At 64.0% G+C, this 56,223-nt stretch carries 54 protein-coding genes and 4 pseudogenes (1 of these 58 cut by a window edge); 27 read left to right on the forward strand and 31 right to left on the reverse strand.

Going from position 1 to position 56,223, the window contains the following annotated elements:
• Positions 1-703: 703 nt before the first annotated feature.
• Together glmS and NED97_RS10235 are read left to right on the forward strand one after the other, a co-directional pair.
• Entirely contained in the window at positions 704-2,518 is a 1,815-nt protein-coding gene (gene glmS, locus NED97_RS10230) for a glutamine--fructose-6-phosphate transaminase (isomerizing) (RefSeq protein WP_252490609.1), read from the forward strand.
• A gap of 266 nt (positions 2,519-2,784) precedes the next feature.
• Positions 2,785-3,456: pseudogene (locus tag NED97_RS10235) on the forward strand (DMT family transporter); the annotation flags it as partial.
• Positions 3,457-3,494: 38 nt separating this feature from the next.
• Here the strand turns inward: NED97_RS10235 and NED97_RS23230 are convergent.
• From NED97_RS23230 to NED97_RS10250, 3 genes and pseudogenes are all read right to left on the reverse strand, one after another.
• Positions 3,495-3,785 (reverse strand): annotated as a pseudogene (locus NED97_RS23230) (helix-turn-helix domain-containing protein); the annotation flags it as partial.
• A gap of 243 nt (positions 3,786-4,028) precedes the next feature.
• Positions 4,029-4,415: a hypothetical protein gene (locus NED97_RS10245; RefSeq protein WP_252486950.1), complete on the reverse strand. Its 387-nt coding sequence runs from the start codon at positions 4,413-4,415 to the stop codon at positions 4,029-4,031.
• Positions 4,416-4,535: 120 nt separating this feature from the next.
• Positions 4,536-6,131: an alkaline phosphatase family protein gene (locus NED97_RS10250; protein ID WP_252486951.1), complete on the reverse strand. Its 1,596-nt coding sequence runs from the start codon at positions 6,129-6,131 to the stop codon at positions 4,536-4,538.
• A gap of 268 nt (positions 6,132-6,399) precedes the next feature.
• On the opposite strand from NED97_RS10250, the gene NED97_RS10255 reads away from it, so the two are divergent.
• The 4 genes from NED97_RS10255 to NED97_RS10270 all read left to right on the forward strand — a co-directional run bounded on the left by NED97_RS10255 (position 6,400) and on the right by NED97_RS10270 (position 10,496).
• Positions 6,400-7,353: a polysaccharide deacetylase family protein gene (locus NED97_RS10255; protein ID WP_252486952.1), complete on the forward strand. Its 954-nt coding sequence runs from the start codon at positions 6,400-6,402 to the stop codon at positions 7,351-7,353.
• 139 nt (positions 7,354-7,492) lie between these two features.
• A complete protein-coding gene (locus NED97_RS10260; protein ID WP_252490610.1) occupies positions 7,493-8,596 on the forward strand; it encodes a Gfo/Idh/MocA family protein in 1,104 nt (367 codons plus the stop codon).
• Entirely contained in the window at positions 8,593-9,528 is a 936-nt protein-coding gene (locus NED97_RS10265) for a DUF362 domain-containing protein (RefSeq protein ID WP_252486953.1), read from the forward strand. The genes NED97_RS10260 and NED97_RS10265 overlap by 4 nt, the downstream gene beginning before the upstream one ends.
• Positions 9,525-10,496, forward strand: coding sequence for an NAD-dependent epimerase/dehydratase family protein (locus NED97_RS10270; RefSeq protein ID WP_252486954.1), 972 nt, complete (start codon positions 9,525-9,527; stop codon positions 10,494-10,496). The genes NED97_RS10265 and NED97_RS10270 overlap by 4 nt, the downstream gene beginning before the upstream one ends.
• A 199-nt stretch (positions 10,497-10,695) precedes the next feature.
• Here the strand turns inward: NED97_RS10270 and NED97_RS10275 are convergent, their stop codons facing one another.
• Positions 10,696-11,382 (reverse strand): PAS domain-containing protein, encoded by a 687-nt coding sequence (locus NED97_RS10275; RefSeq protein ID WP_252486955.1) that lies wholly within the window; start codon positions 11,380-11,382, stop codon positions 10,696-10,698.
• 655 nt (positions 11,383-12,037) lie between these two features.
• A complete protein-coding gene (locus NED97_RS10280) occupies positions 12,038-13,000 on the reverse strand; it encodes a glycosyltransferase (protein WP_252486956.1) in 963 nt (320 codons plus the stop codon).
• A 227-nt stretch (positions 13,001-13,227) separates the two neighbouring features.
• On the opposite strand from NED97_RS10280, the gene NED97_RS10285 reads away from it, so the two are divergent.
• Positions 13,228-14,328 (forward strand): DUF354 domain-containing protein, encoded by a 1,101-nt coding sequence (locus NED97_RS10285; RefSeq protein WP_252486957.1) that lies wholly within the window; start codon positions 13,228-13,230, stop codon positions 14,326-14,328.
• Positions 14,329-14,416: 88 nt separating this feature from the next.
• Here the strand turns inward: NED97_RS10285 and NED97_RS10290 are convergent, their stop codons facing one another.
• The 6 genes from NED97_RS10290 to NED97_RS10315 all read right to left on the reverse strand — a co-directional run bounded on the left by NED97_RS10290 (position 14,417) and on the right by NED97_RS10315 (position 20,362).
• A complete protein-coding gene (locus NED97_RS10290) occupies positions 14,417-14,908 on the reverse strand; it encodes a hypothetical protein (RefSeq protein WP_252486958.1) in 492 nt (163 codons plus the stop codon).
• A gap of 146 nt (positions 14,909-15,054) precedes the next feature.
• The gene (locus NED97_RS10295) at positions 15,055-16,140 is read right to left on the reverse strand and encodes a glycosyltransferase family 2 protein (RefSeq protein ID WP_252486959.1); all 1,086 of its coding nucleotides are present in this window, start codon (positions 16,138-16,140) and stop codon (positions 15,055-15,057) included.
• Entirely contained in the window at positions 16,133-17,617 is a 1,485-nt protein-coding gene (locus tag NED97_RS10300; RefSeq protein ID WP_252486960.1) for a nucleotide sugar dehydrogenase, read from the reverse strand. Before NED97_RS10300 ends, NED97_RS10295 begins: the two co-directional genes overlap by 8 nt.
• A complete protein-coding gene (locus NED97_RS10305; protein ID WP_252486961.1) occupies positions 17,614-18,594 on the reverse strand; it encodes a Gfo/Idh/MocA family protein in 981 nt (326 codons plus the stop codon). Before NED97_RS10305 ends, NED97_RS10300 begins: the two co-directional genes overlap by 4 nt.
• Positions 18,591-19,787, reverse strand: coding sequence for a DegT/DnrJ/EryC1/StrS family aminotransferase (locus tag NED97_RS10310; protein ID WP_252486962.1), 1,197 nt, complete (start codon positions 19,785-19,787; stop codon positions 18,591-18,593). The genes NED97_RS10305 and NED97_RS10310 overlap by 4 nt, the downstream gene beginning before the upstream one ends.
• On the reverse strand, positions 19,784-20,362 hold the full coding sequence (locus tag NED97_RS10315) for an acyltransferase (RefSeq protein WP_252486963.1): 579 nt from the start codon (positions 20,360-20,362) through the stop codon (positions 19,784-19,786). Before NED97_RS10315 ends, NED97_RS10310 begins: the two co-directional genes overlap by 4 nt.
• 417 nt (positions 20,363-20,779) lie before the next feature.
• Here NED97_RS10315 and NED97_RS10320 point away from each other — a divergent pair, with 417 nt between their 5' ends.
• Entirely contained in the window at positions 20,780-21,316 is a 537-nt protein-coding gene (locus NED97_RS10320) for a DUF7344 domain-containing protein (RefSeq protein WP_252486964.1), read from the forward strand.
• Between the two features lie 187 nt (positions 21,317-21,503).
• On the opposite strand, the gene NED97_RS10325 is transcribed toward NED97_RS10320, so the two are convergent.
• The 3 genes from NED97_RS10325 to NED97_RS10335 all read right to left on the reverse strand — a co-directional run bounded on the left by NED97_RS10325 (position 21,504) and on the right by NED97_RS10335 (position 23,580).
• Positions 21,504-22,508 carry a DUF1616 domain-containing protein gene (locus NED97_RS10325; protein ID WP_252486965.1) on the reverse strand — a complete coding sequence of 335 codons (1,005 nt, stop codon included), beginning with the start codon at positions 22,506-22,508 and terminating at the stop codon, positions 21,504-21,506.
• 258 nt (positions 22,509-22,766) lie between these two features.
• Entirely contained in the window at positions 22,767-23,042 is a 276-nt protein-coding gene (locus NED97_RS10330) for a PadR family transcriptional regulator (RefSeq protein WP_148859043.1), read from the reverse strand.
• 205 nt (positions 23,043-23,247) lie between these two features.
• The gene (locus NED97_RS10335) at positions 23,248-23,580 is read right to left on the reverse strand and encodes a winged helix-turn-helix domain-containing protein (protein ID WP_252486966.1); all 333 of its coding nucleotides are present in this window, start codon (positions 23,578-23,580) and stop codon (positions 23,248-23,250) included.
• 527 nt (positions 23,581-24,107) lie between these two features.
• Here NED97_RS10335 and NED97_RS10340 point away from each other — a divergent pair.
• Complete coding sequence (locus NED97_RS10340) at positions 24,108-24,299, forward strand: DUF7563 family protein (RefSeq protein WP_252490611.1); 192 nt, start codon at positions 24,108-24,110, stop codon at positions 24,297-24,299.
• 199 nt (positions 24,300-24,498) lie between these two features.
• Positions 24,499-25,002, forward strand: a complete 504-nt coding sequence (locus NED97_RS10345; protein ID WP_252486967.1) for a DUF7344 domain-containing protein — start codon at positions 24,499-24,501, stop codon at positions 25,000-25,002.
• A gap of 215 nt (positions 25,003-25,217) precedes the next feature.
• Here the strand turns inward: NED97_RS10345 and NED97_RS10350 are convergent, their stop codons facing one another.
• The 4 genes from NED97_RS10350 to NED97_RS10365 all read right to left on the reverse strand — a co-directional run bounded on the left by NED97_RS10350 (position 25,218) and on the right by NED97_RS10365 (position 30,054).
• Positions 25,218-27,368 (reverse strand): DUF7282 domain-containing protein, encoded by a 2,151-nt coding sequence (locus NED97_RS10350; RefSeq protein WP_252486968.1) that lies wholly within the window; start codon positions 27,366-27,368, stop codon positions 25,218-25,220.
• A 146-nt stretch (positions 27,369-27,514) separates the two neighbouring features.
• Positions 27,515-28,006 carry a helix-turn-helix transcriptional regulator gene (locus tag NED97_RS10355; protein ID WP_252486969.1) on the reverse strand — a complete coding sequence of 164 codons (492 nt, stop codon included), beginning with the start codon at positions 28,004-28,006 and terminating at the stop codon, positions 27,515-27,517.
• 420 nt (positions 28,007-28,426) lie between these two features.
• Positions 28,427-28,825: a hypothetical protein gene (locus tag NED97_RS10360; protein WP_252486970.1), complete on the reverse strand. Its 399-nt coding sequence runs from the start codon at positions 28,823-28,825 to the stop codon at positions 28,427-28,429.
• A gap of 290 nt (positions 28,826-29,115) precedes the next feature.
• Entirely contained in the window at positions 29,116-30,054 is a 939-nt protein-coding gene (locus NED97_RS10365) for an NAD-dependent epimerase/dehydratase family protein (protein WP_252486971.1), read from the reverse strand.
• A gap of 174 nt (positions 30,055-30,228) precedes the next feature.
• Here NED97_RS10365 and allB point away from each other — a divergent pair, with 174 nt between their 5' ends.
• The gene (gene allB / locus NED97_RS10370) at positions 30,229-31,596 is read left to right on the forward strand and encodes an allantoinase AllB (protein WP_252486972.1); all 1,368 of its coding nucleotides are present in this window, start codon (positions 30,229-30,231) and stop codon (positions 31,594-31,596) included.
• Positions 31,597-31,694: 98 nt separating this feature from the next.
• On the opposite strand, the gene NED97_RS10375 is transcribed toward allB, so the two are convergent.
• Together NED97_RS10375 and NED97_RS10380 are read right to left on the reverse strand one after the other, a co-directional pair.
• On the reverse strand, positions 31,695-31,991 hold the full coding sequence (locus tag NED97_RS10375) for a hypothetical protein (RefSeq protein ID WP_252486973.1): 297 nt from the start codon (positions 31,989-31,991) through the stop codon (positions 31,695-31,697).
• Between the two features lie 50 nt (positions 31,992-32,041).
• Positions 32,042-33,112 carry a quinone-dependent dihydroorotate dehydrogenase gene (locus NED97_RS10380; protein ID WP_252486974.1) on the reverse strand — a complete coding sequence of 357 codons (1,071 nt, stop codon included), beginning with the start codon at positions 33,110-33,112 and terminating at the stop codon, positions 32,042-32,044.
• Between the two features lie 150 nt (positions 33,113-33,262).
• Between NED97_RS10380 and NED97_RS10385 the strand changes: the two genes are divergently transcribed.
• The gene (locus NED97_RS10385) at positions 33,263-33,493 is read left to right on the forward strand and encodes an Lrp/AsnC ligand binding domain-containing protein (protein WP_252486975.1); all 231 of its coding nucleotides are present in this window, start codon (positions 33,263-33,265) and stop codon (positions 33,491-33,493) included.
• A gap of 25 nt (positions 33,494-33,518) precedes the next feature.
• On the opposite strand, the gene NED97_RS10390 is transcribed toward NED97_RS10385, so the two are convergent.
• From NED97_RS10390 to NED97_RS10405, 4 genes are read right to left on the reverse strand one after another with little or no spacing between them, the layout of a single operon-like run.
• Positions 33,519-34,700, reverse strand: coding sequence for a thiolase family protein (locus NED97_RS10390; RefSeq protein WP_252486976.1), 1,182 nt, complete (start codon positions 34,698-34,700; stop codon positions 33,519-33,521).
• A gap of 55 nt (positions 34,701-34,755) precedes the next feature.
• The gene (locus NED97_RS10395; RefSeq protein ID WP_252486977.1) at positions 34,756-35,103 is read right to left on the reverse strand and encodes a (2Fe-2S) ferredoxin domain-containing protein; all 348 of its coding nucleotides are present in this window, start codon (positions 35,101-35,103) and stop codon (positions 34,756-34,758) included.
• Positions 35,100-35,843 carry a CbtA family protein gene (locus tag NED97_RS10400; protein ID WP_252486978.1) on the reverse strand — a complete coding sequence of 248 codons (744 nt, stop codon included), beginning with the start codon at positions 35,841-35,843 and terminating at the stop codon, positions 35,100-35,102. Before NED97_RS10400 ends, NED97_RS10395 begins: the two co-directional genes overlap by 4 nt.
• A gap of 4 nt (positions 35,844-35,847) precedes the next feature.
• Positions 35,848-36,033, reverse strand: a complete 186-nt coding sequence (locus NED97_RS10405) for a CbtB domain-containing protein (protein ID WP_252486979.1) — start codon at positions 36,031-36,033, stop codon at positions 35,848-35,850.
• A gap of 296 nt (positions 36,034-36,329) precedes the next feature.
• On the opposite strand from NED97_RS10405, the gene NED97_RS10410 reads away from it, so the two are divergent.
• The 9 genes from NED97_RS10410 to NED97_RS10450 are packed head-to-tail and all read left to right on the forward strand — an operon-like array spanning position 36,330 to position 44,618.
• Positions 36,330-37,367, forward strand: coding sequence for a monovalent cation/H+ antiporter subunit E (locus NED97_RS10410; RefSeq protein WP_252486980.1), 1,038 nt, complete (start codon positions 36,330-36,332; stop codon positions 37,365-37,367).
• Positions 37,364-37,651: a cation:proton antiporter gene (locus NED97_RS10415; protein ID WP_252486981.1), complete on the forward strand. Its 288-nt coding sequence runs from the start codon at positions 37,364-37,366 to the stop codon at positions 37,649-37,651. The genes NED97_RS10410 and NED97_RS10415 overlap by 4 nt, the downstream gene beginning before the upstream one ends.
• Complete coding sequence (gene mnhG, locus NED97_RS10420) at positions 37,648-37,980, forward strand: monovalent cation/H(+) antiporter subunit G (protein ID WP_252486982.1); 333 nt, start codon at positions 37,648-37,650, stop codon at positions 37,978-37,980. The genes NED97_RS10415 and mnhG overlap by 4 nt, the downstream gene beginning before the upstream one ends.
• Complete coding sequence (locus NED97_RS10425; protein ID WP_252486983.1) at positions 37,977-38,525, forward strand: DUF4040 domain-containing protein; 549 nt, start codon at positions 37,977-37,979, stop codon at positions 38,523-38,525. Before mnhG ends, NED97_RS10425 begins: the two co-directional genes overlap by 4 nt.
• Entirely contained in the window at positions 38,525-39,019 is a 495-nt protein-coding gene (locus tag NED97_RS10430) for an MnhB domain-containing protein (RefSeq protein WP_252486984.1), read from the forward strand. Before NED97_RS10425 ends, NED97_RS10430 begins: the two co-directional genes overlap by 1 nt.
• Complete coding sequence (locus NED97_RS10435; RefSeq protein ID WP_252486985.1) at positions 39,012-39,386, forward strand: cation:proton antiporter subunit C; 375 nt, start codon at positions 39,012-39,014, stop codon at positions 39,384-39,386. Before NED97_RS10430 ends, NED97_RS10435 begins: the two co-directional genes overlap by 8 nt.
• Entirely contained in the window at positions 39,379-40,935 is a 1,557-nt protein-coding gene (locus NED97_RS10440; RefSeq protein ID WP_252486986.1) for a proton-conducting transporter transmembrane domain-containing protein, read from the forward strand. Before NED97_RS10435 ends, NED97_RS10440 begins: the two co-directional genes overlap by 8 nt.
• Entirely contained in the window at positions 40,936-42,795 is a 1,860-nt protein-coding gene (locus NED97_RS10445; RefSeq protein ID WP_252486987.1) for a proton-conducting transporter transmembrane domain-containing protein, read from the forward strand. It abuts the gene before it with no gap.
• Positions 42,792-44,618, forward strand: a complete 1,827-nt coding sequence (locus tag NED97_RS10450; protein ID WP_252486988.1) for a Na(+)/H(+) antiporter subunit D — start codon at positions 42,792-42,794, stop codon at positions 44,616-44,618. Before NED97_RS10445 ends, NED97_RS10450 begins: the two co-directional genes overlap by 4 nt.
• Positions 44,619-44,709: 91 nt before the next feature.
• On the opposite strand, the gene NED97_RS10455 is transcribed toward NED97_RS10450, so the two are convergent.
• The 5 genes and pseudogenes from NED97_RS10455 to NED97_RS10470 all read right to left on the reverse strand — a co-directional run.
• Positions 44,710-45,843, reverse strand: a complete 1,134-nt coding sequence (locus NED97_RS10455; protein ID WP_252486989.1) for a tyrosine-type recombinase/integrase — start codon at positions 45,841-45,843, stop codon at positions 44,710-44,712.
• Entirely contained in the window at positions 45,840-45,971 is a 132-nt protein-coding gene (locus NED97_RS23095; RefSeq protein ID WP_256493247.1) for a hypothetical protein, read from the reverse strand. Before NED97_RS23095 ends, NED97_RS10455 begins: the two co-directional genes overlap by 4 nt.
• 88 nt (positions 45,972-46,059) lie before the next feature.
• Complete coding sequence (locus tag NED97_RS10460) at positions 46,060-46,434, reverse strand: SHOCT domain-containing protein (RefSeq protein ID WP_252486990.1); 375 nt, start codon at positions 46,432-46,434, stop codon at positions 46,060-46,062.
• Positions 46,435-47,634: 1,200 nt separating this feature from the next.
• A pseudogene (locus tag NED97_RS10465) lies at positions 47,635-47,889 on the reverse strand (elongation factor 1-alpha C-terminal domain-related protein); the annotation flags it as partial.
• Positions 47,890-48,009: 120 nt separating this feature from the next.
• Positions 48,010-48,331: pseudogene (locus tag NED97_RS10470) on the reverse strand (EF-Tu/IF-2/RF-3 family GTPase); the annotation flags it as partial.
• 273 nt (positions 48,332-48,604) lie between these two features.
• On the opposite strand from NED97_RS10470, the gene NED97_RS10475 reads away from it, so the two are divergent.
• The 3 genes from NED97_RS10475 to NED97_RS10485 are packed head-to-tail and all read left to right on the forward strand — an operon-like array spanning position 48,605 to position 51,369.
• A complete protein-coding gene (locus NED97_RS10475; protein WP_252486991.1) occupies positions 48,605-50,014 on the forward strand; it encodes a sodium-dependent transporter in 1,410 nt (469 codons plus the stop codon).
• The gene (locus NED97_RS10480) at positions 50,014-50,331 is read left to right on the forward strand and encodes a hypothetical protein (RefSeq protein WP_252486992.1); all 318 of its coding nucleotides are present in this window, start codon (positions 50,014-50,016) and stop codon (positions 50,329-50,331) included. The genes NED97_RS10475 and NED97_RS10480 overlap by 1 nt, the downstream gene beginning before the upstream one ends.
• A 21-nt stretch (positions 50,332-50,352) precedes the next feature.
• Positions 50,353-51,369, forward strand: a complete 1,017-nt coding sequence (locus tag NED97_RS10485) for a proline racemase family protein (protein WP_252486993.1) — start codon at positions 50,353-50,355, stop codon at positions 51,367-51,369.
• Positions 51,370-51,692: 323 nt separating this feature from the next.
• On the opposite strand, the gene NED97_RS10490 is transcribed toward NED97_RS10485, so the two are convergent.
• Positions 51,693-53,228 (reverse strand): aldehyde dehydrogenase family protein, encoded by a 1,536-nt coding sequence (locus NED97_RS10490; RefSeq protein WP_252486994.1) that lies wholly within the window; start codon positions 53,226-53,228, stop codon positions 51,693-51,695.
• A 92-nt stretch (positions 53,229-53,320) separates the two neighbouring features.
• Here NED97_RS10490 and NED97_RS10495 point away from each other — a divergent pair, with 92 nt between their 5' ends.
• The 3 genes from NED97_RS10495 to NED97_RS10505 all read left to right on the forward strand — a co-directional run bounded on the left by NED97_RS10495 (position 53,321) and on the right by NED97_RS10505 (position 55,609).
• Positions 53,321-54,076: a helix-turn-helix domain-containing protein gene (locus NED97_RS10495; protein ID WP_252486995.1), complete on the forward strand. Its 756-nt coding sequence runs from the start codon at positions 53,321-53,323 to the stop codon at positions 54,074-54,076.
• Between the two features lie 136 nt (positions 54,077-54,212).
• Positions 54,213-55,100 (forward strand): proline dehydrogenase family protein, encoded by an 888-nt coding sequence (locus NED97_RS10500; RefSeq protein ID WP_252486996.1) that lies wholly within the window; start codon positions 54,213-54,215, stop codon positions 55,098-55,100.
• A 122-nt stretch (positions 55,101-55,222) separates the two neighbouring features.
• Entirely contained in the window at positions 55,223-55,609 is a 387-nt protein-coding gene (locus NED97_RS10505) for a universal stress protein (RefSeq protein WP_252486997.1), read from the forward strand.
• 93 nt (positions 55,610-55,702) lie between these two features.
• Here the strand turns inward: NED97_RS10505 and NED97_RS10510 are convergent, their stop codons facing one another.
• Positions 55,703-56,223: the end of an MATE family efflux transporter gene (locus NED97_RS10510; protein WP_252486998.1), read on the reverse strand. It continues 991 nt past the right edge of the window; 521 of the gene's 1,512 nt are visible here — the last part of the coding sequence; its start codon lies off the right edge, out of view; the stop codon is at positions 55,703-55,705.

Below are 56,223 nucleotides of genomic sequence, written 5' to 3' on the forward strand. Positions count from 1 at the left end.
AGTAGTCGTGAGCGGGAGATAGTGTGGACAGGTAATAAAATGTCGGATATCGGACTTTGATGGGGAGAGGAGTGACGAGTTCGACTCAACCGGGAAAAAAGGAAGAAGGAAGGGCGTGACTTCGGACATTCAGTAGACGAACTTTCACTTTCAGTCGCGTACCTCGTCGAGTCTCGGACGTTTGTTCTTCGCGAGCGCGTTATCCGGCAGTTCCGTCCCCGATCGTTCGCTCGGCATACCCGCAGTTCATCGACCGGTACTGGCCGTTTTCCCCGCCATACTGCTGATCGATCAGTGCGTTCGGTTGACATACCGACGTCTCTCGAGGGATTCGATCGCCGTCTTCGAACGCGCTACTTCGGAATCAAACGCTCGTCCAGACAGGCGTGGAAGGATGGGCCACACAGCTACCGGGGAACAAAATCGGAGCCGAAACGTCACGAACGAAGTATTCGACCGCTACAGGGGTCGGTAGTCCGTCTATAGTAATGGGTTCAGGAGGTTTTAGCGTGTCTCATGTCCGTGTCTCGTTCGCTCTTTCGAACAACCATCACGGACGAACGACTAACTATGACACGAGCACGACTGATACGGGGGAGCATTCGACGGACTGTACGCGCACGCCGAGGACCGAAGCCGACAATCGATGCGGCAGCAGGTGGAGACCGCCACGCCGGGCGGTCCGGAGGGCGGTGATTCACTGATGTGCGGAATCATCGGCCGCGTCGGCGACGGCAACGCGCTCGAGACGCTCCTCTCCGGTCTCGAGAATCTCGAGTACCGAGGCTACGACTCGGCGGGCGTCGCCATCCAGAACGGCTCCGGCATCGACGTTCAGAAGCGCTCGGGAAAGGTCGAGACGCTGATCGAATCGATCGAAGACGAACCGCTCGAGGGCGCCGTCGGAATCGGCCACACCCGCTGGAGCACGCACGGACCGCCGACCGACGAGAACGCCCATCCGCACACGGATAGCGCCGAAGACGTCGCCGTCGTCCACAACGGGATCATCGAGAACTACGCGGAACTCAGGGCCCGACTGCGGGACAACGGCTGCGAGTTCACGAGCGACACCGACACCGAGGTCGTTCCCCATCTCATCCAGTACTATCTCGACGAGGGGCTCGAGAACGAGGCGGCCTTCCGGCGAGCGATCGAGGAACTGGAGGGAAGCTACGCGATTACGGCGATGTTCTCCGGCGAACACGTCCTCTACGCCGCCCGACAGGGGTCGCCGCTCGTCGTCGGCATCGAGGACGGCGAGTACTTCCTCGCGAGCGACGTTCCCGCCTTCCTCGAGTACACCGACAGCGTGGTCTACCTCGAGGACGGCGACGTCGTCATCGTCGACGGGGACGGCGTCGAGTTTACGGACCTCGAGGGGAACCCGGTCGCTCGCAAACCCGAGACGGTTGAGTGGGACCCCGAAGAGGCCGGGAAGGGAACGTACGACCACTTCATGCTCAAGGAAATCCACGAGCAGCCGACGTCGCTCGCCCAGGCGATCGAGGGGCGGATCGACCCCGAAAACGGGCGGATCGCGCTGGCCGACTTCGGTCCGGGTACGTTCGCCGACGTCTCGAGCGTCCAGTTCGTCGCCTGTGGGACGTCGTATCACGCCGCGCTGTACGGCTCGCTCTCGCTCAACCAGGCCGGCGTGCACTCGACCGCGCTGCTCGCCAACGAGTACAGCGTCGCCGCGCCGCCGGTCGACGACGAGACGCTTGTGATCGCCGTCACCCAGAGCGGCGAGACCGCGGATACCCTGAACGCGCTTCGCCGGGCCAAGGCGAACGGCGCGTCCACGGTGACGGTCACGAACGTCGTCGGGTCGACCGCCGCACGCGAGGCCGACGACGCGCTGTTCATCCGTGCGGGACCGGAGATCGGCGTCGCCGCGACCAAGACGTTCTCCTCGCAGGCCGTGATGCTCACGCTGCTCGGCCAGCGGATCGCCGCCGATCGGCGGGGCGAACCGCCGGCAAACCTCGAGTCGCTCCTGCCGGATCTCGCGGCGATGCCCGACGAGATCAATCGGATGCTCGAGTCGTCTGACCCCGCGTCGATCGCCGAACGCTACCGGGACAGCCAGTCGTACTTCTTCATCGGCCGCGGTCTCGGCTACCCGGTCGCACTCGAGGGCGCGCTCAAGTTCAAGGAGATTACCTACGAGCACGCCGAGGGGTTCGCTTCCGGCGAACTCAAACACGGTCCGCTCGCGCTGGTGACGCCGGAGACGCCGGTGTTCGCCGTCTTCACCGGCGACGAGGACGAGAAGACGCTGAAAAACGCCGAGGAGGCCCAGACCCGCGGTGCACCCCTCGTCGCGGTCTGTCCCGCCGACCACCCGGCCGTCGAGATCGCGGACGCCCACCTCGAGATTCCGGACACCGACACGGCGCTCGCGGGACTGCTCGCGAACGTCCAGTTGCAACTGGTCTCCTACTACGCCGCGGATCTGCTGGACCGGCCGATCGACAAGCCGCGAAACCTCGCCAAGAGCGTGACCGTCGAGTAACACTCGGCGATCACGATTCACGGTTCACACAGAATTTCTCGTTGACAGTTCGTCGTTCAGATAAAGCGTCGTCTGAAACAGCTGTTACGTAGAGATGCGAACCTAACACAATTACTGTCATTAGATAATAGATATGTTGAGGGAGCCACGCTGAATACATAGCGCGAATGTGACGCAAGCCGGAGATCGGTCAACGCGGAGTGGTGGTCTCTCAAGAGACATCTAGTTCGGTATGTTCAAGCAAGGGTGCGGATAACACCCGGTTCGTGAACCGATATCGGAACGGAGGCTTGTTTTTCACCCTCTGTGTCATTTGGGGAACGACGTTCGTCGCGATCAGCGCTGGTCTGTTGCACTTTCCGCCGGTGCTTTTCGCCGCGTTTCGGTACGATCTCGCCGCGATACTGCTCCTCGCATACGTCTATCACGCGGAGGATGTGTGGCGTCCACGGGGGCGAAACGAGTGGTCTGAGGTCGCCGTCGGTGCGGTGTTTCTCATCGCCGCGTATCACGCGTTCCTCTTCACCGGCCAACAACACACGACCGCCGCGACGGCCGCAATCATCGTGAGTCTTACCCCGATACTCGCGGCCGGCTTCTCGCGGGTCTTCGTCCCAGAATATTCGCTGACCCCGATCGGCGTCGTTGGCCTCCTGTGCGGTGTGGCCGGCGTGGTTGTCATCGCACGTCCCGATCCAGCGAATTTGCTGTCGTCGGACGTGGTCGCTACGGGCCTCATCTTCTGTGCCGCTTCAGCGATGGCACTCGGAAGCGTCCTCTCGCGCCGAATCGAGTCGTCGCTTCCCACGCTCACGATGCAGGCGTGGGCGATGCTCGGCGGGGCGATTCTCATGCACGCGGTGAGCGCTTCGATGGGAGAACCGATCGACATCGGTGCCTGGACGCACCCGGAAGCGATCGGCTCGCTGGCGTTTCTCGTGAGTCGTCTGCGCGGCACCTCGTAGTAGCCGAGTTCCCGGGCGACCACGAGAGCGTCACGCTGGTCGGGCGTCAGTTGGGCAGCCGTCTGACGAGGAGAATCCGGCTCGGTCAGGTCGCGGAGTTCGAACCTCATCCCCCGTTCGGTGAGGGAGTTCCGGAACGCGTCGAACTGGTCGCGCGAGACGAATCGGATTCGCACTTGCCACTCGTCGGCGTCGGCCTCGGTGTCCAGGACAGACCCTCGCTGATCGACGTAGGTGTCGATACGTTCGTCGACCTCGTCGGCGGTCTCGAATTCGGCGTTGGTGGCCCAGAGATAGGGCATCACCCACGCTCTGCTGTGGGCCGCGATGCGCTCGGCTTCGACCTTCAGTTCGAGAAGCTCCTGGAAGGTCTGTCCGAGAGCGAGCGCGTCGTGAGGGAGCGAAAAGGTCGCGACGATCACACTCTCAGTATGCTCTCGGAAAAGAAAACGTGCCGGGGCGGATCGGAACGCGTAGCCGACAGTACTGTCGGAAAACCGTACTCTCGGTCGGCGGGACCGTAGCGTCCGTGGCCCGCTATCGGCTCAGTCACCTTCGTCGTCCGACTCGTCGATATCGACGTTGATCGGCTGGACGGCCTCGTCATCGCGTTGGTTCTCGCCGCTGCCCGAGCCGACCGGGATCTTCGTGCGAAGGTCGGCGGCGAACGACTGCACCTGATCGACCAGCGTCTGGACTTCCTCTTCGAACTCCTCGACGGATCGCTCGACGTAGTGGACCCGTTTCGAGGGAATCCGGCGGACGATGTCGTGTCCCTCCTCGTCCTCGTTGGTCTTGATGATCCAGTGATCCTGAAAGTAGGCGATGTGTTCGTTGGGGACCGTCTTCTCGACGGTTCCTTCGTCCGGTTCGTCGTAGACGATCGTCGCTTCACCGACGTCTCGCTCGAGTTCGAGATCCTCGTCGACCATGCGAGACGATCCGACCCGACGGCTGGTAGTCGCTTTGCTTGCATGGCTCGGCGATACCGGCAAACTGACGGGAGAAGCAGCGTAATTGCTCGACCGCGGCCGTTCGGCGTCGGAAACACCCTACTCCATGTAGCCGAGACCCTTCAACCGGTCCTCGACGTCGGTGAAGTCCTCGTCGACCTCCTCTCCCTCGCTTCCCGCTGCCGACACGGCGGTGCGCCGGACCTTCGTGGTCGAGGGCGTCGCGGTCTCGGCGAACGCGTCGAAGAGGACGCGGCCGTCGGCGTTCTCCGGGATCGGTTCGCCGATTCCGTGGAGAAGCGTCGGTGCGACGTCGACGACGCGGGCGCCGCGCAGGATCGCTCCCTCGTCGATCGAGGGGCCGCGACAGAGCATAATCCCCTTGCTGCGATGGCTCGCCGTCGTCGGGCCCGTGTCGCCGAACGGTTCGTTCGTGATCGAGTTCCGCGACTCGTAGCCGTTCCGACCGTTGACGACCAGATCCGGTGATCCCTTGTCGGTCGGGAACAGTTCGTCACCGTCGAACACTCGGAGAATCGACGCCCCGTCCTCGTCCGTCACCGACTCGAAGATGTCGACCAGTTCGTCCTTGATGGTGGGGATATCACTCGGCTCGACGACGCCGTTCTCGAAGCGCTCGGTGTCGTTGATGTAACAGTTCCCTGCGCCGTGAACGAACGCGACGGTTCGCTCGTAATCGACGTCGTAAAGGGCGTGATCGCCGGGAATCTGCTCGGCGACGGAGTCGACCAGCCGACGGGGGAGCGTCGAGACGAGCATCTCTTCGGAGATACCGACGCGGTTGAGCGTGCTCGTGATCTTGTCCCGGGAGATACCGAGGCTCGCGAGGGCGCCGCGGGCCCCCTCGTCTTCCTGCTGGAACAGGTACCCCTCCCGCTCGAGGAAGTGATTGACGTAGACCAACTGGTCGATGGGGCCGAAGCCGTGGTCGGAGACGACGTATAGGTCGGCGTCGTGCTCGTCGGTGTACTCCATTACCTCGCCGAGAACGTCGTCGAGGCGCTTGTAGTGCTCGAGCAGGAGGTCCATATCCCAGACGAGGTGCTGGAACCGGTCCGGCGCGGTGTAGACGAAAAAGAACAGCTGCCAGTCGTCACTCGCCTCCTCCATCTGGATGCGCATCAGTTCGCGTCGCTTCGAGAGAATGTCGTCGACGGCATCCGGGAACTCGTCGATCCGGTTGGCGTAATCCGGATAGTCGAGGCTGATCTCGTAGTCGGGAATGCGCCGATCGATCTCCGACTGCAATTCGGGCGGATGCGTGAACTCCCGCTCGGTCGACGGGGTCATCATCCCGGTCACCATCGTCCCGTCGATGTCGCGAGCCGGATACGTCATCGGCACGTTGCCGACGTGAGCCGGGGATAGCTGCTCCCAGAGCGCCGGCTGTTTGCGATCGTAGCTCGTGTACATCTCCTGGGAGTACTTCGACGAGAGGTTTTGGAATCCGTAGATCCCGTGTTTGTCCGGCCAGACGCCGGTCGCGATCGACGGCCAGGCGAGCGGCGTCGTCGGCGGACACGTGCTCTCGAGGATACCGGAGGCACCCTCCTCGCGCATTCGGGCGAAGTTCGGGAGTTCGCCCTCGTCGGTCCATTGTTCGATAAGTCTCCACGGCACACCGTCGAGTCCGAGCACGAACGCTCGCTCGGAGGCTGGGGAAGATCCGCTCATAGTTTATTAATGAGACGTCGGAGACGTCTACTGTGCTGGAGGTATCCCGACGACTGCTTTGTTATAGAGAGACTTCGGCGACCGTCAGACCGGCTGCCGCCGAGTTCGCTCCGCTTAACCGGATCACCTCCACAATTCACGTTCGTAGCGTATCTCTCGGCCTACTGTGAGGGACTGCCCCGAACCACCCCCGGAATGTGACCCATAACAAAACAGTCCAGTCGATTACCGACTCGTGTATGAGACGGATCCAACGGTGGTGGGAACTATGGGCAGCATTGTGATTTCGCTGGATGCCGAAATCGGCTGGGGGTTTCACGATCTCGAGTCGCCGCCCACCGATCGCGTCGAGTCCGGTCGTCGCGGCTGGTCGGTCATGCTCGAACTGTGTGCCGAGTACGATATTCCGGCGACGTGGGCCGTCGTCGGCCACCTCATGCTCGAGTCCTGCGACGGAACGCACGCCGACCACCCGGCGCCGGAGGGATGGTTCGCCCGGGAACGAAACGACTGGTGGGATCGCGATGACCTCCGCTTCGGACCCGACCTCGTACGCGGAATCCTCGACTCCGACGTCGACCACGAGTTCGCTAGCCACTCGTTCTCTCACGTGCTCTTCGGCCGGTCCGAGACGGAGCGAGAGCTCGCCGTCGCCGAACTCGAGCGAAGCATCGAACTGGCCACGGAGTGGGACCAGACGATCGACTCGTTCGTGTACCCGCGAAACGACGTCGGTCACCGCGACGTCCTCGCCGAATCCGGAATCAGCGCCTACCGGGGACGGTCGCCAACTCGTGACGGAATCCGCGGCGTCTTCGATTCGACGCTCCGCGACCGATCGATGGTCGTCGAGCCGACTGTCGACGAGCACGGGCTGGTGAACGTGCCGGCGTCGCTGTTTCTCTTCGGATTCGAGGGGCCCGCCCGAACGGTCGCCGAATCGGTCTGGGACGACCCGATGGTCGTTCTGGCCCGGCGCGGGATCGACGAGGCCGCCGCGTCCGACGGCATCTTCCACGTGTGGCTCCATCCGAACAATCTCACACACGAGCGCGACGACCGCCGGATGAAGGCGATCCTCGCGTACATCGATCGGTGCCGGTCCGAGACCGATCTCACCGTCGAGACGATGGCGGATGTCGCTCGACGGACCGATCTCCCCGACGGGATCGACGGTCCCGCGAAGGGTGTCGACGGACAGGCACCGGCGAGACAGTACTGACTGCGGCCGCGGATAGCCGCTGACTCTTTCTTTCGATCGCGTTTATCCTCCGAGTTCGCACGGAATGGGCGGGCTACTCGCCTACCCGTGGTGGTACGGCGATGATAACAAAGCCCGCAGCCACCCCGTTCTCGGGCAGATGCTCTCACAGTTTCGCAGTCGGTGGACCACCTCGAGTACGCTCTCGATTGGCGTACTCGGCGTTGGAAACATCGGCATGGTGCACCTCAAATCGGCGCTCGCGATGCCCGGCGTCGAGGTCCTCGCGGCCGCTGACGCGGTTCCCGAGAACCGCGACCGGGCCGAACGAGCGGGGGTTCCACGAACGTACGACGACTACGCGACGCTGCTCGCGTCGGAGGACATCGACGTCGCGGTCGTGGCTCTGCCGCCGTTTCTCCACGCGGAGGCCGTCGAGCGGGCCGCCGAGTACGGGATCGACGTCTTCGTCGAGAAGCCGCTAGCCCGCTCGACCGAGGAAGCCGACCGGATGCTCGAGACCGCAGAACGGGCGGGGATCGCCGTCGGCGTCGATCACACCCTCCGCTACCAGCCCGACATGGTCGGTGTAAAGGAGGCCTACGACGAGGGTGGCGTCGGCCACGTCCCCTACGCCTCGATCACGCGGCTCAACGACGGCCCGCTCGGACGGCCGCCCGCGGACACCGCACCACCCTCCTGGCCGCTCGACCCTGACGCCGTCGGCGGCGGTTCGCTGCTCGAACTCGGCGTTCACTGTTTCGACGTGCTCGAGTGGCTGTTCGGCGACCTCGAGATTCGCGACGCGACGATGGGCCGGACGCTCGATATCCCCGTCGAAGACGCCGCGACGGTGCTCCTCCGGGCACCGGAGACGGAGACGACGATCACGCTCCACTGTGGCTCCTACCAGTGGGAGGAGCTTCCGGAGGTGAACACGCGACTGCGCCTCGAGGGGATCACGGGCACGATCAGCAACCGGAACCACCTGCCCGAGAACTTCTACGCGAGCGCGGCCCGCGAAGCGCTCTCGAACGTCGCCAGCCGGTTCCGGGACGACGAGCCGACGGTCTTCGGACCGACGTTCTACCTGCAGGCACACTACGACGCGCTGGCGGACTTCTGTGACGCGATCCGCGAGAACGAGACGCCGCCGATCAGTGGGCTCGACGGGCGGCGCTCGCTCGCGCTGGCAGAAACCGCGTACGATCTGGCGGCCGAGACCGACGCCGACGAACTTGAGGCGCCGGAGGTGATGTCGTGAACGCCGTTCGTCTCGCCGCGGTCGACGTCGTGGATCGTCGCGACGGCTGGCGGCCCGGAATCGACACTCGAATGGCGACCCTCGAGTCGCCCGTCGCGTCGCTTCTCGATCAGCAACGGGAGTCGATCGTGGCCGCCGACCGCGTGACCGTCGCACCCGACGTTCACTACCCGTTCCACCCGTCGACCGGGATGGTGACCGACCCCGCCGTGGTCGGCGCGATCGCCGCCTGGTTCGATCGAGAAACCGACACCGACCTCGCCGTCGTCGGACGGAGCGACGATCGGATCGCGTTCGGCCGGACGGCGTCGTACCTCGGCTACGAGCGCGTCCTCGAGCGGTTCGACGCCGACCTCGTCGACGCGGCCGACGAAGCGGTTCCGCAGCGAAACGAGTACCGGGAAGCCGACGGCCGGTCGGTCGCGCTGTCGGTGCCGGAGCCGCTGCTCGACGGAACCGTGATCGTCGTCCCGACGCTCCGGCCGAGCGCCGACGGACCCGTCGCGGGTGCGATGCGGACGCTCGCCTCGCTCGTGAACTGTACCGCCGACCCGGCTCGAGCGGCGGTCGCTGCGACTCGAGCGATCGATCCCGAACTCGCCGTCCTCGACGGGACGATCGCGTACGGTAGCGACCCGGTCGCGGCGAACGTCCTCCTCTCCGGATCGGTAGCAGCCGTCGACGCGGTCGAAACGTCACTGCTCGGCCGCGAGACGGACGAAGACGAGGCGCTCTCGACGCTCCTGAAAGATAGCGAGACGCCGGTCACCGTCGAGAACCCGGGGGTGGCGGATCTCGCGTCGATTCGAGAGCGACTCTCCGGCGGACGGCTGCCGCCGACGGACGACACCCACCCGGCAGTTTCGACCGCCTACCGGCTCTACGCGGCCGCGAGCGGCGACGCGGTACCGCCACAGCTCGAGGGACGATGACGGGGGAACGAACGGCAGCCGTCACCGGTGCGACCGGCTTCCTCGGATCGCACCTCTGTGAACGCCTGCTCGAGGAGGGCTGGGAGGTCCGCGGACTCAGTCGACCGACCTCGGATCGGAACGGACTCGACGCCGTCGACTGGTACGTCGGCGACCTCTTCGACGACGAGACGCTCGAGTCGCTCGTCGACGGCGCCGACGTCGTCTTTCACCTCGCCGGGATCGGCCTCTGGAGCGCCGGTCCCGACACCGTTCACCGGGTCAACCACGAGGGAACCAGGAACGTTCTCGAGATCTGTGAGGAGTGCGACGCCGGTCGGCTGGTGTTTACGAGCACGTCGGGAACGCGACGATCCGACGGGACCGAACCGGTCGCCGACGAGACGGATGTCGCCGAACCGATCGGGGCCTACCAGTCCTCGAAAGCCCGGGCGGAGCGCCTCGTCGATCGGTACGCCGAGGCGGGCGGCGACGCCCTGACGGTTCACCCGACCTCGATCTTCGGCCCCGGCGACGGGAACTTCACGGCCCAGCTGATCGCGATGGGGGCCGAACCGACGATGCCCGCCTACCTCCCCGGCGGACTGAGCATCGTCGGCGTCGACGACGTCGTCGACGGCCTGCTCGCGGCCTACGAGCGCGGCGAGTCCGGCGAGCACTACATCCTCGGCGGCGAGAACCTCACCTACGACCGGGCGGTCTCGCGGATCGCCGACCACGTCGACGGCTCCCCGGCCCGGATCCCGGTTCCGGCCGTCGCGATCCACGCCGCCGGACCGGTGGCCGAAGCCGTCGGCACCGTTACCGACCGGCGCGTGTTCCCCTTCGATCGCCAGATGGCCCAGCTGGCAACCCGGCGGCTGTTCTACAGTTCGCGCAAGGCCCACGAGGAGCTGGGGTACACCTATCGGCCGCTCGAGGCACACCTCCCCGAGACGATGGACTGGTACCGGACGGAAGTGCAGTAGCTCTCACATCGATCGTCTCGGAATTAGAACGTCGAGATAGCGCTTCGACTGAACCTGCTGTTACGTGCAGATGCGAACTGAGATCCAGAACTTCTGTCGGGTGCAGACGATGTTCGTTCAGCCGGTGCTGAATACAGGGTAGTTCTCACGCAGATGAACGGCTATTACTGGGAAGTGAGATAGCACGTCCATCGATCCACTACACTCGAATATCTCTCGGGATGTCCAGATCGCTTTTCATATCGGTGACGTCGATGATCGCACCGACGAAGGGGATGGGCTCCTTCTCGTCGAAGAGTCCAACACCGATTTCATTGACCCATTTTTCCGCGTTTTCAGCCGTCTGGATCCGGTACAGGAGAGAGAACGGTTCTTCGTTTCGAACTGATTCACGGACTGTTTCGGACACTCTTTCACGGTCGTCCGGATCGATAAGATCGAAGCCAAAATTGACACCGCCAACGACGAACGCGTTCGGATCGTACCCCGTTAGCTCGCGGCAGTTTCCGCTAATGAACTCGATCGGCCATCCCGGCTCGTTGCGTGATTGATACACCGTACAGGGCAAGTTGTCGAAAAATCGCTGGAGCCGCAGCCGCTCGGGATGGGTGGAGAGGGCAGTCTGTTCGGAGTCCGCCAGATGCGGTTGGTTCCCATTCTGGGACTCGGTACCATCGATAAAGACCTCCCCGGCAGCCGTAACTGTGACCTCGTGAGCCGGTACCTGAAACGTGAGTTTGCAGGTCACGTCTCTCGACACGAGCGTCTCTATCATTCCCGGATCGATATACTCCGCAAGCGTGTACTCTAATTCCTCCGGAGTTACGCCGTCTGCCTCGGCCAGCGCAGATACGACCTCGTGGATAATCTCGTTACTGCGTTTCATACGTTTCAACGATGCCTCCCTGCGTCAAGGATTCTGGAAGCTGGTCTGCCGAAGCGATCAGGGCCTGCATCACTGCCGCGGAACCTCAAAATGAGGTCCGCGCTGGACACAGAACGGGTCCTGCTCCCACCGGACGTAGCCGGCGCTGGCTAACGTCGGGAGATGGTGATGTTTCAATTCGGTCGCGAATCGCTCGGAATTGACCGAACTCGTCGACGGGAGTGCAGCCTCGGGGAGTAAGAGTCGTCGCTCCTCGGAAACGTCCAGTAGTGAAACAATGATCTGCCGGCGCGGCTGGGCCGATAACTGATACAGGAGTCGGTCCCATTGGTCGCAAACGCCTCCGCCCCCCTCTGTCTCCATCATACCACGCGAGACCCACCACTCGATAGTAAATTTTGCTCCGCGTTCATTTCTACGACAAGCTATCGCGGCTAAAATAATCCTCTCGGTCAGTTCGCGCATTTCCTCGGTAGTTGTTTCAGCACAAACTTCCTAAATAAAATAAAGCCGTTACGACGGAGTAATCCCTTTTATTCAGCGCACCGTTTGTGACCGGTTCCGAGCGGACTGTGATTCGTAGCGTTCTGTTGTTCACCTGTACGCAATGCGACTCTTCGTCACTCATCAACAACGAAGGACCTCAACAGCGTCTTTACTCCGGAGAGACGGCCGCCGGTTCGCGCTTCGACACCGTCGTTCCGACCGCACGCTCGTAGACCTCGAGCATCCGATCCGCGGTTCGTTCGATACTCACCTCGCGGGCGGCCTCCCGGCCGTTGGATCGCTCGCCGCGCTCGAGAATCTCGATCAGTCCGTCGATCAGCTCCTCGTCGCTCGTCGCGACGAACGAGGGATCGACGCCGGCCAGTCGCTCCGCGACGTCGCCGACGTCGAGCGAGACGACGGGGACGTTGCAGGCCAGCGCCTCCTTCACCGAGTTCGGCGATCCTTCGCTCTTCGAGGTCAGCAACAGCGCGTCGGCAGCGTTCATGTACGTCGAGACGGTGCCGTGGTCGACTCCGGAGACGGTCTGTAGTCGAACCGGTCGATCGACCAGCCCGCTCACGGCGTTGACGACGCGCCGAGCCCGCGGGTAGTTTTTCACTCCGCGCGCGGGAGAGTAGGGAAAGAGCACGTGATACTCGTCGTCGGGCCAGCCGACGGACGCTCGAGCCCGCGACTTCGATTTCGGCTGGAACCGCTCGAGGTCGACGCCGTCGGGGATCACTTCGCAGTCGTGGCCGAGCACCGAGCGCATCTCCTCGGACATGACGACGACTTCGTCGCAGAGCGGCGCGCAGGCCTTGCTTACGGGTGCGATCGGACCGTGAACGTCGGACCCCCACAGCGAGAGGACGACCGGCTTTCGTAACTGAACGAGCGCCATCGGCGCCGTCGACCCGTAGTGGGCGTGAACCAGGTCGTAGCCGTTGTCCGCCTCCCGGATCACCCGCGGAACGGTCCGCAGGTAGTCGAGCGGACTGCGATCGACGTCGGCGCTGACCTCCCCGGCGACCGGCAGCGTGGAAAACGAGACGCCGCGCTCCTCGAGCGCGGCCACCTGCTGGGTCATAAACGGCGCGTCGGCGTTCGCCGTCAGGATCAGGACGTGCATTGCCGGTTACGGACCGTCTCCCGACGGTTTGTTATTCGCGCGAAAATTCCGACCCTACGATGTTTACGGGGAGAGTACACCCCGTTACGGGGTCGAAACTTTCGAATCGAGGCGACTCGAGCGTTCTCGCAGAATCCTTCCGAACCGCGAGACGGCGCCCCGTTCCGGCGCGTCCGCCATCGGTAGCTGTACTATTACAAAGGGTCACCGCCGGATACGAAGAACCGATGCGGATTCTCGTCTTCGCGAATACGCCTGCCCACGTCCACCTGTACCGCCACGCCGTCGACAGGCTCGAGGGAGCCGGTCACGACGTCCTCGTCCTGACCCGCGAGTACGCCTGTACGACGGACCTACTCGACTTCTTCGAGATGCCGTACCGGGTGTACGGCGATCACGGAACCGACGCGTACTCGAAGCTCCGGTTCGCCCGCGAACTCGGCGGCCAGCTCGGAACGATCGTCCGGGAATCGATCCGGTTCCGGCCGGACGTCGTCTTCGGTCGCGGTCCGTACGCCGCCCTCGCGGGAACGATCACGCGGACGCCGGTCGTGCTCGTCTTAGACGACGAGCCCGGCGACTTTAACCACACCGTCTCCCGGCCGTTCGCCGACTGCATCCTCTCGCCGGAGGTCACGCGCCGGGATCTCGGCGACGATCACTACACGTTCGAGGGGTTCAAGGAGTGCGCGTATCTCCACCCCGACGTGTTCGAATCCGACGAGGACGTCGGCGAGTACCTCGGCGTCGGTCCCGACGAGCCGTACGTCCTCGTCCGGTTCAACGCCCTTGACGCGCTCCACGACACCGACCTCGAAGGATTCACGCGGGAGCAGCGCCGGGATCTGATCGAGCGACTGAGCGAGCGGGCGACCGTCTTCGTCTCCGACGAAGGCGGAGACATGGACCTGCGCGACTACCCGGCCCGCCCGTACGACCTCCACCCCGCGCTGATCCACGACGCGATGGCCGGGGCCTCGCTTCTGGTCGCCGACACGGGAACGATGGCCACCGAGGCCGCGCTGCTCGGTACGCCGACGTTCCGGTACCGGGGCAACGACCGACACGAGTACGGCGAGTTCGAGGAACTCGAGCGGGCCGGGCTCGTCGAGGAGTTCGACGACTACGAACCGATCCGCGACCGCACGCTCGAGATCCTCGACGACGACGGGGCCTCGGAACGCTGGCAGGAGCGCCGCCGGGAGTACGCCGCCGATCTGGTGAACCTGACGGACCTGCTCGTCGAGGTCGCGACTTCCCGCGGCGCGGTCGATCGACTCAGCACCTCGACCAGACAGTCGATCCAGCCGCGATCGCAGTCGATGTGAGCCGTTTCGGCGCGGGCGATCGGGGATCAGCCGTAACGCAACGGTGAACCGTCTCGAGCGACCCGACGCCGCGTCGGAACGGCGATCCTCAACACGCGATAGCCTGGTACGTCTCTACCGCGTAGGTAACGCCCTCGAACTTCACGTATCCCGTCGATCCGCCGAATTCGTCGTACAGTTCCCCCTGGTCCTTGCCATCCGCGAGCCAGACGTGCTCGTCGTTTCCCTCCATCTCCTCGGAGTGCGTGATACTGGCTTCGGAGAGCACCGACTCGACGGCGCCGATCTCCGTGAGTCCCGCCGCTGCAGCGTCGACGACCGCGGCGTCGTCCGGCACCGCGGGCGGAAGACTAACGGTGACGTCGAACTCGGGGTCGGTACAGCCTTCCGCTTCGTCGGCCGGTACTACTTCGTCCACCCGATCCTCGTTCGGCGGACGCTCACCCTCGCCCTCGTGTTTCGACGAGTGACCGTCTTCGTCACTCGCCGGAGACTGTTCGTCCTCGTCGTCGCCGAGACACCCCGCGAGAGCGAGCGCCCCGATACCGCCGAACGAGCGGAGGAGCGGCTGTCGTTTCATTAAACGAGTGGACGCAGAGAACGGACGAGTAAATCCTTTCTGTATGGCCTGTGTCGAAATCCCGGTTTGTGCGGTGGAACTGTTGCTCGATCGTGCGAAAAAAGTCCGAACTTGCACCGACGGAACGCGGCGGCACGATGACGGCGCTAATCGGCGGACTGGGGAGCAGCCTCTCCCAGCTGGCCGGCGGGCCGCTCGGTCGTCCGTTCGTCCGCCGCGTCCTCCTCGTACGGGCTCACCTCGAGATGGCTGCTCTCCTCGGCGTCGAGCCAGATCGCGATCCCGAGCGCCACCGCTCCGACCAGGAACGCGACGAACGACGCGACGCCGGCGGTGAAGCTCTCGGCTCCGCGCACGCGGCGAGCGAGCGAGGCGATCAGTCCGACGGTTCCGCCGGCCAGCCCGGTCGCCCCGGCTCCGTAGAAGACCACGACGGGGTGGAACCTCCGGACGACGTAGCTGGTTTTCAGCCGCCAGAGGAAGCTCCGGAGCAACAGCAGCGAGACGAACTGGACGAACGACGAGTAGCCGATACTGCTCTCCTCGTCGCCGTAGACCGCCGTCATCGGGACGTCGGCGACTCGAAACTCGTTGACGTTGAGGTGGGTCAGAACGTGGTTGAGAAAGCCGTAGTTGTCCGTAACTGACTCGAGGTCAAGTTTCTCGATCGCCTCGCTTGAGATGGCGGTGTACCCGTTCTGGGGATCGGAGATCGTCCAGTAGCCGGAGGCGAACTTCGAGAGTCCGGTGAGCATGGCGTTCCCGACGAACCGGAACGTCGACATCGACGCGCGATGCTCGGGTGTCAGGAGCCGATTCCCCTTCGCGTAGTCCGCCTCGTCGGTGACGACCGGTTCGATAATTCGATCGAGGATCGCCGGATCCATCTGGCCGTCGCCGTTCATCACGGCGACCACGTCGATCCCGTCGGCGACGGCGCGTTCGTACCCCGTTTTGACCGCGGCGCCGTAGCCGCGGTTCTCGTCGTGGCGGATCGGCACGACCTGCCGGCCGTCTCCGCCGTCGGCCACGGCTCGTTCCGGTTCGGCGGATTCGCTCTCGTTGATTCGGGTGGCGACGTCCCGGATGACGTTCCAGCAGTCGTCCGGGGAGGCGTCATCGACGACGTAGATGCGGTCGACGAACGACGGGATCGTCTCGATGACCCGGCCGACGAACGCGTCCTCGTTGTAGGCGGTGACGACAACGCCGACGGATTTCCCCTTATACATCGGTTCCTCCGTCCGTTCTGCCGGGTTCCGGTTTATCCGTGTCGCTTCGCGCCGGGGTCGATTCTTCGTCCGGGTCGCCGCCGACCAGGTCGCCGCGTCGGGCATCAGAGAGCGGGGCGGAACCGTCGTGTGACCCCGCGAACGTGTACTGTCGGTGGGCCGTCCCGGAGAGATCGAGCGCGTCGCGGCCGTCGACGACGATCATCGGCTCGAGTTGCCCCCACGGAATCCCGTCGAACTCCTGGTGGGGCGTGACGACGATCGCACCGTCGAACGATTCGTCCGGTAGCTCCTCGAGGGAGACAGGCCGGGCGCCGTACTCCGCCGGATCGACCAGCGGATCGACGGCGGCGACGTCCGCGCCGGCGGCCGAAAGCGCATCGATGACGCCGAGCGCCGGCGACGCGCGGGTCTCCTCGACGCCGGGGCGGTACGTGACGCCGAGGACGACGACCGACGCGTCCGCGAGGTCGGTGCCAACCGCCTCGAGCTCGTCGGCGAGCCTGTCGACGACGACCGACGGCATCCGATCGTTGAGGTCGCGGGACGTCTGCATCACCGGCATCGGTTCGTCGAGTCGGGACAGCAGGAAGTGCGGGTAGTACGGGATGCAGTGGCCGCCGACGCCGGGGCCGGGTTCGTGTAGCTGACACACCGACAGCCCGTTCGCGGTGTCGATGGCCTCCCGAACGGAGATCCCGAGTTCGTCCGCGAGCCGACCCAGTTCGTTCGCCAGCGCGATGTTGACGTCTCGGTAGACGCCCTCGAACACCTTCACGGCCTCCGCGGTCGTCGCGTCCGAGACGGTGTGGATCTCGTTGCTCGAGAGTTCGTCGTAGACGATCCCGACCGCGCGAGTGCTCTCCGCGTCGACGCCGCCGACGACCTTCGGATACTGGCCGCGGATGTCCCGGAGCGCCTTCCCGGACTTGGTCCGCTCCGGACAGAACGCGAGTCCGAACTCGCCGCGCTCGAGGCCGCTCTCTTGGCACAAATGGGGAAGCAGGACGTCCCGACAGGATCCCGGCGGCAGCGTCGACTCGGCGACGACCAGATCGCCCGGTGAGAGTCCCGCGGCGATGTCCTCGACCACGGACTCGACCGTCGTGAGGTCGGGTTCGTGATCCTCGGACAGCAGCGTCGGCACGATGATGACGTGGATCCGGGCGTCCTCGGCGGCCGCCGATCCGTCGGTCGTCGCCTCGAACCGTCCCCGTTCGACCTGCTCGGCGACGAGGTCTCCCAGGCCGGGTTCGCCGACGACGTGGCTCTCGCCGTCGTTGACCGCCTCGACGACGGTCGGATCGATGTCGACTCCGGTTACGTTGCCGGTCGTTTCGGCGTAGACGCCCGCCAGCGGCAGGCCCATCTTCCCGAGGCCGTAGACGGCGACCGGAATCTCGCCGCCGGTCAACTGCGCTCTGAGTCGGTCCTCGGAGCGCGTCGAGCCGTACAGTTCGGGTGACTGTGTGCTCATCGGACGTTCACCTCCTGTTCCCGCGGCGTCGTCTCGATCCGCGAGTCGATCGTCTGGACCGTCTCGAGCGCCTCGATTCCGTCCTCGGCGGTCACTTCCGGCTCGGCGCCGGTCCGGACCGCTTCGACGAATGACTCGAGTTCGCACCGCAGCGGTTCGCTGGCGGAGATTCGCGGTCGTTCAACGACGCTCTCGTGACGGTAGCGGTTCTGTCCGTCGTCCGTGAGATACTCGGGGTACGAGTCGCGGTAGATCAACACGGACTGCTCGAGGTAGTCGACCTCGACGAGACACTCGCGGGCGGTCACGGTGAGCTTTCGAACCTTCTTCTGGGTCACTCGACTCGCGGTCAGCGTCGCCACCACGTCGTCGTACTCCATCGTCGCCGTCGCGTACCGGCCGTCGGCCGTACCGATCGCGGAGATCGACGTCGGGCGTTCGTCGAGCAGCGAGCCGACGATGTCGACGTCGTGGATCATCAGATCGAAGACGACGCTGCCCGGCGCCGTTCGATTGACCGGCGGCCCGAGTCGCTCCGCCTCGATGCTGATGACGTCGAGATCGTCGATCAGGTCGTGTACCATTCCGACTGCAGGGTTGAACCGCTCGATGTGGCCGACCTGCAGGACGAGGTCGGACTCGTGCGCCTGTTCGGCGAGCGCACGTCCTTCCTCGACGGATTCCGTGATCGGTTTCTCGACCAGAACGTGAACGCCGGCCGCGAGACACGTCGAGACGACGTCGACGTGTGCGTGCGTCGGGACCGCGACGGTAACGACGTCACACCGCTCGAGGAGTCGCTCGAGGGTGAGGGCCTCGGTGCCGAACTCGCCGGCGACCCGGCGTTCGATCTCGCGGTCGCGATCGGTGACCCCGACGAGCTCGACGTTTTGCAGTTCACTGTACACCCGCGCGTGGTTCTCGCCCATCGAACCGGCGCCGATGACGCCGGCTCTGACGGTGGATTGGTCTGTCATTGGTCGTAGTGGTTCCGCACCGCCTCGATGACGGTCCGCCGGTCGTCCGCCGAGACGTTCGGGTGGACGGGGATCGAGAGCACGCGGTCGGCGGCTCGTTCCGCTTCCGGGAGCGTCGCCGCGGCCGCGCTGATGGTCTCGTAGGCCGGTTGGCGGTGGATCGGCGTCTCGTAGTAGATTCCCGTTCCGACGTTTTGCTCCTCGAGCGACGCCGCCAGCGCGTCTCGGTTCGCGGTCCGGATCGTATACTGGTGGTAAACGTGGCGATACTGCGACGGCTCCGTCGGCGTCTCGAGGGGCAACTCGGTGAACGCCTCGTCGTAGGCGGCCGCGTGTTCTCGGCGCGCCTCGTTGAACGTCGAGAGCCGCTCGAGTTGCGCGCGGCCGATGGCGGCTTCGACGCTCGTCATCCGGTGATTGTGCCCGAGTTCGACGTGCTCGTAGCTGCCAGTTCCGGTTTCGCCCCGGCCGTGGTTGACGTACTGCAACGCCCGCTCGGCGACGTCGTCGCGGTCGGTCGTGACGACGCCGCCCTCGCCCGTGGTCATGTTCTTCGTCGGGTAGAACGAGAAGCAAGCGGCGTCGCCGAACGAACCGGCTCGTTTTCCGTTACACTTCGCTCCGTGGGCCTGGCAGGCGTCCTCGAGGACGAACAGGTCGTGTGTGTCCGCGAGGTCACACAGCGCCGGCATATCGGCGGGGAGGCCGTAGAGGTGGACCGGCAACAGGCCGACGATGTCGTCTCGCTCTCGGACGACACGCTCGACGTCCGCGGGATCGAGCGTGTACGTCCCCGTATCGATGTCGGCGAAGACCGGCGTCCCGCCGGCGAGTCGGATCGCGTTCGCGCTCGCGACGAACGAGAACGGGGAGGTGACGACGGCGTCGTCCTCCTCGAGACCGAGCGCCTCGAGTGCGGTCACCAGTGCCGTCGTCCCGTTGGAAGTACCGACGGCGTGTCTGGTGCCACAGAAGGTGGCGAACTCGCGCTCGAACGCCCGGACTTCGGGGCCGTCGGCGAGGACGCCGCTTTCGAGCACCGACCGGACGCGCCGGACGGCGTCCGCACTGAGATCGGGGTCGGCGATCGGAACGCGATCGTCGCCGTCGCTCGTGTCGGTCGCCCCGACGTCGGTTTCCGCTTCGATACCGGTCTCGGCGTTGATCTTCGAGTTCGTTTCGGCGTCGGTCATGCGAGCTGGTTCGGTCCCTCGAGGGGGGCGGGTAGCGTCTGTACTTTAGCCGGCGCTCCGACGGCGAGGCTGTCAGCCGGTACGTCCTCCGTAACGACGGCGCCGGCGGCGACGAACGCGTTTTCGCCGATCGTCACGCCCGGGAGCACCGTCGCGTTCGCGCCGATAGATGCTCCGTCCTCGATCGTCGGCCCCTCGAGACCGTCGTCGGTCCGAACGGGGTACTCGTCGTTCGTCAGGACGGCGCCGGGACCGACGAAGACGTTGCTCCCGATCGTCGTCTCGGTCGGAACGTAGACGTTCGTCTGGAGACTAACGTGTGAGCCGATCGTCGTTTGGCCGTCGATAACCGTCTTCGTCCCGACGAGCACGTCGTCGCCGATCGTCGTCCCCTCGCGGATCAGGACGTCGTGGCCGGTCGTGAACTCGTTGCCGACGGTTACGTCGCCGTAGACGATCGAACCGGCCCTGATCGTCGCGTCGGCGCCGATTCTGGTCGGTTCGTCGAACTCGCCGTAGTCGACCGTCGCGTCGTCGTCGATCGTACAGCCGTCGTCGGAAACGAATCGACTCACGAGCGCGCACCTCCGTCCGGGGAATCGGTCGTGAGACGTCCCAGAACTCGTCCGCTGTGTCCGTGTTGGTCTATCATAGATACTCGATACCCGTGTGGGCAATCATCCGAATACAGCCGGTAACGAGGCTTTGTTATCCCCGGCCTGACGGGTCCGTAGTCCCGAACTACACCGACACCGAGTGACGCGACGCGGTCCGATATCGATCGGACCTCTCGGAGTCGAACACTGCCTGCAGACCCGGTCAGCTCCCCGAAACCGTTGAGAGGGACGTCAGTCACGAGTCCCAACCGGTACAAATCGGTTTCGGGAGGGTAGACGCGAGATAGTAAAGGGTCACAGCGTGGCACTCGATATTGTGAGTTATCCGACTACACCCGGTTCACGGGCACGGGACTCCGGACCACGAGGGCAGCCATGAGTGAACGAGAACTCAGTCAGGCCGAACTGTTCGACGTCTTCAGCAACGCGCGGCGACGCCAGGCAGTCAGGTACCTGAAACGGCAGGGCGGCGAGTGCGACCTCGCGCCGCTCGTCGAACAGGTTGCCGCCTGGGAGAACGATATCGGAGCCGACGAGGTAACGCGCACACAGCGACGCCGGGTCTATATTTCGTTGTACCAGACCCACCTGCCGATGCTCGAGGATCACGGTATCGTCGACTGGGATCCGGACGCGCACGCGATCGAGCTCATCCCGAGCAACGAGGTGTTCGAGCCGTACCTCGACCGCCGGCTGGATCACCAGCGTCCCTGGCATCAGCTTTACGCGGCGGTCACGGCGCTCGGCGTAATCGGACTCGTCGTCTCGTGGCTCTCCGTCGGACCGGTGACGACCGCCGTCGCACCGCTCGTCGCACTGGCGCTCTGTCTCGCCATCCTCGCGGTGTCCGTCGCGCAACACGTCTCGAGGCGACCCGACCTGCGCCTGCCGTTTGGATCCGCGAGCCGGTAACCTGCCCCTCGAAGCGATTTGGTCGACGGATTCGTCAGGCGGATCCGTTCTTCTCCCGTTGATTACGGTCGAGCGTGACCGCTATTTGAACGAATTTTTATCGGTAGCAACGGGGCTGACAGTGGTCGGCGTCTCTGGTTCTGGTTGTCCCACCCGAACGGATGCGAAAAGAGCCGATTCGCTCGTGTTACCCGTCCGATTCCGGATCGTCGGTGACGGTCACCCAGAAGTAGGTGTCCTCCTCGGCGTTCTCGTTCGTCGGCTCCGTCGGTGGTTCGCCCTCGAAGAGCAGCACGCTGATCCGAACGGTCTCCCCGCTCTCTGCGGCTGGCGTGATCGTCTGGTCACCGGTCCCGGTGGATCCGGCCGAGATGCTCGCCTCGACCTGTCCCAGCTCCGTGCGCTCGACGATCTCTCCGTTCTCGATGACCTGCTCCTGGACGACGATCGTGTACTCTCGGTCGTCGTCGCCGCCGTTCTCGACCGCGATCGTTACGGGAACCGACTCTCCCGGTGCGATCTCGTCGGGCAGTTCACCGGCGACGAGTTCTCCGTTCTCGTCTTCGGTGTAGAGCGATAGCTGATCGTATCCGCCGGTCGACGCCGGCATCAGAAAGGCGAACAGCAGGGCACCGACCGCCAGTACGATCGCCAGCGTAAGGACGATCGACGACACCATCGCGGCACGACTCTCGGTCCCGCGCAGTCGCTCGAGCGGCGATCGCAACGAGACGGAGAACCGTTCCCGTTCGGGCGTCTGCAGCCGTCGGATGACGCCGAGTTGCGCCAGGACGACGGTGACGACCGCGAGGCCGCCCGCGATCGCGGCTGGATCGAGTCCCCAGCCGGCGAACGGAAGTGCGATCACGACGGCCGGACCGATCGCGAGCGAGAGCGCGAACGCGAGACCAACCCGTTCCGTCCCGTCGATACCACCCGGTCGGCGGTCGGTCGCCACCGGAGCCGTCTGCCGGGCGGTCCGTTCACCGGCCGGAAACAGCACCGACACGAGGGCGTACCCCGGCAAAAACAGCGCGAACGGGAACATCACGAGCAGGCGGGGGAGCGTTCCCGCATCGAACGAAACGACGACGAGGTACGAGAGGATCGCGGCAAGCGAGACGACGGCGAGGTCGAACGGATATCGACGGATGAACCCGAACCGAGTCTCCGTGTTGGTTGGGTGGCTCATTGTCGACACACCACGGTTGACTGAGCGCGACTCGAATCGACGGCGGAGGATACCAAGACCATTCTCGAATCGTTGGTTCAATACGTCCTCTGTTGCTTTGTTATGCCCGTATTACCGGATTCCGGTGGATGCTCTTTGTCGTCAAAAAGGAGCGGACGAGCCGCGGATCTCGAACCGGCGTCGATTCGCGGCGTTCGGGTCGACTGAGCGCGGATGCTGTACAAGCGGGATCGATCTGAGGCACCGTCCGAGCAGGGGTCAGAACTCGACGTACTGTTCTTCCCACTCGCGCCGATCGTCGATCTGCTGTCGGCCGGCATCCGTGATCGCGTAGTAGTTCGTTCTCCTGTCCAGTTGCCCCTTCTCAACGAGTTCCTTGTTGACGAGCGTATCGAGGTTCGGGTACAGCCGACCGTGATTGATCTCGGAGCTGTAGTACTTCTCGACCTCGTCCTTGACGGTTTGCCCGGACGGCTGGTCGGCACCTGCGATAACGTACAGGAGGTCACGCTGGAAGCCGGTCAGATCGTGCATTGCTCAATCACAGTGACCGTTCCATTGAGTAGATATTTGTTATCCGTATCATACAGCTGTGTTAGTACTCCTTTCAAGTTTGTTGTCCCGAATTAAAATGATTGTTTTCGTGAACGCCACCGGTTCGAGGACGTCACCACCACCAGCCGTCGAGCGGACGACTCACCGGAGTGAACCGACCGGGACAGCCGATCGATTCGGTCCGTTAGCCGTCAACCTGGGAGATCGAAACGTCGATCCCGTTCGCGTCGATCTGCACGCACAGTTTCTCTACCGTCGCTTCGTAGGCAGTCGTATGAGAGCCGTCCTCCTCGAACCGCACGCACTCCGCGAGGAGGTCGCTCTCGAGAAGGTTGTTGATCCGCCGATAGACGGTCGCCGAGGAGCTGTCGGTCTGTTTCGTCAGCTCCTTCGCCGTTTTCGGTCCGTCGCTCGTCGCGACGAGGATCATGCGGGCGCAGTCGTCGCCGAGGACGTCGAGTTGCGCCGAAGGGTCGGGAGTCGATTCCGATCGTGTATTGCTCGCTTGTGTTGACATAGTCGTGTTCACCCATCTTTGCCGGGTCGTGTGCGGTCGCCGACGAGGGGGACGATCCCGGCAGGTTGACCCGTGGCGTGCTGCCGTCGCGGGAATCTCCGCCACGTTCTAGCGAGACGATCAGTAAGCGATAACGGTATTTTATAACGATGGACCTTACACTGAGTTGCAAAATCTGTCTTCGAGGAAATTTCTGGTTTCGATTGAGAAACGGGTGATTTCGACAACCACGAAACGCGATAGCTCACGACGATCGGTGGAGAATGCAAGCCAATACGATTGAATTCACGTTGAGGCTGACACTGTTCCGTATCGTAGAATCGGCGACTCACGCGCCCTAAGACCGATATTCGCCGGGAAACAACGGATTTCCAGGATTTTAGACCCGAATCCGGGGTGAACAGTCAACGTCCTTTATTCGCATCTACCCCCCTGGATCAAAGTGAGGCCGGACGAGCGGCGTGGCGATGGACGCGACTGTGGTCATACCGCTACCCGTCCGCGTACATACATCCCCTTTCAAATCCATGAAATCCACACAGCACGACTGGAAACCGATGGAATCGTCGACAGCAGGTGCCCGCTGTCGAAACTGTGGGACACACGTGACTCAGCAGTTTGCTCGTGTGTTTGGAGACAATGGTGACGTCGTCCACGGTTGTCCCGCCTGCACGACATATCGAGAGATGCAATCAGGTGGTCACCTTCCGGGCGACTGAGTAGTTACCGGCGCGTTGTTTCGTCCGCTCCGATAATTCATTTCTGCATCTGTACTGTTCGATGGAAGACAATATTTCCGACCTTATTCACCAGAAATTAATACCGCAGGTTAAAGTTAGTGGTCAGCGAAAAGGCACGTATATGTTCGAGGGTGGTGGAACGGTTGACGAGAGCACGCTTCCGGATTCTGCTTGATCAATGTCCGTCCAGACGAACCGAACTGAGTCGCTCGAGGAAAGCGAGGTGTTTCACATCCTCGGCAACGACCGACGCCGGTCGATCGTCCAACTGCTCGCCGAGGAGTCCGGCCAGGTCGACGTCTCCGACGTCGCGACCGAGATCGCGGCGACCGAATCGGACTCGACGCCCGTTCCGAACAACCTCTACAAGAGCGTCTACGTCTCCCTGCAGCAGACGCATCTGCCACAGTTACAGGAAGACGCGGTCATCGAGTACGACTCGGACGCAAAGACGATCCGACCCGGTCCGAACTTCGACGACGTTCTTACGTACGTCGACGGGAACACGACCGATCACTCGTCCGTCCTGCAACGTCATCTCGGACTCTGCCTGTTCGGACTGTTCCTGATCGCCCTCGCCGGGGTCGACGCCCTGCCGCTCTCGAGTCTGGATCCGGTTCTCTCGAGCGTGCTCGTCTTGCTCGCCGTCGCCGCGAGCAGCCTCTACCGGCTGCTGAGCTGAGCGTCGACACGGCGAATCGAGGAGACGAGAGGACACCGTCGAATTCCGGATTACTCTCGAATCGCGTCCACGACCCGTCGTTGAACTCGTTCTTCCGTAGTGTCGCGCAAAAATCGTATCGGTCGTCGAACGATCCGCGTAGTAACAATTGAAACGGGTCACACCCGATCGCACGACGGCTGTGCGATCGGGTGTGCACTGACTGTCAGTGGTTACTAGAGACCGACGGATCCGATCGCAGTCTCTGCATCGTCTTCGTCCTCAGCTGGCGCATCGTCTGCGCCCTCCTCGTCAGTCGGTCCGTCTTCGACGGTTAACGTCGCAGTTTGCTCCCCGTCTTCGGTGAACACGCCGTGAGTGTACTCCCCGGACTCGAGTGCCGTCGTGTCGATCTCCTCGAAGGTGATCGTCTCGCTGTCACCCGGACCGAGCGTTACGTCCTCGTTCGCGAGCGCCTCACCGTCGACGCGGAACTCGACTGTCTGCGTAAGCTCTTCGTCCCCGGTGTTCGTGATCGTCGCAGAGACCTCGATGACGTCGCCCTGGGTCACGGTTACGTCCGTGGGCTCGAGATCATCGACCTCGAAGACGGCCGCTTCCGGCTCGTCCGCTGCAGTCTCGTTGTCAACCGGTTCTTCTTCAGCCGGTTCTTCTTCAGCCGGTTCTTCGACTGGCTCTTCCGGTTCTTCCTCAACAGGTTCTTCCTCAACAGGTTCTTCCTCAACAGGTTCTTCCTCAACAGGTTCTTCCTCGGGCTCCTCCGTAACCGGGACCTCGTCGACGAAGACGAAGATGGTCGCCTGTTCGATGGTCACTTCGAGGCGCTGGTCAGCAGTGTCATCCTCGAGTTCGTCGTCCTCAGCCGTCTCGTTGTCCTCAGCCGTCTCGTTGTCCTCAGCCGTCTCGTCGTCCTCTTCGGCCTCATCCTCTTCCTCGAGTTCGTCGTTCTCGACCGTCTCGTTGTCCTCGGCCATCTCGTCGTCGGCGTCGTAGTCGTCATCAGCCGCATCGTCTTCAACGCCGTTCTCCTCGATCTCATCGTCCTCGACCATCTCACCGTTCATCTCGTCGTCGTTCAAGACGACGAAGACGGTCGCCTGTTCGATGGTGATCTGTCGTTCGTCCGCCGCATCCGCGTCGTCCTCATCAAGTTCGTCCGTATCGGCCTCCGATTCGGTATCGTTAGCGGGTTCGTCGTCGACCGTTTCGTCAGCCGGCTGAACGTCTTCGGCGACGACGAAGATCGTCGCGCGTTCGATCGTGATATCCTCACCACCGTCGTCGTCCATCTCGTCGTCCGTCGGCATCTCCCCGTGCTCGTGGACGACGATGAAGACGGTCGCCTGTCCGATCGAAACGTCATCCATCAACTCCTCCGCTGACGCGTCGTCGGTGGCGTCGCCGATCGGCGTAATCGTTGGCTGTTCGATGGTAACTTCGATCTGGTGATCAGCAGAAGGCGCTTCTTGGTTCTCGTCGTCGGTCACGTTCTCGTCGTCGGTCACGTTCTCGTCGTCCGCCTCGAGTTCGGTGTCCTCGGCGGCGTCGTGATGAGGCATCTCGCCGACGAACGCGTGAACGTCCGCCTGCTCGATGACGACGGTGATAGCATCCTCATCAACGGCTTCCGGTTCGTCGTCTACGGGTTCGTCGTCAACCGGTTCTTCTTCGACCGGTTCTTCTTCAACTGGCTCTTCTTCAACTGGCTCTTCTTCAACTGGCTCTTCCTCGTTTAGTTCGTCAGCGGGATCCGTTTCAGATTCTTCCTCGAGGGAGACGACTGCCTCGTCGATGACCGGTTCATCGTCGGCCGTGAGGTACGGGCCGTCCTCCTCGCCTTCAGTCTCGACGAAGTCGTACTCCTGGTTGTCGTTCGTGTCGCGATGTGGCATCGCGATCAGGGTTTCCTCTTCTTCGAGCGGTTCGTCGAGCGTGACCTCCACGTCTTCGTGGCTGCCTTCCTCGAGGTACTCCGAAACGCCGACGACGCTTCCGAGCGCGTCGCCCTCGAGCAGGGTGCTATCGTGGATCGTCACGAAGCCGCCGGCTGCCATCGAGACCTCGTCGACGACGACGGTCTCACCGTCGCTTTCCTGATCCTCGAAGGTTACGTACGCGGACTGCTGTTCGTCGGGTTCATCGTCCGGCACCCCGTCTTCATCCTCAGCGTCGTCCGTGTCGTCTTCGGCTGTTTCGTTCTGTTCCGCATCCGGATCCTCGTCCGGAACATCTGTCTCATTCTCACCGGCGTCAGTGTCGTGCTCGTCGACGGTCGTCGCGGCTGTCGCGCCGACGACCATCGCCCCACTCGAGCACACCAACATCAGTACGGTGAGTAGTACGAGTAACTGATTGCGTGCGTTCATGTTATGCCATACTGGCAACCGATAGTCGCCAGTCGAGCGGATAAAGAGAGATAACCGTCTCGTCTGGAAACTAGACACTGCGTCGAGCTGACGCTGTATAGTGTCGCCTCTCTACCGGGAAAACCACGATTGCAGATAGAAGCGTTCTACTCGTTTTTCGGCTGCTCGGGAGACTTCGACGCCGTCGGTTCGTGGCCCGGTAAACAGACCAAATTCTCCCGCCCGAGACGTAGCTTCGTGATCTGTTCGTCGTCCTCGAGTTCCGCGAGGAGGCGACTAACTTTCGCTTTCGACCAGTCGACCGAGTCGACGATCTTCGATTGTTTCATTCGTCCGCCGTTTTCATTGAGCAGTTGACGGACCTTCTCCCGATCCGTCATGAAATCCTCGTGTCGCTGTGGTTTCGAATCGTTCGTGATGGAACTGTTCTCCAGAAGCCGATTTCGAGCGGCGAGGGCCCCACCGAGTACTAGCAGTCCGACGATACCGACGACGGCTGCGAAGTGTGGATTCCAGGACAGTTGGAGAAGTGTCGAGAGAACGGTGCCGTCGGAAACGGACACGGATACCGGGGTGGTTGATCCATTGATCGGCGGTACGTGCGCGAGGGAAACAGGTTCAGGGAGGTGGTTGCTCATGGTGGCTGGTGAGATCGTTCGGTGTTCACTGTCTGCCGCGCAGTGACCGTCTTACGGAGAACCGTCGACAGCACCGCACAAAGTATTTTTTATAATTCATATATTGTTATTGTTTCATCGTTATGTCATAGGAAACGTAGTCTCAGTCGATCCAACCGAACATGAGTGAAGACTGAAACGAAATGCAACCGTTTCTGATCGAAGTTCCTTCGATGGAGCGGACCACCGTCTCTAGGACCTGTGAGTTGGAGTCAGAATTTGACGTAAAACGTTCGCCGTACGTTCACTTTCGCCGTTCGTTTCGGCGTTTTTACGAGAGGAACGATTACGCATCCGTAGCGAAGGGAGACGAACTCCGCCGCTCGAACGCGACTCGTGGCGCTTCGACAGCGCCGGAGGAAGGAGACGTGATCCGTCGAGTTAGACGCCCGGCACGCCGGCGGCCTCGAACCCGGTCACGCCGAGGAACGCGAGCACGTAGAGGACGATCAACACGGATAGCCAGGCGACGATCGTAATCGCAGCGGCGTCCACCCAGCCGCCGGGGTAGCGGGCGTTGATGACCGCGAGGTACGCGATGAACACCAGGAGCGGGCCCAGGAGCGGGATCCAGCCGAAGAAAAGTCCGACGAGGGCCCAGACGATCGCACCGATGAGAGCGGTCACCAGTGCGTACGTGTAGTCTTCGGTGTCGACGACGACCTTCGCGCCGAGGAAGATTCCGAACGCGCCGATCAGGAGGCTCACGATGAATACGATAATGTTCTCGATCCCGAACGCGCCGATCTGGAGAATGAATACGATACTGTTCTCGATCATGAGCAGACGAAGGGCATCGGAACCGTTAGTTATCTCTCACCTACACGAATGTGAATCGGCGTTGAACCGCTTTCCATCCGCCGATTCCCGGCGACCTCGATTGCCGCTGAGAACAATCACCTGATACCCTCGTAAAGTAGCTCTTACAGACACGACGCGCAGATAGTCGGTGGAGCGAATAAATCGATCAGACGAGAGACGTCGATCGCCCGGAAACGGTCAATTCGGGGAATCAACATCTCACGCGGTAAGTGAGAAACCGTCGCCGGTGTGATGAGCGCTTCGGTCGATTACTCCGGTTCGGCAACGGGGTTGTCGCCGACAAGCGATCGAATGCCCGACTCGAGGTCGACGCGTGCCTCGTATCCGAGCGTTCGGTTCGCCTTTCCGGTGTCGGCACCGCTGTGTCTGATATCGCCGGGGCGGGGATCGCGGTGGACGATCGGCGACGACGAGTCCGTCGCATCTCGGATCGTCTCCGCGAGCTCCCGGATCGAGATTCGGTCACCCGTTCCGACGTTGTACGCTTCACCGGTCTCCTCGGTCGTCGCCGCTAGCAGGTTTGCCCGAACGACGTCGCCCACGTGAACGAAGTCTCGCGTCTGCTCTCCGTCGCCCTCGATCGTGATCGGATCGCCGGCGCGCGCTTGCTCGAGAAACGTCGAGATGACGCCGCTGTAGGGACCCCGCTGGCGCGGCCCGTAGACGTTGAAGTACCGCAGCGCGACGGTCGGCAGGTCGTACAGCTCCGCGTATCGGCGAGTGTACTGGTCGAGCGTGAGCTTCTGGATACCGTACGGCGAGGTCGGATCCGTCGCTGCCGTTTCGGGTACCGGAAGCTCCGCGGGATGACCGTACACCGCAGCGCTCGAGGCCGTGACGACCCTGGCGTCCTCCTGGCGGGCCTGCTCGAGTACGAGGAGACTCGCATCGACGTTCGTCCGGTTGCTCTGGCGGGGAGCGTCGATGCTCTGCGAGACGCTGACGATCGCAGCGTGGTGGAAGATCACGTCGACGCCGCGAGCGGCCTGCTGGAGCGCGATCGGGTCGCGAACGTCGCCCTCGACCACCGTCACGTTCTCGGGCAGGTACGCCCGGTCCCCCGTGGAGAAGTCGTCGAGCACCCGAACCTCGGTGTGGGGTGCCAGAGCCTCGACGAGATGACTGCCGATGAACCCCGCACCGCCGGTCACGAGCACGGTTTTGTCACCGATCGCTGACGAATCCATCTATCCGGTCGACGCACTACGGACCGTTTAGTATAGCACTCGTACCGGTTTCGGCGTCGGCCCTACGCCCGGCCTACGGATCCGTAGCGCTGTCCTAGATATCTTCTCCACGCTCGAGTGCGGTGCGACGGATCAACAGAAGCTATATCCGACCCTGCTGGATAGGTGCTGGCAATGACCGTGGATCTGGTCGTTCGCAACTGTACCGTCGTGACGCCGGCCGGACGGACCCCCGACGCCGGCGTCGCGGTCGAGGACGGGACGATCGTCGCCGTCGGCCGAAGCGACCGGCTCCCCGAGGCCGATCGGGTCGTCGACGCCGACGGCAACGTGCTCGTCCCCGGAATCGTCGACTGTCACATCCACAACCGCGAACCCGGCCTCGAGTACAAGGAAGACTGGGAGTCCGCGACGCGGGCGGCGGCCGCAGGCGGCGTGACGACCGTCGTCGGGATGCCCAACACCGACCCGGTCATCGACCGGCCGGAACACCTCGAACTGAAGTACGAGCGCGGCGAGGCGTCGGCCCACGTCGACTTCCAGAGCTACGCCGTCGTCACGTCGGAGAATCTCGACCTGATCCCCGCACTCGACGAGACGGGCGTCCTGGGGTACAAGATCTTCCTCGGTTCGACGGTGGGTGACGTCCCACCGCCGAGCGACGGCGAGATACTCGAGGCGATGGAGCGGATCCGCGAGACCGGGAAGCGACTCGGCTTCCACGAGGAGAACGGCGAGATCATCGATCACTACGAGCGCCAGTTCAAGGCGGCGGGAAAGAACGACCCGATCCACCACTCGCACTCCCGGCCCGTCGTCGCCGAGCGGGAGGCCGTCGAGCGGATGATCACCTTCGCCGACGAGACCGGCGCGAAGATTCACATGTTCCACGTCTCCTCTGGATCCGCCGCCGAGGCCGTCGCCGGCGGAAAGGACCGCGGCGTCGACGTCACCGCGGAGACGACCCCGCACTACCTCTGGTTCACCGAGGACGTGATGCGCGAGAAGGGCAACGTCGCCCGGATCCAGCCGCCGATCCGCGACGCCGCGGAGCGTGCGAAACTCTGGGAGACCGGCGTCGAGGGCGGCGCGATCGACTGCATCGCGACCGACCACGCACCCCACACGCCCGAGGAGAAGAAAGTCGACGACCCGTTCGGGAACACCTGGGACGCGATTTCGGGGTTCGTCGGCCTCGAGACCGAGGTCCCAGTCATGCTCACTTTCGTCGACCGGGATCGGTTCACGCTCGAGGAGTGGGTCCGCCGCCACTCGACCCGGCCCGCCCGGGTCTGGGGGATGTATCCGCAGAAGGGCTCGCTGCAGGTCGGCACCGACGCCGACTTCACTATCGTCGACCCCGAGGCGGAGTGGACGCTCGATAACGCCGACGAACTGCACTCGAAGAACTGCGTCACGCCGTTCGAAGGCGAGACCTTCACGGGGAAGACGGTCGCGACCGCCGTCCGCGGCGAAATCGTCTACGAGGACGGCGAGGTCGTCGGCGAGTCGGGATACGGGACTCGAGTCGACGTCGAGTAGTAGCGGTGAACGTCGGTTACTCGGTAACCGAACGACGCGGATCGATCGGTCGTCGGTTCGAGGGCGCTACCGAGAATTCCCGTCGGCAGGGAACTGCGTTACTGACGACGCGCTGATGCTCGCGGTCCGGTTTCGAGGAGGAGTTTGTATCCCGTCGCCACGACCGCGCCGAAACTGGCGATTCCACCGCCGAGCGTACAGATCACCCCCAGCAAGAACGTTCCTACGCTGGGCTGGGCAGCCGAGAGATCCACCGCAAGGAGCCCCGTTCCGACGGTGAGGAATCCCCAGCCGACGACGAAGACGCCGAACAGAAGCAGGTAGCCGCCGCGCAACGCGTACGCAAGCGCGGTCACCACACTCACACTCTCGGTGTTCGCGGAGAGCGAAGACATATCCACCATTCTGTCAAATACGCTGAATAGCGTTTCGATAGGTGAGGGACCTACTCGAGATCCGCGCCGACCGCCTCCTCGACCGACGCGAACCCGTCGCGCTCGAGCAGTTCCACGAGCCGCTGATTGATCCGCTTCGCCGTAGCGGGTCCCTCGTAGACGAATCCGGTGTAGAGCTGGACGAGCGACGCGCCCGCGCGGATCTTCTCGTAGGCGCTTTCGGCGGAGTCGACGCCGCCGACGCCGACGATCGGCAGGTCGCCGTCTGTGTACTCGGCGAGCGTGCGGATGGCGTCGGTCGATCGCGTCTCGAGCGGCTTGCCGCTGAGCCCGCCCCACTCCTCCTGATTCGGCGATTCGAGCCTGTCGCGGTTGGTCGTCGTGTTCGTCGCGACGATCCCGTCCAGATCGAACTCCTGGACGATGTCGACGAGGTCGAGAATCGACTTCTCGGGCGAGTCAGGCCCGATCTTGACGAGGATCGGGACGTTCGCGTCGTTTTCGGCCTCGAGCGTCTCGAAGATCGTCCGCAGGTGCTCGGGCGACCCCTCGTCGAACTCCTCGGGCGTGTTCGGACAGGAGACATTGACCACGACGTAGTCGGCGAACGGCGAGAGTCGATCGAAGACGCGTCGGTAGTCCTCGATCGCCTCGGCCTCGCTCGAGGAGTTCATCTTGCCGACGTTCACCCCCAGCGGGGTTCCGGGCGTCCCGTCCTGTTCGAGTCGCTCTTTTACGCGCACCATTCCCTGGCCGTTGAAGCCCATGCGGTTGACCATCGCCCCGTCCTCCCGCAGGCGGAACAGCCGCGGCCGGTCGTTACCCGGCTGCGGGTAGGGCGTGACGGTGCCGATCTCGACGAAGCCGAAGCCGAGCGCCTCGAGCGCGTGCGTGACTTCGGCGTTCTTGTCGAATCCTGCCGCCACGCCGACGGGATTCGGGAACGTGGTGTCGAACAGGTCGACCTCGAGTGCGGGATGGTCGTACCGGTAGGCGGCCGACAGCGCCGTCCGGGTCGGCCGCGTCGACTGGGCGGCCCGGAGCGTCCGCTTGCCGAGATCGTGGGCCGTCTCGGCGGGCAGTTTGAACGCGAGCGGCCGAACCCGCGAGTACAGCGTCATTTGCAGGCAATCGGGGCGGCGTGTAAGTAAACCTCCCGAAGCGGGTCGTCCTCCGAAGGAGTTCGGCGTCGAACCGCCGGCAGACGGTCCCGTTCGAGTGACCGATCCGTGGCGGATTTTTGCTCCTGCGGGTCGTTCGAGTAGCGGACCATGGTCGAAGCCTACCTGTTGATCACGACCCCCGCGGGAACGGCGCGGTCGGTGCTGTCCGAGGTTCGCGACCTCGAGGCGACCAGCCGAGCGAACGTCATCGCCGGCGAGTTCGACATCATCGCCACCGTGGAAGCGGAGAACACCCAGGAGTTGCTGGTACTGGTCACGGAGGAGATTCAGTCGCTCGAGAACGTCGCACGGACGCGAACCTGTGTCGTCCTCGAGTAGCGGGCTCGTACCGGGAGGGATTCCGTTACTCGGGCGCTTCTAGCAGCGCCATGATCGCCCCGCCGCCGCCGATACTCATGCCCACGAGCCCCCGCTCGACGTCCGGATCGTCTCGGAGCTGGGAGGCCAGGCTGGCCGCGAGCATCCCGCCGGAGGCGCCGATCGGATGGCCGAAGGCGACCGCGCCGCCCGAGGGATTCATCTTCTCGCGCGGGATGTCGAGCCGATCCATGACGTAGACCGACTGGGCCGCGAACGCCTCGTTGATCCAGAACGCGTCGACGTCGTCGACCGCGAGGTCGTTACGCTCGAGCAGGCTCGCGACGACATCGCCGACGGCCTCGTTGAACCGATCCGGATCGCGGTAAGCGATGTCGTAATCCGCGAGTTCAGCTATCGGCTCGAGGCCGCGGTCGGCGGCCGCGTCCGCGTCGGCGAGCAACACCGCTCCCGCGCCGTCGCTGAGCTTCGAGGCGTTCCCGGGGGTTATCGTCCCGTCCCCGCGGAAAGAGGAGGGGAGTTCAGCGAGGTCCGACAGCGTCGAGTCGGGGCGCGGCCCCTCGTCGGTGTCGACCGTCTTTCCTCCCGTTTCGACGGGGACGATCTCGTCGTCGAACGCACCCGACTCGATGGCGTCGGCCGCTCGCCGGTGGCTCTCGAGGGCGTACTCGTCCTGGGCCTCTCGAGAAATATCCTCGCGGTCGACGAGTCCCTCCGTGATCTCGCCCATGTGAACGTCGAGATTGACGTCCCACAGCGAGTCCATGATCATCGAGTCCTTCAGCGTCGCGTCGCCGTATCGACGACCCGTGCGGTAGTCCGGCAGGATCCACGGCGCGTTCGTCATCGACTCGAAGCCGCCGGCGACCGCGAACTCGGCGCGGCCCGCGTCGATCCGGTCGACCGCCAGCGCGATCGCCCGCAGCCCCGATCCCGAGGCCTCGTTCACGGTCGTCACCCGCGTCTCGTTCGGGAGCGACGACTCGACGACGGCCTGGCGGCCCGGCACCTGTCCGATGCCGGCCTGAATGGCGTTTCCGAGGGCGACCCAGTCGACGTCCCTCCCGGAGACGTCGGTTCGCTCGAGCAGACCGTCGAGCGCCGTTCGTCCCAGTTCGACCGGTTCGACGTCGGCGAGCGATCCGAGAAGGGTCCCGTGCGGTGTGCGCGCTCCCTCGAGGACGACCGCGTCGGAGGTGTCAGCCATACCGGTGAAGACGACACCGCCCCCGATCAATTTTTGTGGTCGGTAGCCGCCCGTTCTACTCGCTCGCGTCGATCGCCCGCCGATCGATCGACTCGGCGTCCGGGCCGAACTCCCGTTCGAGCAACTCGGGGACGTCTTCGGGGGCAACGTCGGCGTACCACTCGTCGCGCGGCTGGATCGCGATCGCCGCGCCGTCCTCGCTGCAGAGACCCAGACAGCCGGTCGTCGTGACGCCGATCGGCGACCAAAACGCGCCTCGGTCGCGGAGCCACGACTTGACGGCCTCGAGCGTCTCGTCGGCTCCGACGTCGGCACAGCAGGCGTACTCCGAGTCGCGATCGTTCGTACAGACGAGGACGCACGTCTCGAGTCGCGCCCGCTGTCGGTCCGTTTCCCGTCTCATCGGTGCGGGCTCGCCGCGAGCTGTTCGTTCGATCCGGCGGTCTCCGACGGTCGTTCTCGGCCCTGGAGCCAGCCGAACGTCGCCGCGAGCGTCGCCCAGACCGCCGCCTGGCTCAGGACGACCATTCCCTGGTACGCCGAGACGAGTTCGCCGGACAATCCGGGATGCGTGATGATCGTCGGCGTGAGTGGCGGAAGGACGATCGCGGTCGCGACGATCGGGACTCCGGCAGCGACGATTCCGAGGCTTCGATGTCGCGGCGGCGCCCGGTCGTACGCGACGATCGCCGCGGCCGAAACGGCGGCACCGAACGCGACGAGACCGACGTAGATCGCCAGTCGAGTCTCGATACCGTACAGCTGTTCGGCACCCGGAGCCGCGGGCGGGAGCACGAGCCACGGGATCACCGAAACGGTCAGGAATCCCGCGCCGGCGAGGACGAAGGCGCTTCCGGTTCCGCGACCGGGCAGCGCCGGCTCGAGGAGGTACAGCGCGAGCGCGAAGACGCCGCCGAGAAAGATCGCCCAGAGGACGCCGCTTCCGGTGCTTACGACCGCCGTCATCGTCTCCGAGACTGCGTGGGCGGGTTCGTGGGCGTGATCGTGCCCGTGGCCGCGGTCGCGCTGGGCGTGGTGGAGGTACTCGCCGAGCGGATTCGCGACGAACGCCACGAACAACCCGTACGCGATGCCGGTGACGGCGCCCGCGAGGACGCCCCGCCGGAGATACTGGTAGATCATCGGTCTAGTGGCAGGTGATCCCCGCGGCGTGTCGGAAGTTGTGCATCGCGTCGTGAGCGAGCGGTTCCTGCAGGAAGACCAGCGTAAACGCGATCCCCGCGGCGAACGCGAGGCCGGTCGCGATCTGGATCGGCGTCAGTTCGGCGGACGCGCTTTCGATTCGGTCCGAGACGGTATCACTCGTCGCCATGAAATTCAACTTTGACTACTGAAAGTGAGATTGTAAAAGTTGTGGTTCCGTACCGAACCGTCGTATCCGACCCGGAGAACGCGTCGGACCACGTTACTGGGGTCGGAAATCGAACACTCGTACGTTATCGTACCGATCTACGCATCGAACGTAACGATATCCAACGCGCGAGCGGGAGATGTCGAACGTGGGGCCGGACTGGTGGATAACGAAATCGTTTTCCTACGGCTACCGCTTGAATCGACTAACAACCAGAGACATGAGTGTACAACGACGGTCACTCGGAGGGAGACGCCGTGGCGGCTGAACGGATACTCGTCCCGCTGTCGGAGACGGTGACCGTCCGGCAGACAGTCGGCTACGCGGTCCGGTCCAGTCTCGAGCGCGCCGACTCGCTCGAGTGTCATCTGATCGTCGCGTTACCGAACGACAGGGAGATGCCGGAGGGACAGAGCGAGATCGACGAGGCCAGATCGCTGCTCTCGAAAGCGGAGAACTGGGTCGAGGAAGACGTCGGTACCTCGTCGGTAACGGTCGAAACGGCCGTTCTCGGGAGAGATGAGTACCTCTTCGGCCCGCGGGATTTCGCCGAGGTGTTCGCGGCGTACGCCGAGGAACACGACATCGACCGCGTCGTCCTCGATCCCGAGTACGAACCCGGGGCGTCGGCCGGAATGCTCCACCCCCTGGAGCGCGAACTCGAGGCCGCCGGCCTGCCGTACGACGAGGCACCGGTCGAGCGGCCGGCGCGCCACGAGCGGCTGATCGGCGACGGAACCCAGCGGTTCGACCGGCTGTTCGCGATGTTCTGGATCTCGTACGGGTTCTACCTCGTGCTCGGCGACCCGACCTACTGGTTCGACCTGGTGACCGGTGCGGCAGTCGCGGGGATCGTCTCGGTCTCGCTCGCTCACATCACGTTCACGTTCCCGCTCGGTCGCGTCCAGTCGCCGCTCCGGACGCTCCGGTTCGCGATCTACGTCCCCTACCTGATCTGGGAGATCGTCAAAGCGAACCTCGCGATCTCGATCGTCATCCTGCGGCCGTCGATGCCGATCGATCCGAAACTGACGCGGGTCAACGCGCGCGTCAGGAGCGGCCTGCCGCTGCTCGCCCTGGCCAACAGCATCACGCTCACGCCGGGAACGCTTACCGTTCGGGCCGACGATCAGCGGCTGATCGTCCACACGCTGATTGAGAGCGCGCGTGAGGACCTCTTCGACGGCTCGCTCGAGCGGGCGGTCCGGTTCGTCTTCCACGGTCGCGAGTCGGCGGCGATCTCGTCGCCGAGCGAGCGCGGCGACGCGAAGATCGTCAGAGGTGACGACCCGTGATTCCGAGCGGCGTCACGCTCGAGGAGGTGTTCCTCGCCGCAGCGGCGCTGTTCGTCGTCCTCGCGATCGTGATGTTCTACCGGGCCGTCGCCGGTCCGACCACTCAGGATCGGCTGCTCGCGGTGAACGTCCTCGGGACCAACACCGTCGTAATCCTCGCGCTGCTCGCTGCCGGACTCGACGAGCCGCGGTTCCTCGACGTCGCCCTGATCTACGCCCTGCTCAACTTCCTGATGGCGATCGCCATCTCGAAGTTCACTGTCGAGCGAGGTGGTGTGCTGTGATCGAGTCGATTCGGTTCTGGGCGATCGTCATCCTGGTTGCCTTCGGACTGTTCTTCACGTTCGTCTCCGCGATAGGCGTGCTCCGCCTGCCGGACGTTTACTCGCGTGCGCACACCGCCTCACAGACGGACACGCTGGGAGCGGGGCTCGCGCTCGCCGCCGTCGCGCTGGCGCTCGGTTGGCAGAACGCGACCGTCTACACCGTGCTGTTGCTGTTCTTCGTGTTCATCACGAATCCGACCGCGGCCCACGCGATCGCCCGCTCCGCCGCGGAGACCGGTATCGATCCCTGGACGAGCGACGCCGACGAGGAGGGTGAATCGCGATGAGCGCGATCGCCTATACGCTCGTCGTGTTCATCCTCTTAGCAGCGATCGCGACGGCGCTGTTCCGCGACGTCCTGTCGGCGATCATCGTCTTCGCGGCCTACAGCCTCGGAATGGCGATCCTCTACACGTACCTGCTCGCACCCGACGTCGCGATGACCGAAGCCGCGATCGGCGCCGGCGTGACGACGATCCTTCTGCTATTGACGATCGCGCGAACAACCCGTCCGCCCACGGACGAGATTTTCGAGCGGATCAACGTCCCGGCAGTGATCGTCGTCGGTGCGTTCGTGCTCGTGCTCGCAACGCTGCTTCCCGATATGTACGCCATCGGGGCCGAAGACGCGCCGATCTGGGGCGGGGGAGTCCTCACCGACACGCCGTCGGCCTACTACGTTCAGGAAGCGTACGACGACACCCACGCCCACAACGCCGTGAGCGCAGTGCTCGCCTCCTACCGTGGGTTCGACACCTTTGGCGAGGCGGTCGTCGTCTTCGCGGCCGGCGTCGCCGTACTGCTCGTACTGAAACGGGAGGTGTTCGTGTGATGTCCCGATCCGAATCACACGACGATACCTACACGGAAAGCCAGGTGATCATGACCGCCGTCAGGATCATCGCACCGTTTACGCTGACGTACGGAATGTTCCTGAGCCTCCACGGCACCGACACCCCGGGCGGGAGCTTCCAGGGTGGCACCATTATCGGCGTCACCGTGCTCATGATCGCCTTCGCGTTCGGGATCGAACCGACCCGAAAGTGGGTGAAAAACTCGTTCGTCGTCGGACTCGTCACCGGCGGCGTTACGATCTTCATCGGGACCGGTCTCGCCGCCGTCGCGCTCGGCGGGAACTTCCTCGAGTACGATGCGTTCGTCGACACCTTCGGCATCGCTCACTACTGGGGGATGGAGGCGATCGAGGTCGGCGGCGTCGCGCTGATCGTCGCCGGCGTCATCATGACGCTGTTCTTCGCGACGGCGTCGGGTTTCACTCCGACCAGCCGCAGCTCGGGTCGACGCGAGGTGAGCGACGATGATTGAGTGGACCCTCGAGATCCTGGCGACGCGATACGCTTACGCCCTGATGTTCATCCTGATGGGGCTCGGAATGTACATGATGATCGCCAATCAGAACCTCGTGAAGAAGCTGATCGGCGTCAACCTCTTCCAGACCGCGATCTTCCTCTTTTTCGTCGCGATCGCCTACGTCGAGGGCGGCTCCGCGCCGATCGTCCCCGCGGAGGGAGGCGAATCGGTCGCCAGTCCGCTCCCGCAGGTGATCGTCCTGACTGCCATCGTCGTCGGAATCGCGCTTACGGCTGTCGGGCTCGCGCTGATCGTCCGCATTCACGCGGAGTACGGAACGCTCCGCGAGGACACTCTCAGGGAGGTGCGCGCCGATGAGTAACGCCGAACTCCTCCCTCCCCTGCTGATCGCGATGCCGATCCTCGCAGCCGTCGTCCCGATCGCGCTCGGTCTGTGGTTCGACCGGACCGGCTGGTCGGTCGCCGCGCTGACGACGGTCGGCCTGTTCGCCGCGACGGCCTACCTCGCGAGCGCCGTTCGCACCGCTGACGACGCACAGATCACCCACGTACTCGGAGGCTGGAACGAACCGCAGGGGATCGGCATCGAACTCGTCGCCGATCCGTTCTCGACGCTGATCGCGCTGCTCGTGACCGTGATCGCTGCGAGCCTGCTCGCGTACACGCGCGCTGGCGGCCCGCGCGGGAACGCCTTCTATACCGGTTACCTGCTGCTGGTCGGCGGCCTGCTCGGGATCTTGATGACCGGCGACGTCTTCAACATGTTCGTCTTCCTCGAGATCGTCGGCCTGGCGACGTACGCGATGATCTCGAGCGGCGACGGCCCCGAATCCGCGGTCGCGGCGCTGAAGTACCTCATCCTCGGGACCGTCGGCGCGTCGCTGTACCTGATCGGCGTCGGCTTCCTGTTCATGGCGACCGGCGCGCTAAACATGGAGGTTCTCGGCGAGGCGATTCCGCAGATCGCGGACGAGGGCGGCAGCGACCTGACGCTGCTGCGCGCGGCCTTCGCGTTCGTCTTCGTCGGCTTCGCGCTCAAGGTCGCCCAGTGGCCGCTGCACGCCTGGCAGCCCGACGCCTACCAGCACGCTCCCGACGGGATCACGCCGCTGATCGCAGCGCTGGTCTCGACCGTCTACGCGTACGCGCTCGGCCGCGTGATGTTCACCGTCTTCGGCGTCGAGTTCATGGCGACGACGCCGTACCTGCAGGAGATCGTCGTCACCGTCGGCGCCGTCAGCGTGCTCGCGGGGAGCACGCTCGCGGTCGTCCAGCAGGACGTCAAGCGGATGTTCGCCTACTCGTCGGTCTCCCAGTTCGGCCTCGTCATCGCCGCCTACGGTTCGCTTACCGAGACGGCGCTGGTCGGCGCGGTGATCCACCTGATCGGCCACGGCGTTATGAAGGCCGGCCTGTTCGTCGCCGCCGCAGTGATCGCACTCAGCTACGGCGCCCGATCCGTCGACGAATACGCCGGCCTCGCCGAGAACAGGCCCCTCGCCGCCGGTTCGACGGCCGTCTTACTGGTCGCCTTGATCGGCATTCCACCCTCCGCCGGCTTCGTCGGTAAGTGGTACATCGCCGTCGGAGCGATCGAGGCCGAGCTGTGGCCGATCGCGGGCGTGATCTTCCTCAGCACAATGCTCACGCTGGCGTACGCCGCCAGGCTGCTCGAGAAGATGTACTTCACGCCGGCGACGCCGGTCGAATCGGCCCATCCGCCCGGTGTTGCAACCGATGGAGGGCTTCTGACCGGCAGCGATCGAATGGAACGGGGATCGCCCGACGCGGTCTCGCTCGGAATGCTCGTCCTGCTCGTCGGAATCGTCGTCGCCGCCGTCCTGCTCGGGTTCGCCGGCGGTGCGTTCTACGAGTGGCTCGAGCCGTTTACTTCGGAGGTGTTCAACTAGATGACTGATCCGTCCGTACTGCCGCTCGCCGCCGTCCTCGTCTCGGCGGTTGCGATGGTTCTGATTATCGCGTCGTATCGCTATCCGAACGTCCGCGAGGGCTGGTCGGTGCTTGCCGCACTGACAAAGTTCGGCATCGTCGCCAGCATGCTGCCCGGCGTGATGGACGGCACCGTTTACTACTGGAGCCTGAACGAGTCCCTCGGCGTCGAGTTGCTCGCCGGGATCGACTTCGTACTCCGCGCCGATCCGCTCGGCATGCTGTTCGCGATGCTCGCCAGCTTCCTCTGGATCTTCACCTCGTTCTACGCCGCGGGCTACATGCGCGGGCTCGACGAGCACGCACAGACTCGATTTTTCGCCTCCTTCGCGGCGAGTCTGTCGACGGCGATCGGCATCGCCTTCGCCGGGAATCTGGTGACGATCTTCATCTTCTACGAACTCCTGTCGCTCGTCACTTACCCGCTGGTCGCCCACAACGAGGACGACGAGGCCCGCATCGCCGGCCGGAAGTACCTCACGTACACGTTCTTCGGCGGCGGCGTCTTCCTGCTCGCCGGGACGGTGCTGGTCTACTGGCTCACCCAGCAGGCCGGCGATCCGACGGTCGCGTTCGAGTCCGGCGGCATCGAGATTCTCGCCGAGGCAGCACAGGCCGATCCGGCGTTCGCGCAGGCCGCGTTCTACCTGCTGATCGCCGGTTTCGGCGTCAAGGCCGCGGTGATGCCCTTGCACTCCTGGCTCGCGGACGCGATGGTCGCGCCGACCCCCGTTTCGGGGCTGCTGCACGCAGTCGCAGTCGTCAAGTCCGGCGCGTTCGGCGTCGCTCGAGTCATCCTCGAGGTCTACGGCCCGGGACTCATCCGCGACCTTCCGCTTTCCGTGCCGGGTATCGGAGAAGTCGGGCTGAACGTCCCGGTCGCCATCCTGGCCGCCTTTACGTTGACTGCAGCCAGCATCATCGCGATGCGAAAGGACCACCTCAAGCGCCGGCTCGCGTTCTCGACGACGGCGCAACTGTCGTACATCGTGCTCGGACTCTCGATGCTGCATCCGTACGCGATCCTCGGGGCGCTGTTCCACATCCCCGCCCACGCGTTCGGGAAGCTCACCCTGTTCTTCTGTGCGGGAGCCGTTCACGTCGAGACCCACACCGACTACGTCAGCGAGATGGCCGGCATCGGCAAGCGGATGCCGCTGACGATGTCCGCCTTCGCCATCGGCGCCGCCGGGATGGCCGGAATGCCGCTGATCGCCGGCTTCGTCAGCAAGTTCTACATGCTGATCGGTGCCGGTTCGGTCGGCGGCGGCTACTGGATCTTCGCCTCGGCGTTGATCCTCTCCGGAATTCTCAACATCGCCTACCTCTGGCCGGTCGTCTACACGGCCTTCTTCGAGAGCGAGGAGCGCTACGACGCGAAACCGCTTCTCGAGTTCCCGCTCGGCGGTGAACGGCGAGGTCAGGCCGCAGACGCGGACGAAGCGCACGTTGCCACGGACGGCGGCGAATCCGAGCGCGGAGACGAGAACGGGAACGAGGACCGCGACGGCGAGAGGTACGAGTACGCCGTCGACAAGTATCCCAGCGATCACACGGTCTCCGACGAGGCGGTGCGAAACGACGCGGCGGTCCGTCGGGTCGATCACCACGGCGACCGCGACGATCACCACACGGGCGGCCCGCCGACCGGCGGCTGGGAACGGCATTCGCCGTTCGACGAAAGCACGTGGCTCATGCTCGTACCGATTGCAGTGATCGCTACGGGTGCGGTTGTCCTCGGCGTCGTTCCGGACGCCGCAGTCTTTCTCGAACTCGCCAATTATATCGTCGAGGAAGTCACGGGGGTGACCATCTTATGACGGGTGCGGACGTCCTGACCGCAGCGTATCCTCCGGCCCTGGTACTCGCCGCGGCGGTGCTCGTGCTCGTCCTTCCGCGGACGATCGGCTTCGCCGCGAGCGCTCTCAGCCTGCTCGGAGTGTTGATAGTCTCGCTGTTCGTCCCCGAGGGCTCGCACCTCACCGTCACGTTCCTCGGATTCTCGGACGTGCAGCCGTTCCTCGTCGACGACTTCAGTCGACTGGTGGGCGCGGGCCTCGGCTTTCTCGGCACCTTCGCCGTCCTGTACGCCTACTCGACCGACGCCAGCGATCGAATGCTAGCGATCGCGTTGACGTACATGGCGTCATGTATCGCAGCGGTGTTCGCGGGCGACTGGCTCTCGCTCGTGTTCGTCTGGGAAATCATGGCGCTCACGAGCACGGTCCTGGTGTGGCACCACGGCGGTGACGCCGTCCGGGCGGGGTTCCGATACGCCATCGCTCACGGTATCGGAGGGACACTCGTCCTCTTCGCCGTCGTCGCCCACTACGTTCAGGTCGGTTCGTTCGTTTACGGTGAGGGAGCGACCGGGATCGCGGTCGGCCTGCCCTCGATGCTGGCCGCCCTCGGGATCGGCGTCAACTGCGCGTTCATCGGCTTGCACACGTGGCTCCCGGACACCTACCCGCGCCCGCACATCACCGCGTCGGTGTTCCTCTCGGTGTTCACGACGAAGACGAGCGCGTACGTCCTCTACCGGGCGTTCCCGGACGGAGAACTCGTCCTCGCCTACATGGGCGGGCTGATGGCCGTCTACGGGGCGGGCTTCGCACTGCTTCAGCACGACATGCGAGCCCTGCTGTCGTATCACATCCAGGCTCAGGTCGGCTACATGGTCGCCGGGATCGGGATCGGGAGCACGCTCGCAGCCGCCGGCGCGATGGGGCACCTGTTCAACAACATTCTGTACAAGAGCCTGCTGTTCATGGCCGTCGGCGTCATCATCTACCGAACCGGCGAGGAGGACCTGTACGAACTCGGCGGGCTGTGGCGCGAGATGCCGCTCACCGCGGCCGGGTTCGCTCTCGGGGCGCTCTCGATCACCGCCGTTCCCGGCTTTAACGGGTTCATCAGCAAGGGAATGATCCTCGACGCCGCTGATCCCGGCTACTACGGCGCGCCCGAGTACGAACCGGTGTACTACCTGCTGCTGCTCGGCGCGATCGGAACGTTCCTCTCGTTCATCAAACTCGGCTACTACGCGTTCCTCCACGGCGAGAGCGACCTCGAGGTGGCGGACGCCAACACCGGACAGACGATCGCCATGCTTACCGTCGGCGGCGCGTGTCTCCTCCTCGGCGTCTGGTGGCAGGGATTCGTCGACTTCCTGCCCGGAATCGAGGGGACGGCGTTCGAGTACCCCGGCGGTGAGAGCCACCTCCACCCGTACAGTACGGGTCACCTGACCGAGAGCGCGGGCCTGCTGGTCGTTTCTCTCGTCGGGTTCGCGATCATCCGCAAGCCGCTCTCGAAGCTCGACTTCTCCGATCCGGCGACGGTGGTGGCTCCCCTGACGTACCACCTCGGCCGAACGTCGATGCTCGCGATCACCGACCTCTACGCCGCCGTCGACAACGCCGTCGTCAACTTCGTTACGAGCTGTTACTGGATCGGGAACAACCCGGCACTCGCGGTCGACGCGACGGCTCGTCGGCTTCCCAACTGGGTCGTCGACGTCGAGGAACACCGGCCCGCCGACGGCGGTCGTCCGTCGACGATCCACCTCCGCGCGAGCGTCGGACTCACCGTCCTGTTGCTCACGATCATCCTCACGATCGTGCTGTGGCTGCTCGTCTCCTGACGGCGTCGACGGTCGCGGTTTCTCTCCTCGTCTATCCTCGATCTCGAGACCGAGAGAACAGTCCGTCCCGTCCGGAAACTTCCGGACCCCTTCAGCTCGATTCCGTGTCGTCCTGCACGCTCGAGTCGACCGAGTCGATCGTCTCGAACACCGGCCGGCGTTCCGGAACGGCGATCGATTGCTCGAGAACCGACGCGCGAAGCGCCGGGCTGGCACTCGAGGCCTCGCGCCTGTACCCGATCACCTGGTCGCCGCGAACGCCACGCGGCGTCAGGTAGTCACCGTCGACGTCGACGCCGGCCTCCTCGCAGAGTCGTCGCAGGACCGATCTGGCACCCTCGGCCGTGATCGCGGGCGGTGCGATCGCTCGCTCGCGGGCGACCTCGCTGGCCGTCGCATCCGACAGCAGCGTCTCGATCTCGTCCTCGTCGTGGCCTCGTTCTTTCAGAACCGTTCTGACGCGACGGGCGATCGACGGCGCGTGTCGGGTCGGAAACAGCGGCCAGTCGTTCGACGGCGGGTCGAGAACCACCCGATATCGACGCAAGGGCGTTCGGGCCGCTGCGCCGAGCAGCACGTCCTCGAGGCGCTGGGACCTGCCGAGCACGCGGATCGTCCCCGTGTAGAAGTCGACGTCGTCCCAGGTCGCGCCCGTCCGCCGGTCGTCCTCGGGGACTCGGAACAGTTCGGCGCCGCGGACGTCCGAGTGGGCCAGCAACGCGACCAGAGCGTACTCCCGCAGTCTGGTACGGCGCTCGTTCCGATCGAACGCCTCGCCCGAGGATTCGAGCGCGCGCTCGCGGACGTAGCCCTCGAGTTCGCGGCGCCGGTCGGCGGTCCACCCCTCGCGTTCGTCGCGATTCGTCGCCGTCGGCAGTGCGCTTTCGGCCGTCTCGACCGCCGCCGGATTCGTCTCGAGGATTCCGCCGCGAACGCACCACGAGAGAAACGCCCGGACGACGGCGTAGTAGGTGCCGGCCGTCGAGGCGGTGTACGCGCCTCGATCGGTTCGTTCCCGAAGCTCCTCGGCGTACGACCGCATGTGGTCGGTTTCGACTGCGAACAGCGACCGGGTTCCGTGTTCGTCCTCGAGCCACTCGGCCCACCGCCGGAGGATCGACTCGGCGTTCGCCGCGTAGGTCCCCGCTCCGGGGCCGTCGGGGTCGCCGACGGCTTTCCGCTGAAGGTAGGTATCGACCGCGTCCGTGATCGCGACCTCGGTCACGACGCGACCACCTCGGCGGTCGACTCCGGCGCCGCCACCGTCGGTCGACGACGCGAGCGAGCGACGCGAAAACGCCGTCGCTCGAGGCGGCCCGTCGAACCCATCGTGTGATCGTCGCCGGCGTTCATCTCGTTCGAATGCTACCGCCGTGTCACCCTAAATCTGGCTACCGCCGGATCGACCGATCGGTCGAACGGCCGATCCGATGTCGCACCGTCACCGCTCGAGCGAGAGCTCCTCCGTCTCCACGCCCGCCCGTTCGGCCCGCTCGTTAGCGTCGATCAGTTGCTCGAGTTTCGCCTCGAACTCCGTTTCCGTGAGGTCGCCGGCTGCGTATCGTTCCTGAAGCGTCGTCACGGGGTCGGTCGCCTCCCGTTCACTGCGGATTTCGTCGCTGTCGTCGGTCGATCCGACCCGCTGTGTGAGATACCACACGAGAAAGACGCTCACCACGAGCAAGGCGGTTATCGCGACGGCGTAGATCGGGCCGGCGAAGAGCAGTGCCGCGATGATGACGACGTCCGCCAGAACGAACTTGATGGCGAAGATCTCCGTGAGGCTGTAGCCGCCGTCGGCACGATCGCTGCCCATACTCGAGGTACGGTACGTGGCAAAATAACTGTACGCCGACGATTCCCGCTACTCGTGATTGCACCCGCTATTCGAGCGTCTCGGGGTTTCTCTCGCGGTTCGCTTATGGGGGAAGCGCAGCTAGCATTCGGTATACCGGTATGGAGTTTATGACGGCGTTCCGAACGAAACGCTTCTCGATCGAGCGCCAGTTGCCGCCAAAGAACCGAAGAAGCGCCGCTCGGCGCAGGTTCTCGTTCGATCCGGCTTCGAAACGGGAAACGATCGCATCAAATCGAAGGAGAGCCGAGTAACTGAGTCGGATCGCAGCTTCGTTCCGCAACTTGCGGTTCGACACCGCTCGTTCCACCTCCTCGAGTCGACCGGATCGCCGGGGACCGGCATCGATTGCCCGCTCGAGCGGGATCGTCGACGGTTTCAACCGGGGTGGAACGCTCGAGCAACCGGATCGCGAGGGAGTGGGATCCGTTGATCTGAAACGAAGCTCGTCCTTCTGGCCTCGTTGAAATCCAGTTCTCCAGACATAGTTTTGTCTGAAACAGCTGTTACGTAGAGAGTGCGGAAGTACCTGTTTCTCGTCGGGTTCGCTCGCGTTGCTCGCTCACCTCTCCTCGAAAAATCTACGCTAAAAAGGCCGCTCGCTCCCGTCGATCGCTCGCGGGTGCAGCACTCGTGGCTCGACCGCAGCGGTAACGCCTTCACCTGTACGTAACACAATTGGTGAATCCGTCTCAACAACAGAGAGGTTCGACAGAGCCGTTCAGCCGCACTTCGGAACAAGCAACCCACCCAAACCGGTTCGAGAGCAAACATTCGGCTGGCGAACCGGTCCAGTTTCGTATCTCGACTACAGTTCGCCACCGATCGTTCTTCTTCCGTCGACACAGCCGGATCACCGGAGAGCGGTAGCGATACCTGCCACAATCGTGGTCGTCGTCGGCTTCAATCGGGTTGAGCTGCGCATTCGGCGGCAGCTCTCAAAACGCGCGTCGAACCGGTATTCGATTACCAATCGTAGTCGCGACTCGAGACCGCGTTCGTACCGAACTCGGGATGGACACTGCGTGCGGCCGGCAGTAGTGGCCGTCTCGAGCGGCCGCTCCGCCGTCCCACAGTACGATACTACATTCGGTAAATCGCATAGCGCCATACAAAATACGGTCGTCGGTGCTCGCTTCGCTCGAGCGAGCCGTCCTCGGGCTACTTCTCGTTGGCTGTGAGGACCTTGCCGGCGGCGACGGTCTTCCCCCTGTCGCGGATCGCGAAGCTTCCGGGTTCGGGAATCTCGCCGGACGGCTCGATGCTGAGCGGCTTCTGTGGGCGGACGGTTACGACGGCTGCGTCTCCGGCCTGGATGAAGTCGGGATCCTCCTCGGCGACCTCGCCACTTTCCGGATCCACCTTCCCGTCGAGAGACTCGATCGTCCCGGCGACCTGTGCGGTGTGGGCGTGGAACGCTATAGTAACAACTGAAACGATTCACACACCGATCGCACTGTCCGCGGTTCGGAGCGAAGCAAGCGAGAACCGCGCACCCGTCGTGCGGTCGGGTGTGCATTGACTTTCAGTGGCTACTATAGGTGTAGTCGGCGGTGATGTCCGAGGGGTGCTGCATGACGACGACCTGCGCCTGGAACGTCTCGGCGACGCTTGGCGGATCGTCCGCGGGACCACAGACGTCGCCGCGACGGATGTCGTCCTCGCCGACGCCGCGGACGTTGAGCCCGACGTTGTCGTCGGGTCCGGCCTTCGGCACTTCCTCGTGGTGCATCTCGATCGTCTTCACTTCGCCACCGACGCCCGACGGCTGGAACGAGACGCTGTCCCCGTTCTGCATCCGTCCGGTTTCGACCCGGCCGACCGGGACCGTTCCGATCCCGGATATCGTGTATTTGTCAACAGCTAACATATCAAGTGCGGTCGCGGAGAGCCCGTTACCTCGGTCAGAGTCCGACGCAGACGAGGGATCTTCTGGTCGTTCGAAACGTGCGCTGTTGGATGGTCGATGCCAGTATGAGGGAAACGCCGGTCGATGGCCGCTCGACGCACCCGACCATGGACGACACCACATATAGATGGGTTCGCTCCCGGAAGTTTGATAGGATCAATTATGGCAGACTCAGAGGCAAAGACAGCCCGATCGGAGTGGGGGACTCGGTTCGGATTTTTGATGGCGATGGTTGGCGGGATGATCGGTGCTGGAAACATCTGGCGATTTCCATACATCATGGGGGAGAACGGAGGCGGTGCGTTCGTTCTCGCTTTCGCCTCGCTATTGTTTGTCCTCGCAGCACCCGGACTGATGGCGGAAGTGGCGTTGGGCCGGTACACGAACAAGGGAGTCATCGGCGCGTTCCGTGATATCGTCGGTCCGGGGGGACTGGCCGGGTTCGGCGTCGTAGTCCTGTTAGTAAACATCGCCCTCATGTCGTACTACGCCCCCGTGATCGGGTGGACGCTGTACTACGCCGTCCACTCGCTGTTGTTTACGTTCACGGCATCCGGCTTCCAAGCCGAAGCCTTCATGAACGAGCTCTTCGCGAACTCGAGTCTCATGATCGGGCTGCACACGCTCGTAATGGGAAGTATCGCCGGCATTCTCCTGCTCGGGATCCGACGAGGGCTCGAGCGGATCGTCGTGTACGCCGTGCCGGCACTGGTGGTTTCGCTGGTGGTCGTGATGATCCGCGGGCTCACGCTTCCCGGTGCCGCCGATGGGATCGCGTTTGCGTTTACCGTCGACTGGACGTACCTCACCTACAGCAGTACCTGGATCGCGGCGCTCGGGCAGGCGCTGTTCTCGACGGGACTCGGCTGGGGGATCGCCCTGACCGTCGGCAGCTACCTCCGGGAGTACGACGATGCCCCGCTCGGGGGCGGTCTCTTCACTGCAGTCGGTGACTCGAGCGTCGGTATCCTTGCAGCGCTCGCGATTTTCCCGGTCGTTTTCGCAGTCGACGGGGTCGAACCGGACGCAGGCGCCGGGCTCACGTTCGTCTCGCTCGTGCAGGTCTTCCCCGAGATTCCGCTGGGAGGACTCGTTGCGATCGTGTTTTTCATCGGATTCTTTCTTGCGACGTTTACGTCGGGACTGGTTATCACCGAAGTCGGCGTGACGACCGTCTCCGAGGAAACGCGATTCACTCGCACACAGACGGTTCTCGGCGTTTGCGGACTTATCTGGCTGCTCGGCCTGCCGAGTGCTTATTCCGTTGAAATCCTCGACTACATCGATTTCATTATCGGCAGCTGGGCGCTGCCGCTCGCGACACTGTCGATTATCACTGCTATCGGTTGGATATTGAGTCCCGATCGGCTCCGATTGCTCGCGGTTAATCGGAACGCCGGCATTTATATCGGTAGCTGGTGGAATCCGGTCATCAAGTACATCATTCCCGCTGTAATGATTTTCATCATGGGCTACTACGCCTACGACGAGTTCGGCTCTCCCGAAATGATCGGCGGTGCAGTCATCCTCGTTACGTTCCCGATTATCAGCTACGCGATCATGTCCGTCGTGGATCGGGATCAAACGAACGCCGATTCCGGAGCGGCGGCCGCTCCGGGAGGTGACGACTAATGGCGGTGTCAGTCGACGTCCTCGCAATGCTTGCGTTCACGCTGGTGACGTTCTGGGGTATCGCCGGCTGGGCGCTCGTCCGAACCCTTCGACAGGAAGGACGGAAAGTCGAAATCCTGGATCAGCAGGATCGAATGGATACGTACTCTCCGGCGGCGCTCGCGGAGCTGCGCGAGTGGATCGAGAACAACCCGAACGATCCGCTGGCCGATCAAGCTCGGCACCAGCACAACGAGTGCGTCGACGTCCTCGAGGAAACCGATCGACACTTCTACGACTGGAGTCGAGAGGAAATCGAATCGCTCGATCGGCTGTAACCACTCCTCCGGAGTTCGATCATGCAGACCAACACACTCATCGAAACGCTCGATACCCACACGGCGGGCGAACCAACTCGTATCGTCACGAGCGGCGTCGACAGATCACAGATTCGCGGCGGCAGCGTCGCCGACCAGCGCGACCGGTTCGCCGAGAGCCACGACTGGCTGCGCGAGCTACTGATGTGCGAACCGCGCGGTCACGACGACATGTTCGGCGCCGTCCCGGCCGAGCCTCGAGCCGACGAGGCCGACGTCGGACTGTTCTTCATGGACAGTCGCGGCTACCTCGACATGTGCGGGCACGGAACCATCGGCGCCGTGACGGCGCTGATCGAAACCGGGCAGCTCGCACACCGCGAGACGGTGATCGTCGAAACGCCGGCTGGCCTCGTTCGCACTCACCCGACGATGGTCGACGGACGCATCGGACGGGTCGCGATCGAGAACGTCGACTCCTTCGTTTACGACGCCGTGACGGTCTCGGTCGAGTACGACGGGGCGGTCCGCTCGATCCCCGTCGACGTCGTCTTCGCCGGCAACGCGTTCGCGCTGGTCGACACCGACGGGATCGGGGTGGCGGTCGAGCCCGAACGCGCCGACGAATTCGTCGAACTCGGACTCGCCGTCCGCCGCGCCGTCAACGACAGGCTCGAGATCACGCACCCGTTTACGGGCGAGCGAGACGAGGTGTCGATCGTCGAGTGCTACGAGCGCGGCGAGGACGCGGATCGGAACGTCGTCGTCTTCGGCGACGGCCAGGTGGATCGGTCCCCCTGCGGCACGGGCACCTGCGCCAAGATGACGCTGCTCCACCACGAGGGCGAGCTAGCGGTCGAAGAACCGTATCGATACGAGAGCATCATCGGCACGCGGTTCTCGGGACGGCTCCTCGAGGCCACCTCGCGGAAGGGGATCACGATAACGACGCCCGAGGTGACCGGCTCCGCTCACATCACCGGCCAGCACACGTTCCTCAGGGACGAGCGCGACGACCTGGCCAGCTTTTCGCTTTCGACCGCGACCGGGGGCGACTGAACGGATCAGCGCCGCCGCGTTCGGTCGTTCGACGGTAGTTCAGGTAGTCGGACGGAAGGGAACGGAAAACGAAGGCGGAGGGACTGTTAGAATCCTCCTCTCCGGAGCAGTTCGTGACTGAAACAGCTGTTAGGTAGAGAGGCGAACTGAACGGTGATTTCGTGACAGCTATCCGAAATAGGTCCGAGTCGAGGATCCACCAATAGTGCAACCGGTTCCCCGCTTCTGTGGGACGAAGCTCCGCAGCGACGGTCTTTTTTCAGAATAGCGGGTTTCAACGGAGCCGAATCGGATGCTATGGAACGGTCGGCGCGTCGAGTCCTTCAGTCGTTCTGGGTCGTGATGTCGGCCGAGAGGCCCTGGGCCATCTCGATGTCGTCGGAGTTGTTGAGCGTGAACGCGGTGCGCTCGGTGACGGCTTCGATGACCTCGCGAGCGCTCGGGTAGCCGTTACCGGACTTCTTGACGCCGCCGAAGGGCAGGTGGACCTCCGCGCCGATACACGGCAGGTTCGCGTACGCGAGTCCGACCTCCGCGTCGTCGCGGAACTGGTGGATCTTACGGTAGTCCTCGGAGATGATCGCACCGGCGAGTCCGTAGTTCGTGTCGTTGTGGATCTCGAGCGCCCGATCCATCTCGCCCGAGTACTCGATCAGGGCGACGTGGGGACCGAAACACTCCTCCTGGAGACAGCGCAGGTCGGAGTCGTACTCGGTCTCGTAGACGAACGGCCCGACCCAGTGGCCCTCGTCGTGACCCTCCGGGATCTCGCTCTCGTCGAGTTCCGCGCGGTCGACCAGCACCTCGGCTCCCTCCTCGCGGGCGAGTTCGTTGTGTTTGTGAATCTTCTCGACGTGCTCGGCCTCGATGGCCGGCCCCATGAACGTGTCCTCTTCCAGGGGATCGCCGACCGCGACGTTCTCGGCGACCTCGACGAAGCGCTCTTTGAACTCGTCGTAGACGTCCTCGTGGACGATCAGGCGCTCGCTCGAGACGCAGCGCTGGCCGGTCGTCTTGAAGCTGGACATGACCGCGGAGTGAACGGCGGTGTCGAGGTCGGCGTCGTCCGCGACGATGACCCCGTTTTTGCCGCCCATCTCGCAGGCCGCGAGCTTGCCGGGTTCGCCGCCGACCTTGCTCGCGATCTCGTGACCGACCTCCGCCGATCCGGTAAAGAGGACGGTGTCGACGCGCTCGTCGTCGGTGATCGCCGCGCCGGCGTCGCCGAAGCCCTGGACCATGTTGAAGACGCCCTCGGGAACGCCGGCGTCCTCGAACATTTCGGCGATGATCTGGCCGCACCACGGCGTCTGCTCGGCGGGCTTCCAGACGACCGTGTTGCCCTCGACGAGCGCGACGGCCATGTGCCAGAACGGGATCGCGACCGGGAAGTTCCAGGGGGTGACGCAGCCGATGACGCCGCGAGGTTTCCGGCGCATGTAGGCGTCTTTCGAGGGGATCTCGCTCGGGATCACGTCGCCGTGGGGGTGGCGGGCGTTCGCCGCGGCCCACTCGACCATGTGGTAGGCCTCGATGACGTCGGCTTTCCCCTCCGAGATCTCCTTGCCGCACTCCCTGGTCACGATCTCCCCGAGTTCGTCGGTTCGTTCGCGCAGTTCGTGGTAGATGTCCCAGAGGTACTCGGCGCGGTCGATGTAGGAGAGTTCGCGCCACTCGTCGTAGGCGTCCTCGGCGGCCTCGAGGGCGGCGTCGACGTCGTCGGCCGTTCCGCGGTGGAACTCCGCGAGGGTCTCTCCCGTCGCCGGGTTCTCGCTCTCGAACGTCTCGGAGCCGGTGCCGTCGATCCACTCGCCGGCGATGTAGTGTCGATGCGTCTGCGTCCCTGTCTGCTGACTCATACTCGCAGGTGGTATCCCACCCCTCTGTATTGGCCCCCTCCCATGGTCGGTTTGGCTACCTTTATCCGCGTTCGACACCCCTACAGTGGCAGATGGACTCAGATCCAGATGCTTCCGCGTTCGAGGGACACGTTCCCCGCGGTGCGCGCCTCACCCTCGAGGTCTGGCACCCGGACTGCTGGACGCTCGAGACGACCGAGAAGACGGACGCGGGCCTGATCGCACACACGGTGTTCAACGCGGCCGACGGGAAGGTCAAGGGCCACTTCACCGTCTACGGTGATTCGTTCGAGTCGGTCGACGCGCTCATCGAGGCGACTCGGGAGTCGGAGCTAACGTCGTCGGTCGCCGAGATGCAGCGACGGTACGAGTTCGAACACCGCGGGCCGACGCCGGGGAACACGACGAAGGAACTGTTCGTCGAGTACGAGCCGCGGAACACGATCAGCGACGGCCTCGTCTCCCAGGGATTCCTCCAGGACGCTCCCGTCCGGATTCGCGACGGACTGGAGTACTGGTCGGTGTTCGTCGACGAAACCGATCGAGACGCGCTCAACGAGCGCCTCGAGGCGATACGAACGGAGTACGGCGCGGAGATCAGCGTGACCAAGATCTACTCGCACGAGTCCCGATCCGCGGACATCCCGCGACGGGTCGACACGCTCTCGGAGCGTCAGCGCGAGATCTACGAACTCGCCTGCGAGCACGACTACTACGCGTGGCCCCGCGAGATCACGACCCGGGAACTCGCCGACCAGGCCGGTCTCGCGAAGACGACGCTCCTCGAGCACCTCCGGAAAGCCGAGGCGAAACTGCTCAATCCGGACGACGACGTCGACTCGCTGTGAGCTATCGAGGGTGGGCGCCGACTCGAGCGACGTGATCGTCCTCGCCTGTGCGGGCCGGTTTTAATCCAGTTGCATTCGGGATGAGAAGATTGGTCGGGTGGCGGTTTATGGGCCTCGTCTCACACGCTTTCGGTAGATGATTCCGCCAGTCGCGAGCAAGTTCGTCGCCGGCGAAACAGCCGGCGGAGCGCTCGACCACGTTGCGGTACTCAACCGACGGAACGTCTCGGGCATTCTCAACCTTCTCGGCGAACACTACCACGATCCCGCCAGCGCCATTTCGGACACGAACGCGTACATCGAACTGATCGACGAGATCGCTGCGACGGACGTCGACGCCTGCGTCTCGGTGAAACCGTCCCAGATCGGCCTCGATATGGGCGACGAGGAGTTCGAAGCGAACCTCACGAAGATCGCCGACCGCGGCGCCGAACGCGGCGTCTTCGTCTGGGTCGATATGGAAGATCACACGACGACCGACGTCACGCTCGACGTCTTCGAGTCGCTCGCCCGCCGTCACGACGGCGGTGAGCGTTCCGACGGAACGCGATCCTCGTCGGACCGATGGTCCGACGGCGGAATGGGGCTCTGCGTGCAGGCGAACCTCAAACGAACTCGCGAGGACTTGGAGCGTCTCGCCGACGTTCCGGGAAAGGTTCGACTCGTCAAGGGTGCGTACGACGAACCGGCGGACGTCGCCTACACGGAGAAAGAACGCGTCGACGAGGTCTACCGCGAGCACCTCGAGTACATGTTCGAACAGTTCGAGGACGGGATCGCGATCGGCAGCCACGATCCGGCCATGATCGCACACGTCCGACAGCTTCATCGAACGCACGGAACGCCGTACGAGGTGCAGATGCTGATGGGCGTCCGGACCGAAGCCCAGTACGAACTGGCGAGTGACGACGTGACGGTCTACCAGTACATCCCCTACGGCGACAGGTGGATGTCCTACTTCTATCGGCGCCTCCGTGAGCGCAAGGAGAACGTCCTGTTCGCGCTGCGAGCGATCGTCAGCTAGCGTAGCCGCCGAAACGCTACGCACCCGATCGCACAGCCGCCGTGCGACCGGTGTGTGAATCGTTTCAGTTGGCGCGAGAGCTGCCCGACAGCTTCTTTGGAACGCCCCGAGCAGGGAGCGGTATGCAGTTTCTCGTCGGCACTGACTCCGTACACACGACCGCAGCGATCTGTAACTACCTCGAGCGGCGAGCGACTCCCGAGGACGACGTCAGCGTGATCGCCGCGTTCCCACCCGACGACCGGAGCGTCCGACGTGACGGGCAGGAGGCGCTGAACGTCGCACCCGTTCGCCTCGCGACCGTCGGAAGAGTCGAGACCGACCTCCGGGAGGGAGAGCCCGTGTCGATCGTTCTCGAGGCCGCCGACGAGGTCGACGCCGACGAGATCATCGTCGGTTCCCGCGGCGGTACGCCGGGGTCGGCCGCGGCGGTCGGGTCGTCGACGCAGGATCTTCTCGAGGATGCGTCGTGGCCAGTCGTCGTCGTTCCGATCCCCGAACTCGACTGAACGCGAGCGTTCATACGGTCGGTTGAAAGTCATTTCCCGTTCGATCGCGATACGGTGCTGTGATCGAGCGGCAAATCGTTTCAACCGGGCGTATCAGTCGTCGGCGGGTGCCGCGTCCGGTCGGTAGCCCCGGCTGATCACCTTCCACTGCCCGGTCGAGAACCGGTAGTAGTTGATCGCGGCCGGGGCGGCGGTCTCGGCGACGAAGGCGAGGTACAGCCCCGTCAGACCGAGCGCCGGAATCGAGACCCCGGGAACGGTCAGGCCGAGCACCGGAACCGACAGCGACGGGATCGTGAGCCCTGCGGCGCCGAGGTACGCCAGCGGGATCGCGAGCCCGAACATCCCGACGAGTTGGCTGTAGAAGGGCCAGCGCGTGTCGCCGCTGGCCTTGAGCGCGCCGTCGGCGCCCGTCGAGACGCCCTTCAGGATGACGGCGAGGCAGGCCGCGTAGATGAGCGAGACCGCGGTTGGGATCGAGAGTTCGGCCGGATCGTCGGTAAAGAGGAGAACGATCGGCTCCGCGGAAACGAAGACGATCACGGCCGCGACGACGTAGATGGCGACGGCGAACCGGATGATCTCCCGGCCGTACCGTTCCGCCTGGACTTCGT

Source organism: Natronococcus sp. CG52 (assembly GCF_023913515.1).
GTDB classification, from domain to species: Archaea; Halobacteriota; Halobacteria; order Halobacteriales; family Natrialbaceae; genus Natronococcus; species Natronococcus zhouii.

Excerpts from the sequence above, each read along its gene's own strand:
- glmS (WP_252490609.1), top strand. The coding sequence starts at position 704 with ATGTGCGGAATCATCGGCCGCGTCGGCGACGGCAACGCGCTCGAGACG.
- NED97_RS10245 (WP_252486950.1), bottom strand. The coding sequence starts at position 4,415 with ATGGTCGACGAGGATCTCGAACTCGAGCGAGACGTCGGTGAAGCGACG.
- NED97_RS10250 (WP_252486951.1), bottom strand. The coding sequence starts at position 6,131 with ATGAGCGGATCTTCCCCAGCCTCCGAGCGAGCGTTCGTGCTCGGACTC.
- NED97_RS10255 (WP_252486952.1), top strand. The coding sequence starts at position 6,400 with ATGGGCAGCATTGTGATTTCGCTGGATGCCGAAATCGGCTGGGGGTTT.
- NED97_RS10260 (WP_252490610.1), top strand. The coding sequence starts at position 7,493 with ATGCTCTCACAGTTTCGCAGTCGGTGGACCACCTCGAGTACGCTCTCG.
- NED97_RS10270 (WP_252486954.1), top strand. The coding sequence starts at position 9,525 with ATGACGGGGGAACGAACGGCAGCCGTCACCGGTGCGACCGGCTTCCTC.
- NED97_RS10275 (WP_252486955.1), bottom strand. The coding sequence starts at position 11,382 with ATGAAACGCAGTAACGAGATTATCCACGAGGTCGTATCTGCGCTGGCC.
- NED97_RS10280 (WP_252486956.1), bottom strand. The coding sequence starts at position 13,000 with ATGCACGTCCTGATCCTGACGGCGAACGCCGACGCGCCGTTTATGACC.
- NED97_RS10285 (WP_252486957.1), top strand. The coding sequence starts at position 13,228 with ATGCGGATTCTCGTCTTCGCGAATACGCCTGCCCACGTCCACCTGTAC.
- NED97_RS10290 (WP_252486958.1), bottom strand. The coding sequence starts at position 14,908 with ATGAAACGACAGCCGCTCCTCCGCTCGTTCGGCGGTATCGGGGCGCTC.
- NED97_RS10295 (WP_252486959.1), bottom strand. The coding sequence starts at position 16,140 with ATGTATAAGGGGAAATCCGTCGGCGTTGTCGTCACCGCCTACAACGAG.
- NED97_RS10300 (WP_252486960.1), bottom strand. The coding sequence starts at position 17,617 with ATGAGCACACAGTCACCCGAACTGTACGGCTCGACGCGCTCCGAGGAC.
- NED97_RS10305 (WP_252486961.1), bottom strand. The coding sequence starts at position 18,594 with ATGACAGACCAATCCACCGTCAGAGCCGGCGTCATCGGCGCCGGTTCG.
- NED97_RS10310 (WP_252486962.1), bottom strand. The coding sequence starts at position 19,787 with ATGACCGACGCCGAAACGAACTCGAAGATCAACGCCGAGACCGGTATC.
- NED97_RS10320 (WP_252486964.1), top strand. The coding sequence starts at position 20,780 with ATGAGTGAACGAGAACTCAGTCAGGCCGAACTGTTCGACGTCTTCAGC.
- NED97_RS10325 (WP_252486965.1), bottom strand. The coding sequence starts at position 22,508 with ATGAGCCACCCAACCAACACGGAGACTCGGTTCGGGTTCATCCGTCGA.
- NED97_RS10330 (WP_148859043.1), bottom strand. The coding sequence starts at position 23,042 with ATGCACGATCTGACCGGCTTCCAGCGTGACCTCCTGTACGTTATCGCA.
- NED97_RS10335 (WP_252486966.1), bottom strand. The coding sequence starts at position 23,580 with ATGTCAACACAAGCGAGCAATACACGATCGGAATCGACTCCCGACCCT.
- NED97_RS10340 (WP_252490611.1), top strand. The coding sequence starts at position 24,108 with ATGAAATCCACACAGCACGACTGGAAACCGATGGAATCGTCGACAGCA.
- NED97_RS10345 (WP_252486967.1), top strand. The coding sequence starts at position 24,499 with ATGTCCGTCCAGACGAACCGAACTGAGTCGCTCGAGGAAAGCGAGGTG.
- NED97_RS10350 (WP_252486968.1), bottom strand. The coding sequence starts at position 27,368 with ATGAACGCACGCAATCAGTTACTCGTACTACTCACCGTACTGATGTTG.
- NED97_RS10355 (WP_252486969.1), bottom strand. The coding sequence starts at position 28,006 with ATGAGCAACCACCTCCCTGAACCTGTTTCCCTCGCGCACGTACCGCCG.
- NED97_RS10360 (WP_252486970.1), bottom strand. The coding sequence starts at position 28,825 with ATGATCGAGAACAGTATCGTATTCATTCTCCAGATCGGCGCGTTCGGG.
- NED97_RS10365 (WP_252486971.1), bottom strand. The coding sequence starts at position 30,054 with ATGGATTCGTCAGCGATCGGTGACAAAACCGTGCTCGTGACCGGCGGT.
- allB (WP_252486972.1), top strand. The coding sequence starts at position 30,229 with ATGACCGTGGATCTGGTCGTTCGCAACTGTACCGTCGTGACGCCGGCC.
- NED97_RS10375 (WP_252486973.1), bottom strand. The coding sequence starts at position 31,991 with ATGTCTTCGCTCTCCGCGAACACCGAGAGTGTGAGTGTGGTGACCGCG.
- NED97_RS10380 (WP_252486974.1), bottom strand. The coding sequence starts at position 33,112 with ATGACGCTGTACTCGCGGGTTCGGCCGCTCGCGTTCAAACTGCCCGCC.
- NED97_RS10385 (WP_252486975.1), top strand. The coding sequence starts at position 33,263 with ATGGTCGAAGCCTACCTGTTGATCACGACCCCCGCGGGAACGGCGCGG.
- NED97_RS10390 (WP_252486976.1), bottom strand. The coding sequence starts at position 34,700 with ATGGCTGACACCTCCGACGCGGTCGTCCTCGAGGGAGCGCGCACACCG.
- NED97_RS10395 (WP_252486977.1), bottom strand. The coding sequence starts at position 35,103 with ATGAGACGGGAAACGGACCGACAGCGGGCGCGACTCGAGACGTGCGTC.
- NED97_RS10400 (WP_252486978.1), bottom strand. The coding sequence starts at position 35,843 with ATGATCTACCAGTATCTCCGGCGGGGCGTCCTCGCGGGCGCCGTCACC.
- NED97_RS10405 (WP_252486979.1), bottom strand. The coding sequence starts at position 36,033 with ATGGCGACGAGTGATACCGTCTCGGACCGAATCGAAAGCGCGTCCGCC.
- NED97_RS10425 (WP_252486983.1), top strand. The coding sequence starts at position 37,977 with ATGAGCGCGATCGCCTATACGCTCGTCGTGTTCATCCTCTTAGCAGCG.
- NED97_RS10430 (WP_252486984.1), top strand. The coding sequence starts at position 38,525 with ATGTCCCGATCCGAATCACACGACGATACCTACACGGAAAGCCAGGTG.
- NED97_RS10435 (WP_252486985.1), top strand. The coding sequence starts at position 39,012 with ATGATTGAGTGGACCCTCGAGATCCTGGCGACGCGATACGCTTACGCC.
- NED97_RS10440 (WP_252486986.1), top strand. The coding sequence starts at position 39,379 with ATGAGTAACGCCGAACTCCTCCCTCCCCTGCTGATCGCGATGCCGATC.
- NED97_RS10445 (WP_252486987.1), top strand. The coding sequence starts at position 40,936 with ATGACTGATCCGTCCGTACTGCCGCTCGCCGCCGTCCTCGTCTCGGCG.
- NED97_RS10450 (WP_252486988.1), top strand. The coding sequence starts at position 42,792 with ATGACGGGTGCGGACGTCCTGACCGCAGCGTATCCTCCGGCCCTGGTA.
- NED97_RS23095 (WP_256493247.1), bottom strand. The coding sequence starts at position 45,971 with ATGAACGCCGGCGACGATCACACGATGGGTTCGACGGGCCGCCTCGAG.
- NED97_RS10460 (WP_252486990.1), bottom strand. The coding sequence starts at position 46,434 with ATGGGCAGCGATCGTGCCGACGGCGGCTACAGCCTCACGGAGATCTTC.
- NED97_RS10475 (WP_252486991.1), top strand. The coding sequence starts at position 48,605 with ATGGCGATGGTTGGCGGGATGATCGGTGCTGGAAACATCTGGCGATTT.
- NED97_RS10480 (WP_252486992.1), top strand. The coding sequence starts at position 50,014 with ATGGCGGTGTCAGTCGACGTCCTCGCAATGCTTGCGTTCACGCTGGTG.
- NED97_RS10485 (WP_252486993.1), top strand. The coding sequence starts at position 50,353 with ATGCAGACCAACACACTCATCGAAACGCTCGATACCCACACGGCGGGC.
- NED97_RS10490 (WP_252486994.1), bottom strand. The coding sequence starts at position 53,228 with ATGAGTCAGCAGACAGGGACGCAGACGCATCGACACTACATCGCCGGC.
- NED97_RS10495 (WP_252486995.1), top strand. The coding sequence starts at position 53,321 with ATGGACTCAGATCCAGATGCTTCCGCGTTCGAGGGACACGTTCCCCGC.
- NED97_RS10500 (WP_252486996.1), top strand. The coding sequence starts at position 54,213 with ATGATTCCGCCAGTCGCGAGCAAGTTCGTCGCCGGCGAAACAGCCGGC.
- NED97_RS10505 (WP_252486997.1), top strand. The coding sequence starts at position 55,223 with ATGCAGTTTCTCGTCGGCACTGACTCCGTACACACGACCGCAGCGATC.